Below are 42,309 nucleotides of genomic sequence, written 5' to 3' on the forward strand. Positions count from 1 at the left end.
CGTAGCGATTTCGCCGCCGAACGCACCGATATCGGAAAAGCCCAGATCGTCGGCCAGAATCACCAGAAAGTTGGGACGTTGCGGCATCGCGAAACTCCTGTTCAGCAGGCAATGAACGTCAGCGGCAGATCGCGGATCTGCACCGGTGCGCTCGGTTGGTAGTGGTCATCACTGGTCAATTCGTGCAGCAGTTCTTCGCGCAACTGATGGAAGTCGTAACCGCTGCGCTGGCGCGGGTGCGGCAAGGCGATGTCGACCACTTGCTTGATCCGCCCCGGACGCGGCTCCATCACCACCACGCGGTCGGCGAGAAAGATTGCTTCCTCGACATCGTGGGTCACCAGAATCGTGGTGATCCTTGCCCGTTCGCGGATCGCCAGCAGCTCGTCCTGCATTTGCTGACGGGTCAGCGCATCGAGGGCACCGAAAGGTTCGTCGAGCAGCAGGATGCGTGGGCTGGCGACGAGGCCGCGGGCAATCGCCACGCGCTGGGCCATGCCGCCAGAAAGCTGATGCGGATAGGCCTCGGTGAAATCGCTGAGGCCGACCAGCTCGATGAAATCCTTGATGCGCTGTTGTTTCTGCGCCCCGCTCAGCGGTTCGTTGACCAGGCCCAGGCCGATGTTGTCGGCGACCGTCAGCCATGGGAACAGGCGATGTTCCTGAAAGACGATGCCGCGCTCGCCGCCGATGCCGCTGACGGCTTTGCCGTCGACGCTGATCTGGCCGCGAAACTCGGTGTCGAGGCCGACCAGCAAACGCAACAGGGTGGATTTGCCACAGCCGCTGGAACCGACAATGGCGACAAATTCGCCCTCGGCGATGTCCAGGTTGAATTCACGGATCGCCTCCAGTTCGAAACCGTTGACGGCGAAGGATTTGCCTACGTGGTTGAAGCTGACAATCGGTGCGTTCATGCGTGTCTCCAGCGGGTCGCGCGAATTTCCAGGCGTTGGCCGATCAGGTTGAGCAGGGCGCCAGTAAGGCCGACCAGCAGCATGCCGGCCATGATCAGGTCCATGCGCAGCAGCTGTTGCGCGCCGATCATCTGGCTGCCAATGCCGCCATTGGACGGCATGAAATATTCGGCGCCGATGGTGCCCAGCCAGGCGTAGATCAGGCTCAGTCGCAGCCCGGCGAAAATCCCCGGTGCAGCGCCCGGCAGCACCAGTCGGCGCAGCCGCTGGCCGAGGTTCAGGCGCAGCACTTGCGCGGCTTCGTTGAGTTGCGGCGACAGGTTGGCGACGCTGCGCTGGGTGGCGATGAACAGCGGGAAGAATGCAGCGAGGGCGACGAATACCCACTTGGCCAGTTCGCCCAAGCCGAACCACGCGGTGAGCAGCGGCACCCAGGCGAAAATCGCGATCTGCCGCAGTGCGGCGAATGTCGGGCCGAGCAGACGTTCACTGAGACGCGACAGGCCGAGCAGCAAGCCCAGGGCGAAACCGAGTCCGCCACCGATCAGCAAACCGCCGAGGGTGCGGCTCAGGCTCAGCGCCATGCCGTTGACCAGCGTGCCGTCGAGCAGTCCGTTCCATGCCGTGCTCAGCACAGCCGCAGGGCTGACCAGAATGCTCGCGTCGACCCACTGTTGATCATTGGCCAGTTGCCACAGCGCCAGCAACCCCAGCGGCAGCAGCCACGGTTGCAGGCGTTGCCAGCCTTGATAGCGTGGGCCGCGAGTGATGTGTGCGGTGGCCGGGTGTGGCCAGTGCACCAGTTTGCGGTCGAGCAGACCGATGCCGCGATCCATGGCCACGCCGATCAGACCGATGATCACGATGCACACGAACACGATGTCGAGCATGAACAGCTGCCGCGCCCAGACCATCAGATAGCCGATGCCTTCACTGGAGGCCAGCAGCTCGACGGCCAGCAACGAGGTCCAGCCGGCGGCGAGTGCCAGGCGCACACCGGCCATGAATGCCGGCAGCGCCGCTGGGAGCACCAGACGCCGAATCAGCAGAAGTGGCGGCAAGCGCAACACGGCGGCGGCTTCGCGCAGTTTCGGTTGCGCATCGCGAACGCCGACCAGCGTGTGCAGGGTTACCGGCACGACGATGGCTTTGATCAACACCACCAGTTTCAGCACTTCGCCGATGCCGAAAAACACCATGAACAGCGGAATCCATGCCAGCGTCGGCACCTGCGCCAACCCGGCGAAAGTCGGGAAGATCAGTCGCTCCAGACGTCGGCTGAAACCCAGTGCGGCGCCGAGCACCGCGCCGGCCGAAACGCCTGCCAGCAAGCCCCAGAACAACCGTTGCAGGCTGATCCACAAATGGCTCCACAACTCGCCTTGCGCCAGTTCCACGGCACTGCTCCACACCAGCGACGGCGCCGGCAGGATCTGCTCGCTCATCCACTGGTTGCGCGCGGCCAGCCACCACAGGACGAACAGGCTGACGGGCAACAGCCAGGGCAGCAGACGTTGATGCAGACTGGGCCAGGAGCGGCGGTTTTTCAGTGGCGGCGCGGCCAGCGGCAGGCTGAGCAGGGATTGACGGGCCATGGGTGACCTCCGTTGTCGGGTTGCATCAAGATCGGGTCAAGACCAGAAGATCGCAGCCTTCGGCAGCTCCTGCATGGATCGCATTCCCCTGTAGGAGCTGCCGAAGGCTGCGATCTTTAGCGGTATTAGCCACACTAAAATAGTTATAAGCCAACGAGAAAAATATCAATTTGGAGATAAGCGAAGCCATTTAAGGCTTACAGCCCGTACGCATCCAATGCATTCGAAGAATATTTTCGATGCTGTTGATGCATATCGCGCTGCAAGCCGCATTCGCTCTCGCTTAGCTCATATAGATATAAAAATGTGCATTTATAGTATTTAAGTGAAGGTGCGCATTCAGCCTACTTTCGGCTCCTCAGCGATCAAGGAGCCGCATCCATGAACCTTCCGTTCAAACGTCTCATCAGTCTGTTGGCCGCCCCGGCGCTTGCAGGCTTTCTCACGCTCAGCGCCCAGGCCGAGGAGCTCAAGGAAATCCGCATCGCCGTGCCTGATCTCAGTGCCGGTACGCAGCACAGCGGTGGCGGCGTAGTCGATGTGCTGCGCGATCAACAGATCTTCGAAAAGGCTTTCGCCGAGCAGGGCATCAAGATTCAGTGGAGTTTCTTCAAGGGCGCCGGGCCGGTGATCAATGAGGCATTTGCCAACGGTCAGGTCGATCTGGCCTATCTCGGCGATCTCGCCGCGATCATCGGCAAGTCCAATGGTCTGGACACGCGCCTGCTTAGTGCTACGGCGCGTGGGGTCAAGCAATACCTCGGCGTGGTGCCCGGCTCGGGGATCAAGACCCTGCAGGATCTCAAGGGCAAGCGCGTGGCGATCTTCCGCGGTACGGCGACGCAGCTGTCGTTCGATGCGGCGCTGGCCAGTCAGGGGCTGAGCGAGAAGGACGTGAAGGTCATCAATCTGGATTTCAACGCCGCGGTCTCGGCACTCGCGGCCAGGCAGATCGATGCATCGTGGGGCAGCTCCGCCCTGAGTGCCTTGCAAGCCAAAGGCCTGGCGGAATTGCCGCTGAACACCAAGGACCTTGGCGGCGCTGGCAGCGTTCAGGCGGTCCTGCTCGGCAACGGCAAGTTTGTCGACGCACATCCTGAAGTCATCGCGAAACTGCTCAAGGCGCAGCAGCAGGCGGTCGAGTGGCTGACTCAGGACAGCAACAAGGACGCCTATGTGCAACTGGTATCGGGGCTGGCGAGTTATCCGCCGGTGATCCTTACTCAGGATCTGAAAGATCAGAATCTGAGCGAAATTTTCCCATCGACCCTGGATCCGGTGTTTCTCAGTGGCCTGCAGGACAAGGTCGACCTGGCGGCGCAGCAGAGGCTGATCCGCAAGCCGTTCAAGGTCAGTGATTGGGTGGCGCCTGAGCTCTCAGCCGCCAAGCTTTAGATCTCCAGCGTCTTCGCTGACTCTTCGCGAGCAGGCTCGCTCCCACATTTGGATATGTGCACAGTTCCAGTGTGGGAGCGAGCCTGCTCGCGAAGGGTTTCAGACAGCGACGCTGACATCCTGCCGATCCACCGCCACCAGCGTCTCGATCATCGCCCTGGCCGCCGGCGACAACCGGAACCCGGTACGGCTGACGATGCCGCAACGTGCGTTCATGCTTTCGAGGTTCTGCGGCAGGTTGCGCCAGTGCAGCAGTACCAGCGCCCCCTTGGCGACATCTTCGACAAACGCCTCCTCCGTGCCGACACCGATTGCATTGGATTGCAGCACCACTTTCACCAGCGCCGGGAAATGTTCGGTCTCGATGGTCGGCGAGAAATCGATGCGTCCGCTGAGGTTCGCCAGCAGCTTGCGAATGCCCGGTGGAATCAGCGTGGCGGCCAGCGGGTAGTCGAACATGTCGTTGGTCGACAGACTTTCCTTGGCCAGCAACGGATGTCCCGGGCGGCAGAAAAATACGCCGCGCTTGGGTGTCAGCGGTTGGGTCTGGAAATTCGGATCGGACTCGAAATGGCGAATGTCGGCGATGAAGAATTCGATCTCTTCGCGGCTCAGCGCACGGCTGAGCTTTTCCCAGTTATCCACCTGAAAACAGGTGCGCACTTTCGGGTGCGCATTGATGAATTGCGCCACCGCGTCCGGCACCAGTTTCACCGCCGGCGCCGGGCCGCAGCCGAAGTGCACTTCGCCGGCGTCGAGCTTGGTCATCTGCGTCACTTCAGCGCTGAGCAATGCCGCCCCCTGCACCAGGCTCAGGGCGTGTTGCAGCACTACCTGGCCCTCCGGGGTCGGACGCAGATCCTTGTTGCCGCGATCCACCAGCACGCAGCCGAACTCTTGCTCCAGCCCCTGAATGCTGCGGCTGAACGCCGGTTGAGTGATGCCCATGGCGTCTGCCGCGCGGACAAAACTGCGGTGTTCGTTGAGGGCGATGAAGTAGCGCAACTGGCGAAGATCCATATGCTTTTCCGGCATCCTAAAAATAGCTCGAAGGCATTTGCGACGAGGGTTGCTTGAGGTTTTAAATGCAAGCTCTTATTCCGTCAACGAAGCATGTGAATATCTATTAGATGTAAATGGAATATAGATAGAGCGTTGTTTCGCTGCCGGCAAAATCGCAAACCGTCGATGAGGGTCGTCCCATGAGCAATGCCGCACTCGCCGTAAAGTCCGTTTCTCACGCGTTGGAAATTCACCCCGTAGCCGGGCGTATCGGTGCGGAAATCCGCGGCGTGCACCTGTCCGGGGAGCTGGATGCCGCCACCGTCGAAGCAATCCAGCAGGCGCTGGTTGACTACAAAGTGCTGTTTTTCCGCGAACAGACTCAGCTCGACGATCAGCGTCAGGAAGCCTTCGCTCATCTGCTCGGCGAGCCGGTAGCGCACCCCACCGTGCCGGTACGCGAGGGCACTCGATATCTGCTTGAGCTGGACGGCGCCGAAGGTCAGCGCGCCAATTCCTGGCACACCGACGTGACGTTCGTCGACGCCTACCCGAAAGCCTCGATCCTGCGCTCGGTGGTCGCCCCGGCATACGGCGGCGATACGCTGTGGGCCAACACCGCAACGGCATACAGCGGCTTGCCGATCGAGCTGCGTGAACTGGCCGACAAGCTCACCGCCGTGCACAGCAATGAATACGACTATGCCGGGGCGAAGCCGGACGTCTCTGCGGAAAAACTGGAGCGCTATCGCAAAGTCTTCACCTCGACCGTTTACGAGACCGAGCATCCGGTGGTGCGAGTGCATCCGATCAGCGGCGAAAAGAGCCTGCTGCTGGGGCATTTCGTCAAACGCATCAAAGGCTATTCGCAGGCAGATTCGGCGCACCTGTTCGGCTTGTTGCAAAGCCATGTGATCCGCCAGGAAAACACCGTGCGCTGGCGCTGGCAGGCCGGTGATGTGGCGATCTGGGACAACCGCTCGACGCAGCATTACGCGATTGATGATTACGGCACCCAGGATCGCGTGGTGCGCCGGGTGACGCTCAAGGGCGAGGTGCCGGTGGGGGTGAATGGGCAGCGCAGCCAGACCATCAAAGGGCGTGACTGAAGATCAAAAGCCCCTCACCCCAGCCCTCTCCCGGAGGGAGAGGGAGCCGACCGAGTTGTCTTGCGTTGTACGTCGACCTGAAAGACCGAGCCGATTATTGATTCGGTACATGACTTTCATGTCGATGCAGCTTCTGAATATCCCCCAATCAGTCCCCTCTCCCTTTGGGAGAGGGTTAGGGTGAGGGGCTCTTGATGCTACCAAACCCCAATCTGCACCAGTTTCTCGGTCTCCGGCTCTCCATAACGAAACCGCTGCCCGCGCAAGTCGATCTCCTGATGGCTGATGGTCGTACGCCGCTTCAGGCCGCGCACCCACTCAAACAGATACCCCGCATGCTCCTCGCGCACCGCCGCGTACGCCGGGTCATCCCCCAGATCACGCAGTTCCTGCGGGTCATTCAACAGATCAAACAGCTGCGCTCGAAAGCCGTCGTACGCCATGTATTTCCAGCGCTCGCTGCGCACCATGGTCATGCGGCAACGGTCGATCGGTTGGTCCAGTCGTTCCCGCGCCGGTGCCTGAAAGGCGTAGTCGTACTCGCTGATCGCATAGCGGCGCCAATCGGGATTTTCTCCGTGCAGCAGCGGGATCAATGAGCGTCCTTCCAGCCGATGTTCCGCGCCCGGTAATCCCAGCGCTTGAAGAAATGTCGGCAACCCATCGATGGTTTCCGCCAAGCGAACATCGACAGTGCCACGGGTGACATCCGCCGCCGGCCGAGGGTCACGCACGATCAGTGGCACGCCCACCGCCTGCTCGAGCAGAAACTCCTTCTCGCCCAGCCAATGATCGCCAAGGAAGTCGCCGTGATCGCTGGTGAACACGATCAACGTGTCATCCCAGCGCCCGTTGCTCTGCAGAAAATCGAACAGCCGCCCCAACTGATCGTCCACCTGCTTGATCAAGCCCATGTAGGTGGGGATTACATTCAATCGTACTGAGTCGCGGGAAAAGTTGAGGCTTTCCTCATGTTGGCGAAAGGCAGCATATACGGGGTGTTTGCTGGCTTCAGAGGGCGATGCGCGGACCGGTTCGAGAATCGATTTCGTACTGTACAGCGCGTGGTATGGCGCTGGTACGATGTAGGGCCAGTGCGGTTTGATGTACGAGAGGTGTAAACACCAGGATTTCTCGCCTTGCTCAGCGATGAAGTCGATGGCGCGATTGGTAGTGTAGACAGTCTCGGAGTGTTGCTCGGGAATTCGTGCTGGCAAATTCGCATGACGCATTTTCCAGCCACTGAGGATTTCACCGTTCTCGCCTTCGGCGGCGTTCGCCCAGTCGTGCCAGGGATTGCGGCCGTCGAAGCCGTGTTCGCGCAGATAGTGGGTGTAGGGCGCGGATTCGCGCTTGTCGTCGAATAAAGGATCGTCGGGGTAGATGCCGTCGTGGCGCAGGTACGGTTCGAAGCCGACCTCATTGAGCAACTCGGCTTGCGCGCTTTGCGGATTGATCGCCAGGCGCTGCAAGGCATCGACATTGGCCGTGGCGTGGGTCTTGCCGACCAGTGCAGTGCGAATGCCGTGAGGCCGCAGGTAATCGCCGATCGTCAGTTCATCCAGCGGCAATGGCACCGCATTCCATGCCACTTGATGACTGCTGACATAGCGCCCGGTATAGGCCGACATCCGCGACGGGCCGCAGATCGTGCCCTGGGTGTAGGCACGGCTGAAACGCACGCCTTCGGCAGCGAGACGATCGATGTTCGGCGTGTGCAGATGCGGGTGGCCGTAGCAGGACAGGTAATCGCGGCGCAGTTGATCGCACATGATGTACAGCACGTTGCGCACGGGGTTGGGCGGGGTGGGCATGGAGTTCACCGGTCAGTGGGACAGGTGAGGGTTTTCGCCGTCGCTGGGGGTGTTCGGCAAGTGCATTTGGGGAATGGGGTTTATGCAGGGATTGCATCAGCCTCTTCGCGAGCAGGCTCGCTCGCACATTTGAAATGCGTAACTCCTGTGGGAGCGAGCCTGCTCGCGAAGGGGCTGCTCAGACAGCAAAATTCTCCAGCGAACACACCTCATCATCCACCGCATCGATCGCCTTGATCTGCTCGATCATCGCTTCGGCCAACGGTGACAATCGATACCCGGCGCGGCTGACAATCCCATAGCGGGTATACAGCTCCTCCAGATCATCGGCGAGACCTTCGATCTTCAGACAGACCAGCTCACCCTTGGCCAGATGCAGCGCATCGGAGTACGCCCCGACAATCCCGATCGCCTCCGATCGCAGCACCACGCTCAACAGACTCGAGCCGTTTTCGCATTCCACATTCGGGGTGAAATCCGGACGACCGCTGAGGTCGACGATGACCTTGCGCAGATTCGGCGGGCGGATGCTCACCGCCAGTGGATAACTCAGCAACTGCTCGGCGGTGATCCGTTCAAACGCCGTCAATGGATGCCCGGCGCGGCAGCAGAAATGCCATTTGCGCGCGCGCAAGCGGTGGGTCTGGTAGTCCGGATCCGCCTCGAACTGCCGGGTGTCGGCGACGAAGAACTCGAACTCCTCGCTGAGCAGGCGTTTGCTCAGGCTTTGCCAGTCATCGACCTGAAACTGCACCCGTGCTTTCGGGTAGCGGCCGATGAAGGCGCCGATCGCGCGAGGGATCAATCCGGCCGCCGGCGCCGGCCCGCAACCAAAGCGCAATTCCCCTGCTTCGAGGCCGTTGAACTGGCTGATCTCGTTGGCCATCTGCTGCGCACCGCTGACCAGCCGCCGCGCATGTTCGAGCAGGACCTGGCCTTGTTTGGTCGGCGGCAATTCCTTGCGCCCACGGTCGACCAACTGGCAGCCGACGCTGTGTTCCAGCGCCTGAATGCTACGGCTGAATGCCGACTGCGACAGGTTCACCGCCTGCGCGCCAGCGACGAAGCTGCGTTGTTCAGCCAGGGCAATGAAGTGACGAAGTTGGCGCAAGTCGATATGCATTTTTCACATAAAAAATATCCGGGAAATGCATTGGATATGCATTAGGTCGACTCCTTATAAAGGCAATCTCTTATGCAGTAAATATTTGTAAATCCATAAATAAATAACTGAAAAGAATATGCAGTACTGAAGATGTCTGTGTGTTTTTTGACCAGGAGCCGCGCCATGAGTCCGTTGAACCTCGCGTCACCCCCATCACCACGACGGCTCAAACGCTTGCCTTTGGCGCTGTTGCTGGCCGGCAGCGCCAGTTGGACTCATGGTTATGCCGCCGAATCGGAAGCCCCGGCGCCGGTCCCGGCACTCAAAGCGGCGGCCAGCGGTTCGCAGCTGGAAACGGTGACCGTCACCACCCGCCGCCGCGAAGAAAGCTCGCAAGATGTGCCAACGCCGATGAGCGTGGTCAGCGGGCAGAATCTGGAGACGCAGCGGGTCTACCGTATTCAGGATTTGCAGCAACTGGTGCCCAGCGTCAACGTCGCCTACATGCATGCGCGCCAGTCCAGCGTGTCGATCCGCGGTCTGGGCAACAACCCGGCCAGTGATGGCCTGGAAGGCAGCGTTGGTCTGTACATCGACAACGTCTATCTGGGCCGTCCGGGGATGGCTGTGTTCGATCTGATGGACATCGAGCAGCTCGAAGTTCTGCGCGGGCCGCAGGGCACGCTGTTCGGCAAGAACACCACCGCCGGGGTCATCAACATCAGCACCCGCGCGCCTTCATTCACGCCTGAGCGCAGCATCGAGACCTCGGTCGGCGAGGACGGTTATTTCCAGACCAAGGGCACCATTTCCGGGCCGCTCAATGATCAGTTGGCCGGGCGCTTTTCTGCTTACCGCACGCGCAGTGACGGCGACATCAAGAACGAATACGACGGCCACGACCTTAACGGCGGCTCGCGCGAAGGCTTTCGCGCCCAGCTGTTGTTCAAGCCCAATGAAGATTTCAATCTGCGCTGGATCGGCGATTACAACGAAGAAGATTCCAGCGCCGGTACCCGCGTGCTGTACAACACCGGGCCAACGATCAACGGCGTAAATCTGTATGAATCGCGGGCCAGCGCGGCCGGAGCGACGCTGATCAACGGTCGGCACCGCAAGGTCAATCTCGACAACGACCAACACGTCACCGTGCATCAGGGCGGCACTTCGGTGGAAGCCAACTGGACGTTGCCGAGCGACTTCACCCTGACTTCGGTCAGCTCGTACCGCTTCTGGAATTTCACCCCGCGCAACGACGACGGCCTCAATGTGCCGGCCAGTTACAACGCTGGCGTGTCGGTCGAAGACAAGCAGTACTCGCAAGAATTTCGCCTGGCCTCGCCCAAGGGCGAGTTCTTCGATTACGTGGTCGGTGCCTACTATTTCGGCTCGGATCTGGACAACAAATCCTTCGCCTATTACGGCCCGCAGGCTGACATTTGGAACGGCACCCCGGCCGGCGCCCTGGCCAATGTCACCAGCGTCGGCAAGGGCCATATCAAGACCGACAGTTTCGCCCTGTTTGCCCAAGGCACCTGGCACCTGAGCGAGCGCCTGGATTTCACCGCCGGGGTGCGTGGCACCTACGAAGAGAAAAACGCCTCGGTCAGCCGCAATGCGCCGCTCGGCGGTGTAGCCGTGGCGGGCGCGGCAGCCACTGCGCGCCGCGGGCGTGCCGGCGCCTACGATTCCGGAGACTTGAATCAGTACAGCTCCAGCCCCTCCGGACTGCTCAACCTGAGCTATCGCATCACCGATGATGTGCTCGGTTACGCCACGCTGTCCCACGGCGAGAAATCCGGCGGGGTCAACCTCGCGGTCGGCTCTGCGCCGACCGCTGGCGCCGACTCGCTATTGATCGGCACCGAGCGCGCGAACAACGCCGAACTCGGTTTCAAAAGCACGCTGTGGGATCACCGCCTGCAACTCAACGCCAACGTGTTCTGGACTCAGGTCAACGCCTACCAGACCAACGCCTATGACGCCGCCAACCGCGTGCAATACCTGACCAACGCCGGCTCGGTACGCTCGCGCGGCATCGAGTTCGAAAGCACCGTGGTGCCGCTACGTGGCCTGACGCTGAATTTCAACGGCTCGTACAACGACGTCAGCTACCTCTCCTACAAAGATGCACCGTGCCCGCCGGAAGTCAGCCAGGCCCCGGGTGCACCGGCCTCCTGCGATCTCAGCGGCCATCAAGTGGTCGGCGCGTCGAAATGGATCGGCAACGCCAACGGCGAATACAAATGGAATCTGGATAACGGCTTCGAGCCCTACGTTACTGGCAGCTATGCGTTCCGCTCCAAAGCGGTGGGCACGGTCGAGGATTCCGACTACGGGCAGATCCCCAGTTACGCGGTGGTCAACCTCTCCACCGGCCTGCGCGGCGATTTCAATCAGGGCCAGTGGGACGTCTCGCTGTGGCTGAAAAACGCCTTCGACAAAACCTATTACACGACCCTGTGGACCGGCGGCAACGGCGGCTATGAAGGCCTGCTCGGCACGCCACGGACCCTCGGCGTTACCGGTCGCTACGACTTCTGACGAACGCATCTGATGACAAGCTATCCAGTTTTGTCATCAGATGTGAGCCTATGAAGTTTTATCCAGCTTCAACCCACAACCTCACCGATACCCCTCGTTCAAGTGGCTTTAACGGCATGACAATAGTTATGACCAACAATTCCTGTGGCTAAATAAAGGGCTATTTCAGAACGCGCAAACAGTATTGAACTGCGCATTTCTGCTGTTCGATCTGAATAACAGGCATGATTCCTTTTAGGAAAAAACCGGAACTGTCCATGTTGCTGAAAATCTCTCTCTGGCCTGACGGGATCTCTGTCCAGACCCCTGACGTGGTCTTCTGAACGACAATCGGCGAACCACCATCATTAGTGACTTCAAAATCGGGTGTCGAGGTAACTTTGTTTTCCGTTTTACCGGTTTTCTCAGTGGCGGAGGGGGCGGAGTCTGAAAAAACGACGTAGAGCTTTTCAGGCTCGGTTTTCATTGAGACTGACACATATCCAGGTGAAGGCGGGTTCTGGGGAGGGTTGAATAAACCTCCCGCTGTTGGAAGTGCGTTAACACTATAGCTCTCTCCTGGGGCTATCGACGTCTCAGGCTGTCCGTACACTCGAGCATAAACTGTTCCCGACCTGAAGCCGTTTTTGAACTCAGTGCTTAGATACGGCGTTTTATACCTTTCTTCTGCCTGAACTGTAAGCGGTAATAAGGCGGCAAGCGCAATACACAAAATTCCAGTTTTCATGACGATCTCCGTAGATTTATGGCCGCTTTGATTTGATAACAAAGCCAAGGAGCTCACTACTGTCAGAAATTACAGGATTTTAAGATCTACAAGATTCCTTCGTAATAAAAAAGCGCGTTTTCGCCGATCTTGGTTATTGATGCCCTTAGCGAATATTTTGAATGCCTAAAACGCATGTTGCGTTATAGCGGGCAGCTACAGCCTGCGTAAACCGAGGCTTAGCGAGAATGCTGCGAATTTAATATTCTTTTTGGGCATATCCATGGCGTTAAAAATTACTTTCCGAGATAAGCACTTGGCTTAATTATTAGCTCATTGATCGCCGTAGAGGTTTAACCGGCGGATCAACAGCCGAACGCAAAAAGACCGCAGGGAGTTGAACAATGGGCAATGTCCAGACCGCCGCCAGCGCAGGGGAATTGCTGTGGCGGCAAACGCCGAGCGGCGAACTGGTCGATCTTGGCCGGCCGCACCGTGTGCCGTTGGGGCAGTTGCGTTTACAGCGTGCACCCAAGGGTATTTTGAGCCGGCGCGAAACCCTTCTGCTCGGTGTGCTCGCGTTGGTCGTGCACGGCGCGGTGATTTATTGGGTCAGCCAGAAACCGACGCCGGTGCTGCCGGTGGTACCGCCGGAGATTCCGCCGATGACCATCGAGTTTTCGCGTCCGGCTCCGCCCGCGCCGCCGGTTGTGGTGCCGCCGCCACCGGCGCCAGTGGTCGAACCGCCGCCGCCAGTGGAAGACGAATTAGCGGTCAAACCGCCGCCGCCCAAGCCGATTCCCAAACCCAAACCGGTGGTGAAACCTCCGCCCAAACCTGCGCCCAAGCCGGTAGAGCAGGCGCCAGCACCAGCGAAACCGGCAGCCCCGGTCGCCGCGCCAGCGCCTCCTGCGCCACCGGCACCGGCGCCTGTTACCCCGGCGTCAGCCAACGCTGCGTACCTGAAAAACCCTGCACCGGAATATCCGTCGCTGGCCCAGCGTCGCGGTTGGGAAGGCACGGTGCTGTTACGGGTGCATGTGTTGGCCAGCGGTAAACCGGGCGAGATCCAGATTGCCAAAAGCAGTGGCCGGCAGCAGCTCGACGACGCCGCGCTGAACGCTGTGAAGCGCTGGAGTTTCGTTCCGGCCAAGCAGGGTGATGTCGCTCAGGACGGCTGGGTCAGCGTGCCCATCGATTTCAAGATTCATTAAACCGAAACCAAATTCGCGCGAAATGTTTACACGAGGGAACACATCATGACGTTACTGGCATCTCCACTGGAATCCATCGAAAGCGCGGTGATCTGGCTGCTGGTGGTTTTTTCCGTCGCCACTTGGGGCCTGGCTCTGCTCAAGGCTGTGCAGTTCGGCCGTCTGAAGGCGCAGGATCGGCGCTTTCATAAACGTTTCTGGGCGGCGTCGAGTCTGGATGCCGCCGCCGAGTTGAGCGAAACCCAGCCCGGTGCCGCAGCACGGGTGGCGCAGGCCGGTTACGCGGCAATCCAGGTGGGCGAGGCGCCGCAGGCGAATGATCTGAGCCAGGCGATCAACCATCAGGATCGCCTCGAGCGCGCCCTGCGCCAGCAGATCGTGCGTGAACGGCGCTCGCTGGAAACCGGTCTGGCAGTGGTCGCAAGTATTGGCAGCACCTCGCCGTTCATTGGTCTGTTCGGCACGGTGTGGGGAATCATGGAGGCCTTGAAAGGCATCAGCGCTGCCGGTTCGGCAAGCCTGGAAACGGTGGCAGGCCCGATTGGCGCGGCACTGGTCGCGACCGGTGTGGGGATCGCCGTCGCGGTGCCGGCGGTGCTGGTTTACAACTACTTTCTGCGGCGTCTGAAATTGACCGCGGCGGATCTGGATGACTTCGCCCACGACTTCTACAGCCTGGCGCAGAAGAGTGCATTCCGCGTACTGATCCACCCGACCGCGCACAAGGTGGCGACGCCGGGCAACGCGGCAAAAGTGAAGGAGGCGTCCTGACATGGCCTTCTCTACGCAAGACACGGACGAGGTGCTCAGCGAAATCAACGTGACGCCACTGGTGGACGTAATGCTGGTGCTGCTGGTGGTCTTCATCGTCACCGCGCCACTGCTGACCAACGCGATACCGATCAACCTGCCGAAGACCGAAGCGGTGGCGCCGGTCGAGCAGAAGGATCCGCTGGTGGTGAGCATCGACGGCGCCGGCAAGCTGTTTATCAACAAGGACGAGATCCAGCCTGACTTGCTCGAATTCAACCTCAAGTCGGCCAAGGCCAAGGACCCGGAAGTGCGCGTGCAATTGCAGGCCGATGACGGGGTGAACTACGGCGAGGTGGCGAGGGCGATGGCTTCAATCGAACGGGCAGGGATTACCAAATTGTCGGTGATCACTGCGCAGTGACAGATGTTGTTTTTCCGGGGCCGTTTCCTTGGCAGGGTGCGGCCCTTTTTTTATCCATTTTTTGCCCACGACACTCTCCAATGTGGGAGCGAGCCTGCTCGCGGAGGCGCCATTCGCCACAACATCTTCGTCGACTGATGCACCGTATTCGCGAGCAGGCTCGCTCCCACAGACTTTATGCGACATATGCATTATGGGTCTTAATAAATAGCTTCTTATTCCTTAACGAATATAACTCCTCTCCCTATACTCGACCCAGAACAGACACGACGCAGGAGAGCTCCCCATGCGCAACGAATCAATCCGTTACCTGATTGTGCCGGGCTGGCAAGGATCGCCAGAAGATCATTGGCAAAGCCATTGGCAGAACAGCCTGCCGAACAGTGCGCGGGTCGAACAGGCCGATTGGCTGACACCGCGCCGTGAGGACTGGGTCGCCGCGCTGGCCGAAGCGGTTGCCGCCGACAGCACGCCGGTGATTTTGATTGCTCACAGCCTCGGCTGCATCACGGTTGCCCACTGGGCGGCGACTGCGCCGCTGCAATACCTGCGTCAGGTGCGCGGGGCGTTGCTGGTCGCGCCGGCCGATGTCGAGCGTCCTGCCTGCGCGCCGGCACTGCGCAACTTCGCGCCGATCCCGACGGATCTGTTGCCGTTCCCCAGCCAGGTCGTCAGCTCCGACAACGACGCCGCCGTCAGTGCGCCGCGCGCTTTGGAGCTGGCGCGCAATTGGGGTGCGGAGGCGGGGATTCTCGCCGGAGCCGGGCACATCAACATCAAGTCCGGGCATCAGCGTTGGGAGCAGGGTTTTGCCTATCTCTATCGCCTGCAAAACCGCCTTGAACACCACGCCCGCCGTCGCGCCTGACCTTATTTTTCAACGCCCCCGTCGGCTGGCGGTTTTGGGCGGGAGCCTGCCATGAGTTTCGAAACCTTCGGTCAGCCCTTGCTGACCTTTCCCGATGCGGAAAAAAGCCCCCTGAGCATTCGCGCCAAAGCGCTGGTGTTTGTCGATCCGCGCTCGCGGCAATTGCGTGAAGAACTCGAACAACTGGCACCACGTTCGATCTCGGTGTTGATCCGCGGCGAGACCGGCACCGGTAAAGAGCTGCTGGCCCGGCACATCCATCGCGCCAGCGACCGCAGCGGTCTGTTCGTTTCGGTGAATTGCGGTGCGATCAGCCCGACCTACGCCGATGCCGAACTGTTCGGCTACGCTGCCGGCAGCTACAGCGGCGCAGCCAGCAGCCGCGCCGGCTGGTTCGGTTCGGCCAATGGCGGCACCTTGTACCTGGATGAGATCGGCGACCTGCCACTGCCGATCCAGATCAAGTTGCTCGCGGCCCTGGAAAACCACGAAGTCACCCGCGTCGGTGCGCATCAGCCGAGCCCGGTGGATGTGCGCCTGGTCGCCGCGACCAGTATTGATCTGGCCCAGGCCGTGGACGCCGGAAAATTCCACGAGCGGCTCTATCACTACCTCAGCGAGGGTCATCTGGAGCTGCCGGCATTGCGCGCGCGCACCGGCGACATCCTCTCGCTCGCCGAGTATTTCCTCGGCATCTACAGCCAGCGTCTCGACCTGCCGGTGCCGCTGATCAGCGAGGCGGCGCAGCACGTGCTCGAACAACACAGCTGGCCGGGCAACACCCGCGAACTGGAAAACGTCATTCACTTCGCCCTGCTGGTCAGCACAGGTGACGAGATTCTGCCGGAGCATCTGAACCTGCCGCCGGTGCTGACGCAGATCGAAAGCCAGATCAAACAGATCCTGACCACCGGCTCCACCGCTGACCAAGCCGCGCTGAAGCAACTTCTGGCGAACGTCAAACTCCTGTAGGAGCTGCGGCACGCTGCGATCTTTTGATCTTCAGCTGTCTCAAAGCCTTGAAAATCAAAAGATCGCAGCCTTCGGCAGCTCCTACAGTTGAGGTAGAGCTGTATGAACAAAATGGAATATGAAGCTGAATAAACGTTATTGTCCGGGAATAAAAAATCCGGGTATTGTCCGCCTCACGCCAGCGATATCACTTCACTGGCACACGTATTAATGCCGTCGTCGATGACGACCGTGATTTTCGATAAGGACACTGCATGAAAAAGGTTCTGTTGTTTACCGCATTGGCGGCTGCGCTCACGGCTTCTTTCGCCAACGCCGGCGAGAAACTGGTGGTTGCCGCAACGCCGGTGCCACACGCTGAAATCCTCGAGCTGATCAAGCCGACCCTGGCCAAAGAAGGCGTGGATCTGGAAATCAAGGTTTTCACCGACTACGTGCAACCGAACGTACAGGTTGGCGAGAAGCGTCTGGACGCCAACTACTTCCAGACCCTGCCGTACCTGAACAGCTTCAACCAGGGCAAATACAAGGACGACAAATCCAAGTACCTGGTGACCGTGCAGGGTGTGCACGTTGAACCGTTCGGTGGCTACTCGAGCAAGTACAAGACCCTGGCTGAACTGCCGGACGGCGCCACCATCGCCATCCCGAACGAAGGCAGCAACAGCGGCCGTGCCCTGATCCTGCTGCAGAAGGCTGGCCTGATCGAACTGAAAGACCCGAAAAACGCCTTGGCGACGCCGAAGGACATTGCCAAGAACCCGCACAACTTCAAGTTCAAGGAACTGGAATCGGCCCTGCTGCCACGCGTACTGAAAGAAGTTGATCTGGACATGATCAACACCAACTACGCCCTGGAAGCCAAGCTGAACCCGACCAAGGATGCGCTGGTGATCGAAGGCGCTGACTCGCCGTACGTGAACTTCCTGGTGGCCCGTGAGGACAACAAGAACAGCGACGCGATCCAGAAACTGGCCAAGGCCCTGACCAGCCCGGAAGTCAAAGCCTTCATCGAGAAGAAGTACAGCGGCGCGGTGTTGCCGGCGTTCTGATCTGACGCTTGAGTGAATCCGCTTCAGACGTGAAAACGCCGATGGCCAGTGATGGGCATCGGCGTTTTTGTGTGTGCGTTGAAAAGCCCCTCACCCTAACCCTCTCCCGGAGGGAGAAGGGGCTGAATGGGGGATGCTGTAGAGGTCCGCCGACCTGATCGCGCGTCGCTGAATCCATAATCGACTCGGTCCTTCAGGTCGATGTACGACAAAAGCCCCTCACCCCAGCCCTCTCCCTCGGGGGAGGGCTGGGGTGAGGGGCTTTTGATTTACGCTGTGGTCTTCAACGCCCGTCTCAACGCCACCAGCAATTTCACAATGTCCTGCGGATCCAGCCGCTGCGGCACTTTTACGTCCATGTTGTTCTTCCTTGTGGTGAATGGGCCGGAGAGTCTGGCCAAAAGCTGTTCGTCCTTGGAGGTCTTTCGTGAAAAAAAGATCCGTCCTACAGCGCAAAGAAAAATAGCCTTCTTATTCTTTCCCGGCAAACCCACAAGATAGTTTTTTGAGTGATATCAATATGCTTTAACGGTATTTAAATTCTTGTTTTTATACCTATAAAGTCAGTGCCTGCCGGACAGCCACCCGCCGTCCATGGATTGCATCACCGCCGCTTACCGAGCGGCGTCAGGACGCTTCATGACTTTCGACTACGCCTTTATCCTCAGCACCCTGCCGGCCTTTCTCAAGGCCGTCGGTGTGACGCTGCAGGTCGGATTGATCGCGATCGGCACTTCGCTGCTGGTGGCGCTGCTCAACGCGACGATTCTGGTGTTCCGCACGCCTTACCTGGGAAAACTGGTCGGCCTCTATGTAGAGCTGGCGCGTAACACGCCGCTGTTGATCCAGCTGTTCTTCATCTACTTCGCTTTGCCGGCAGTGGGAATCCAGGTTTCCGGTTTCACTGCGGCAATCATCACCATGACTTTCCTTGGCGGTGCCTACCTCACCGAAGTGCTGCGCGCCGGCGTCGATGCGGTGCCCCAGGCGCAACTGGAATCCGGGCGGTCGATCGGCCTGTCCCACGGCCAGTTGCTGCGCTATGTGATCCTGCCGCAGGCAGGGATCCTCAGCCTACCGTCGCTGTTCGCCAATTTCATTTTCCTGCTCAAGGAAACCACCGTGGTCTCGGCGGTGGCGGTGCCGGAAATCCTCTACACCACCAAGAGCTACATCGCGCTCTACTACAAAACCTACGAAATGCTCGCCGTGCTGACGCTGATCTGCGTGCTGCTGTTCCTGCCGCTGTCGCTGTTGCTCAGCCGTCTGGAAAGGAGGCTCCAGCATGGCCAGTTCGGGTCTTGAACTGCTCTGGGTGTCGTTGCCACAACTGGCCAGGGGCGCCGGGCAAACCCTGTCGATCTCGTTTCTGAGCATCGCCATCAGTACGGTCGGCGGCTTGCTCTACGGTGTGCTGCGCACATTGAACGTAACGTGGCTGAACGCGATTTTGCGCATCTATCTGGAGTTGTTCCGGGCGATCCCGGTGCTGGTCTGGTTGTATCTGCTGTTCTTCGGTTTGCCGATTTTCTTCGGCCTGAGCCTGCCGAGCTTCTGGTGCGCGGTGCTGGTGCTGTCGCTGTGGGGCGCCAGCGAGGTCGGCGAAGTGGCGCGCGGTGCGCTGCATTCGTTACCGCGCGGGCAGCGCGAAGCGGGGCTGTCGATCGGTCTGAATGCTGCGCAACTGTATGGCTACGTACTGCTGCCGCAAGCACTCAAGCGCATGACGCCGCCGACCATCAACGTCTACACGCGGATCATCAAGACCAGTTCGCTGGCGGTGCTCATTGGCGTCGTCGATGTGATCAAGGTCGGCCAACAGATCATCGAGCGCACTTACGAATCGGTACTGATCTACGGCGCGCTGTTCCTGTTTTTCTTTTTCATCTGCTACCCGCTCTCGGCCGCCTCACGCGTGCTGGAACGGCGCTGGACGCAAGCATGAGCGCACTGATCGAGTTTCACGGCTTCAACAAATTCTATGGCGAGCAGCAGGTGCTCAACGGCATCGACCTGCAAGTGCAGAGCGGCGAAGTGATCGTCATTCTTGGCCCCAGCGGTTGCGGCAAAAGCACCTTGCTGCGTTGCCTCAATGGTCTGGAAGAGGCGCACAGCGGCAGCCTGAAATTCGTCGGCCGGGAGCTGCTGGACAAAGCCACTGACTGGCGCGAAATCCGTCAGCAGATCGGCATGGTGTTCCAGAGTTATCACCTGTTCCCGCACATGAACGTGCTCGACAACCTGCTGCTCGGCCCGCTCAAGGTGCAGAAGCGCCAGCGCCGCGAAGCGCAACAGCAGGCCGAAGCCTTGCTTGAGCGCGTCGGTCTGCTGGACAAGCGCGATGCTTTCCCGCGCCAGCTCTCCGGCGGCCAGCAGCAACGCATCGCCATCGTCCGGTCGCTGTGCATGAACCCACGGGTCATGCTCTTCGACGAAGTCACCGCCGCCCTCGACCCGGAAATGGTCAAGGAAGTGCTGCAGGTCATTCAGGGCCTGGCCCGCGAAGGCATGACCCTGTTGATCGTCACCCACGAAATGGCCTTCGCCCGCGCGGTGGCCGACCGCATCGTGTTCATGGATGCCGGGCGCATCCTTGAACAGTCCCCACCCGAGATTTTCTTTACGAACCCGCAAACCGCACGCGCGCAGCAGTTTCTGGAGAAGTTCTCCTTCGTTGCCACACTGCCAGAAACGAATCCGACAAAGGAACTGGAACCGCTATGAAAACTGCCGCTCTGTTAATGCCTCTGCTCAGCCTCGCCTTGCTTGCCGCTTGCGGCAAAACCGAAGAGCCGCCAAAGCCGAAGGTCGCCAGCGAAAGCGCCGCGCCTGCCGGTTATCTGGACAAGATCAAGGCCCGCGACAAATTGATCGTCGGTGTATTTACCGACAAACCACCGTTCGGCTTCGTCGATGAGGCGGGGCGCTACGTCGGCTTCGACACCGACATCGGCCGGCGCTTCGCCAAGGATCTGCTCGGCGATGAAAACAAGGTCGAGTTTGTTGCCGTCGAGCCGGCCAGCCGCATTCCGTTTCTGCAAAGCGACAAGGTCGACCTGATCCTCGCCAACATGACCGTCACCCCGGAGCGCAAGGAAGCGGTGGAATTCACCAACCCGAACCTCAAGGTGGCCGTGCAGGCGCTGGTGCCGCAGGGCAGTTCGGTGAAAAAGCTCGATGATCTGGCGACGCGCACCACGATTGTCACCACCGGCACCACCGCTGATATCTGGCTGACCAAGAACCACCCGGACTGGAAACTGCTCAAGTTCGAGAAGAACTCCGAGTCGCTGCAAGCCTTGGCCAATGGCCGTGGCGATGCCTACGCGCAGGATAATCTGGTGCTGTTCAGCTGGGCCAAACAGAATCCCGGCTATCGCGTGCTCGAGGAAAAACTGGGCGCCGAGGCGCCGATTGCGCCGGCCGTGAAGAAGGGCAATCTGGAGTTACGTGACTGGGTCAACAGCGAGCTGGCCAAACTGGGCGAGGAGAAATACCTGCTCAAGCTCTATGACCAATATGTGCGTAAAGAGCTGAGCGATGACACCCGGCCTGAGAGTGTGATTGTTGAAGGGGGCAAGTGGCAGGGGTGATTGCCTGTTGGATCGGCGGTGAGGCTTGCCCCTCACCCCAGCCCTCTCCCGAGGGAGAGGGAGCCGACCGAGTTGTCTTGCATCAGAATCGACCTGACAAACCGAGTCGATTATGAATTCACAGAAGCAATTTCAGGTCGACGCAATTCTCGCAAACAACTCGATCAGTCCCCTCTCCCTCTGGGAGAGGGTCAGGGTGAGGGGCTTTTCGCTGGCACCGCTCAATCCGGCCAGTGCCACGCTGGCTCATCCAGCACCCGCTGGCCGACAATTCCGGTCTGCCCCAGCGTCTTCTCCAGCACGATGCAATTGCACTGCGGATCTTCCTGCAATGCCGAGATCAGCCGCCGCGCGTGGGACACCACCCACACCTGGCATTGCTCTGAAGCGCAGATGATCAGTCGCGCCAGCGCCGGCAGCAGGTCCGGATGCAGGCTGGTTTCCGGTTCGTTGAGCACCATCAGCGATGGCGGTCGTGGGGTCAACAGTGCCGCGACCAACAGCAGATAGCGCAAGGTCCCGTCCGACAGCTCTGCCGCTGACAACGGCCGCAGCAAGCCTTCCTGATAAAACTCGATGGCGAAACGGCCACCGGCCAACGGCGCGATGTTCAGTCGCGCGCCGGGAAACGCATCGCTGATCGCCGCGCTTAACGCCTGCGGGTCGCCGATTTCGATAATCGTCTGCAAGGCTGCCGCCAGATCGCGACCGTCGTGGTGCAACACTGGCGTGCGCGTGCCCAATTGCGGCTGACGCACCGGCGCGTCGGCATCGCTGCGAAAGTGATCATAGAAGCGCCAGCGGCGGATGAACTCGCGCATCTGGAATACTTCCGGCGAGCTGCGCAGATTGCCGACCTGATCGAACAGGCTGTCGAAGTGCGGCGTGTGTTGCGCCAGCACATCCCAGGTACGACCTTCGCGGGCGCGAATCATCGGGCCGTTGCGGTCGACCAGCAGGCTCGCCGGGCGAAACACCGGGCCGGCCCAGATGCATTCACGTTTGATTTCCGGATCGAGCGAAAAACACGAACGGCTCGGCTCCGGCAGGCCCAGGCCAATGGCGTAACTGAAATCCTTGCCGGCAAATCCCAGGCGCAACCGTTTCACGCCCTGGCGCACCGTCGCCTCGATCGCCACCTCACCGTTGCGCATGCGCCGGCTGATGGTTTCCGGCCCGGCCCAGAACGTCGATTCCAGCCCGCCCTCACGCGCGAGCGCATTGACCACGCCGCCCTGCGCGGTTTCCGCCAGCAGGCGCAGGGCGCGATAGAGGTTGGACTTGCCGCTGCCATTGGGTCCCGTAATGAGGTTCAGGCGCCCGAGCGGAATCACCAGTTTGTTGATCGAGCGGTAATTGGCCACGGCCAGGGTATGAAGCATGGAATTCCTTCTCTTCGGGCGGCCCTTGGAGGAGCTGCCGCAGGCTGCGATCTTTTGATCTTGAAAAAGCAAAGATCGCAGCCTTCGGCAGCTCCTGCACGGAAATGTTGTGATCGCTCAGGCGAACGTTGAACCCTGTTCTAAGCTCACAGTCGTATCGTCACTTGCACGTTCGTACACAGGAAGGAGTCTGCATGGCAAGTCCCGGAATGAAAACAGCGGTCATGCTGAGTCTGTTCACTTTGCTCACCGCTTGCGGCGACAAGAAACCTGCTCAGGAATACCTGCCACGGGTCTTTGTGCAAGCGGTCGAACCGGCCAACTACGCCGCAGCGGTGACCCTCACCGGTGATGTGCAGGCGCGGGTGCAGACGCAGCTGTCGTTCCGCGTCGGCGGCAAGATCATTCAGCGCATGGTCGATGTCGGCGACCGGGTCACGGCCAAACAGGTACTGGCCAAGCTCGATCCGAAAGATCTGCAGACCAACGTCGATTCCGCTCAGGCCCAAGTCGTCGCCGAACAGGCCCGCGTCAAGCAAGCCGCGGCGGCCTTCGTCCGTCAGCAAAAACTCCTGCCCAAGGGCTACACCAGTCAGAGCGAATACGATTCGGCGCAAGCGGCGCTGCGCAGCAGCCAGAGCGCATTGAGCGCGGCGCAGGCGCAGTTGGCCAACGCCAGGGATCAGCTCAGCTATACCTCGCTGATCGCCGATGCACCGGGCGTGATCACCGAGCGCCAGGCTGAAGTCGGCCAAGTGGTACAGGCCACCGCACCGATTTTCAGCCTTGCCCGCGATGGCGACCGCGACGCAGTGTTCAATGTCTACGAATCGCTGCTGGCCGAGCGGCCGTCCGATCGTTCGATCGTGGTCAGCCTGCTCGACAACCCCGAAATCAAAACCACCGGCACCGTGCGCGAAATCACCCCCTCGGTATCGGCGCAGTCGGGCACCGTGCAGGTCAAGGTCAGCCTCGACAAACTGCCGCCGGGCATGCAGCTCGGTTCGGTGGTGAGCGCCACCGCCAAAGGCACCGGCAAATCGGCGGTGGAACTGCCATGGTCGGCGTTGACGAAAAACATCAGCGACCCGGCGGTATGGCTGGTCGATGACAAGGGCGAAGCGCAGTTGCATACGGTCACCGTCGGTCGTTACCTGACCGGCAAAGTGATCATCAGCGAAGGCCTCAAGGGCGGCGAGAAAGTCATCGTCGCCGGCGGCCAGTTGCTGCACCCCGGCATGAAAGTCGAGATTGCCGAAAACACCTACAAGGATCTGCAACCGGGAGCGCAGCCATGAAGCGTCTCGGCCTGTTGTGCATGGCGCTGCTGCTGGGCGCCTGCTCGGAAAAGGAAAAACCACCGGAACCGGTACGCCCGGTGCTGTCGGTCACGGTCAAAGCGCTGAACGAAGAAAGCCTCGGGCGCTTTGCCGGCAGTATTCAGGCGCGCTACGAGAGCAACACCGGTTTCCGCGTCGGCGGCCGGATCGCCCGGCGTAACGTCGATGTCGGCGCCGAGGTGCAGAAGGGCACTTTGCTCGCCACCCTCGACCCGTCCGACCAGCAGAATCAGTTGCGTTCGGCCCAAGGCGATCTGGCGAGGATCCAGGCGCAACTGATCAACGCTCAGGCCAACGCACGTCGTCAGCAAGCGCTGTTCGATCGCGGCGTCGGTGCGCAGGCGCAACTGGACGTCGCCAACACCGACCTGAAAACCACCCAGGCCTCGCTCGATCAGGCACGCGCAGCGGTCAGCCAGAGCAAGGACCAGTTGAGCTACACCGAGCTGCGCTCCGATCACAAAGCCGTGGTCACCGCGTGGAACGCCGAGGCCGGGCAGGTGGTGACCGCCGGGCAACAAGTGGTGACGCTGGCGCAACCGGACATCAAGGAAGCGGTGATCGACCTGCCCGATACGCTGGTCGATCAGTTGCCCAGCGACGTGGTGTTCTCGGTGGCCGCGCAACTGGACCCGAGCATCAACACCACGGCGATCATCCGCGAGATCGAGCCCCAGGCACAAAGCGCTACGCGCACCCGTCGCGCCCGTCTGACGTTGTCGGATACGCCGGACGGTTTCCGCCTCGGCACCGCGATCAGCGTGACCCTCAGCTCGGCGATCAAGCCGCGGATCGAACTGCCGCTCACGGCCTTGCAGGAAGTCGATGGCAAAACCCGGATCTGGGTGATCGACACGCAAAACAAAACCGTCAACCCGCGTGAGGTCAGCGTGGTCAGCCGTGGTGACAACAGCGTGGTGCTGGCCGGCGGTGTGCAAAACGGCGAGCGCGTGGTCAGCGCCGGCGTCAACAGTCTCAAACCCGGACAATCGGTAAAACTTGACGAGGACAGTCAATGAAAGGCTCTTTCAACCTCTCCGAATGGGCCCTCAAGCACCAGTCTTTCGTGTGGTACCTGATGTTCGTCGGGCTGCTGATGGGAGTGTTCTCGTACTTCAATCTGGGGCGCGAAGAAGACCCGTCATTCACCATCAAGACCATGGTGATCCAGACCAAATGGCCGGGCGCGACCCAGGAAGAAACCCTCAAGCAGGTCACCGACCGCATCGAGAAAAAACTTGAGGAGCTCGATTCCCTCGACTACGTGAAAAGCTACACGCGCCCCGGCGAATCGACGGTGTACGTGTACCTGCGTGACACCACCAGTGCCAAGGACATCCCGGAAATCTGGTACCAGGTGCGCAAGAAGATCGACGACATTCGCGGCCAGTTCCCCCAGGGCATTCAGGGCCCGGGATTCAATGATGAATTCGGTGACGTGTACGGCTCGGTCTACGCCTTCACCGCCGACGGCCTGACCATGCGTCAGTTGCGCGATTACGTGGAACAGGCGCGCGCCGAAATCCGCAACGTGCCTGGGCTGGGCAAGATCGAAATGGTCGGCCAGCAGGACGAAACGATTTACCTGAATTTCTCCACGCGCAAACTCGCAGCGCTGGGTATCGACCAGCGCCAGGTGGTGCAGAGCCTGCAATCGCAGAACGCCGTGACCCCGGCCGGGGTGATCGAGGCGGGGCCAGAGCGGATTTCCGTACGCACCTCGGGCCAGTTCGCTTCGGAAAAAGACCTCGCCGAGGTCAATCTCAAGCTCAATGATCGCTTCTATCGTCTGGCCGACATCGCCGAGATCAGCCGTGGCTACGTCGACCCGGCGACGCCGGAATTCCGCTTCGACGGCAAACCGGCGATCGGCCTGGCGATTGCCATGCAGAAGGGCGGCAACGTTCAGGAGTTCGGTAAAGCGCTGCACGAGCGCATCGACCAGCTCACCGCCGACTTGCCGGTCGGCGTTGGCGTGCACACGGTTTCCGATCAGGCGGTGGTGGTGGAAGAGGCCGTTGGCGGTTTCACCAGCGCCCTGTTCGAAGCGGTCATCATCGTGCTGGTGGTGAGCTTCATCAGCCTCGGCGTGCGCGCCGGCCTGGTGGTGGCGTGCTCGATTCCGCTGGTGCTGGCGATGGTTTTTGTGTTCATGGAATACAGCGGCATCACCATGCAGCGGATTTCCCTCGGCGCGCTGATCATTGCCCTTGGCCTGCTGGTGGACGATGCGATGATCACCGTGGAAATGATGGTCACGCGTCTGGAAATGGGCGAGAGCAAAGAGCAGGCGGCGACCTTCGCCTACACTTCGACGGCGTTCCCGATGCTCACCGGTACGCTGGTGACCGTCGCCGGTTTCGTGCCCATCGGCCTCAACGCCAGCTCTGCCGGTGAATACACGTTCACGCTGTTCGCGGTGATCGCGGTAGCGATGATCGTCTCGTGGGTGGTGGCGGTGTTCTTTGCGCCGGTGATTGGCGTGCACATCCTCAGCGACAAGGTGAAGGCCCATGATGCCGAGCCGGGTCGCGTCGGCCGGGCATTCAACGGCGGTCTGTTGTGGGCCATGCGCAATCGCTGGTGGGCGATCGGCGTCACCGTGCTGTTGTTCGTGCTGGCAGTGTTCTGCATGCGCTTCGTACAGAACCAGTTTTTCCCGGCATCCGACCGCCCGGAAATTCTCGTCGACCTGAACCTGCCGCAAAACGCCTCGATCGATGAAACCCGCAAAGCGGTGGACAAGCTCGAAGCAACGCTCAAGGGCGATCCGGACATCGTGCGCTGGAGCACTTACATCGGTCAGGGCGCGATCCGTTTCTACCTGCCCCTCGATCAGCAATTGCAGAATCCGTACTACGCGCAACTGGTGATCGTCAGCAAGGATTTCGAGGCCCGCGAGGCCCTCAGCCAGCGCTTGCGCGAGCGCCTGCACAAAGACTTCGTCGGCATCGGCAGCTACGTGCAGGCCCTGGAGATGGGGCCTCCAGTGGGGCGTCCGATCCAGTACCGGGTCAGCGGCAAGGACGTCGATCAGGTGCGCAAACACGCCATCGATCTGGCCACCGAACTGGACAAGAACCCGCACATCGGCGAGATCATTTACGACTGGAACGAACCGGGCAAAGTCCTGCGCATCGACATCGCCCAGGACAAGGCGCGGCAACTCGGGCTGTCGTCCGAAGACGTCGCCAACCTGATGAACAGCATCGTCAGCGGCTCGCCGTTGACCCAGGTCGATGACGACATCTACCTGATCAACGTGGTCGGTCGCGCGGTCGACTCCGAGCGCGGTACCCCGGAAACCCTGCAGAACCTGCAGATCGTCACGCCGAGCGGCACCTCGATTCCGCTGCTGGCGTTCGCCACCGTGCGCTATGAACTGGAGCAGCCGCTGGTGTGGCGTCGTGATCGCTTGCCGACCATTACCATCAAGGCCTCGGTGCGCGACGAGATTCAGCCGACCGATCTGGTGAAATTGCTCAAGCCGTCGATCGACGCTTTTGCGTCGAAATTGCCGGTCGGCTACAAGGTCGCCACCGGCGGTACGGTCGAGGAAAGCGGCAAGGCCCAGGGGCCGATTGCCAAGGTGCTGCCGCTGATGCTGTTCCTCATGGCGACGTTCCTGATGATCCAGTTGCACAGCGTGCAGAAGATGTTCCTGGTCGCCAGTGTCGCCCCGCTGGGGCTGATCGGCGTAGTGCTGGCGCTGGTGCCGACCGGTACGCCGATGGGCTTTGTGGCGATCCTCGGGATTCTCGCGCTGATCGGCATCATCATCCGCAACTCGGTGATCCTGGTGACCCAGATCGATGAGTTCGAGCAAAAGGGCTACGCGCCGTGGGACGCGGTGGTCGAGGCCACCGAACACCGACGCCGCCCCATCCTGCTGACCGCCGCAGCGGCGAGCATGGGCATGATCCCGATTGCGCGGGAAGTGTTCTGGGGGCCGATGGCCTACGCGATGATTGGCGGCATCGTCGTGGCGACATTGCTGACGCTGCTGTTCCTGCCGGCGTTGTATGTGGCCTGGTACAAGATTCGTGAACCGCAGAAGGACGCGGCTTAAAAGCGAGTGCTGCGCACTCATCGCGAGCAGGCTCACTCCTACAGTTGAAATGCGTCCCCTGTAGGAGTGAGCCTGCTCGCGATGGCGTCAGAACGGTTTATGAAGATTTATGCCACACGCTCGCCAGCCAAGGCTGCTGTTCGCGCGGCAAACCGGCCGGCCGGTAATAATGCTCAAGCTCGACAAACCCCGCCGCCGTCAACAAACCGCGCCAGGCCTCGAGATCGTGGTACGAGCCGTAGCGCGGCCCGTTCCAGCCCTCCCGGTTGTCGCCACGCGGATTGGAGCTGAACAACACACCGCCCGGTTTCAGGGTGTCGTGCAATTGCCGCAGCACCTGCGGCAACACCTGCAACGGCACATGAAACAGTACGGCATTGGCGAAAATGCCGTCGAAGCGTGCGGCGGGCAGGTCAAGTTGCAGAAAGTCTTGCTGCCAGACTTCGCAACCGCTGTCCTCGCGGGCCATGCGCGCGAATTCCTGCGAGCCATCGAGGCCGATCGCGTGGTGGCCCATGCGCGTGAACGTCTGCAAATCCCGTCCCGGACCGCAGCCGAAATCCAGAATGGTCAACGGCGGCTCCGCCTGAATGTGGCGCAACAGCGCTTCGATATTCTGGCTGACATCGTGGTCGCGAGTGCCCTCACGGAAATCCTCGGCCACCGAGTTGTAGTGACCAAGGGTCGTGGCGGTGATCTGTTCGAGGTCGCTGGGCGTTTTCATGATCGATGCTGTATTGGCAATGTGAGGGCGGACTATAAGCTGTTTTGCCGGCAAAAAAACGCCGCCTGCGCTGGCTTCAGTGCGGGCGGCGATGGGTGCCAGGCTTCAGAGCTGCTTCGCTCCCAGACAATCGATCGAACGGTCCATCATCGCTTTGGCCATTTCCAGCAGATGCCAGACCGAGAACACCATGGCGCGATCCGCGCCCCCGAGCTGATCACCGCATTGATGCACGGTCACCGAAGCGCAGCGCAGCAGATCGGCGACATACAACTGCGCATCCTCCAGCGTCACATCCTCGCTGATGCTGTAGACACGTTTCTGTCCCGCCAACGTGACCTGTGTGCCAGCCAGATGCGAGTCGACGGCGCGGCACAATGCGGAGCGATCCTTGAGCAAATCCTCGGTGAACCGCTTGCTTGAGGTAAGGCTGAGTGGCGGATCGGCAAGATTTTTTTCCATGGGTAAACTCCTGACTACAAGTGGGAGCCAACCATTTCGCGACTAAACGAGCAGGGCGGCGGCTGCACGCGGATCAGTCGCCGGCCGCCGGTTATCGGCGCACCCGAAAGTGCCCTGCGCACAGCCAACATCGGACAGCTAAAGCCTCTGCCGAGGTCAGGCCTGACTGCACGCCCAGCGAATCCGGACAACTGAATCCGGTCACCGCAAAACAGTGACGACCGGAGATTAGCTACGGGATATTTCGGGTACAAGCGGGCAAATCATTCTAGGAAGCGTCCTGCAAACCCGCGTGGTTCGGGCTGGCGAAACGATAAAAATCATGTAGGAAGCTTCTGATTTTAACTACAGGCGTTGCCCAAAATAGTGCGATCACATCGGCTCGGTTGATGGCCACCTGCCGCTATCGACCTTAGCGCTTATTCAGCCCTCGCGCCAGCCTGTCTCCACCCAATTGAATCAGCGCCACCAACGCCACCAGCAAGACAATCACCGTCAACATGATCTGACTGTCGAAGCGCTGATAGCCGTAGCGGTAAGCGATATCCCCCAACCCGCCAGCACCGATTGCACCGGCCATCGCCGAGGAGTTGATCATTGTCACCAGGGTGATGGTGAACCCTCCGACAATTCCGGGCAGCGCCTCGGGCAACAGTACATGCCAGACGATGTGCCAGCGTCGGCAGCCCATCGCCTGTGCCGCTTCGATCAGGCCATGATCGACCTCGCGCAGACTCACTTCGGCGATCCGCGCAAAGAACGGCGTCGCAGCAATGGTCAGCGGAACCACAGCGGCCCACACACCGTATGTGGTGCCGACGATCAGGCGGGTGAATGGAATCAGGGCGACCATCAGAATCAGGAATGGAATCGAGCGGAACAGATTGACGAAGGCGCCCAAGGCGCGGTTCAGCAGCGGCGCTTGATAGATCCCGCCCTTGTCGCTGGTGACCAGAATCACCGCCATGGGAATGCCCACCAGCAGCGCGATCAGCGACGACACGCCGACCATCAAAAAGGTGTCGATAAAACCCTGCAGCAAGCGATCAAACCACATAACCCAATACCTCCACCCGTTGCGCCCAGTGTCCGGCGCGTTCACGCAATTGTTCGGCGCTGAAAGTCGAGCCGCTGACGGCCAGCAACAGCTGCCCCAGCGCATGCCCCTGGATCCGTTCGACACCGCCCTGAAGCAGCTTCACCCGGCCACCCAATGCAGCGAATAACGCGGCCAGATCCGGCTCGTCTGCCGCACTGCCGGTGAACTGCAAACGCAACACCACCGCCGCATCAGAAGCCGTGGATTGCGCCTGCAAACGGCTTTGCAATTCTTCCGGCAGGGCGTGCTGCAGCGGCGCCAGCAGGGTCTGGCTGACTGCGTGTTGCGGATTGCCGAACACTTGCCACACCGGCCCTTGCTCGACCACATGGCCATGCTCGAGCACGACGACGCGGTCGCAAATCTCGCGGATCACCGCCATCTCGTGAGTGATCAGCACAATGGTCAGGCCCAGGCGTTTATTAATCTGGCGCAACAGGCCGAGGATCGACTGCGTGGTTTCCGGGTCGAGGGCCGACGTCGCTTCATCGCAGAGCAGAATGTCCGGGTCATGTACCAGCGCGCGGGCGATGCCGACGCGCTGTTTCTGCCCGCCGGAAAGCTGCGCCGGGTATGCCTTGTGCTTGCCTTGCAGGCCGACCAGTTCGAGCAGTTCGCGGACCTTGTTCTCGCGTTGCGCCTTCGGCACACCGGCCACTTTCAGCGGCAACTCGACGTTCTGCCAGACGGTCTTGGCCGACATCAGGTTGAAATGCTGGAAGATCATGCCTATGCGTCGGCGCAGGGCGACGAGGCGGTCTTCATCGAACTCGCCGATATCCACCTGATCGATCAGCACGCGGCCCGATGTCGGTTGCTCAAGACGATTGATCGTACGGATCAACGACGACTTGCCGGCGCCGCTGCGGCCGATGATGCCGAACACTTCCCCGCGCTGGATTGCCAGGTCGATGCCCTGCAAAGCCGCGACCGGGCCTTGCCGGCCGTTGTAGGTTTTGCCCAGGCCGATAAAGCGTACGTGGGCGCGATTCAACTCGGGGTGCAGCTCGGTTTGTTCAGCATTGTGTGGCTCTGGAAGCTCCAGTCGCCGTTGGATCGCGGCAGTCATGTTCAGCTTTCCCAACCGGCCTGATAGAGCTTGCCGTGGGCTTTATCCAGCGCCGCGCGAACGGCTGGCGAATGCTGATAGATGTCGACGAACTTGATCAGGCGGGGGTCGGTTTTGCTCTTCGGCTGGATGACGAACTGGATCACGTATTCCTTGTGATCGAGACCGTCGAACAGCAGCGCCGAGCTGGCATCGAAGGTCTTCGCCAGTCGGATATAGGCCGGGTAACCCTGAACCAGATCGGCGTCGTCATACGCGCGCACCAGTTGCACGGCTTCGACCTGAAGGATCCTGATCTTCTTCGGGTTGGCGACGATGTCGTCCTCGGTGGCCTTGTAGCCGACGCCCGGTTTCAAGGTGATCAACCCGGCCTTGGCGAGCAATTGCAGCCCGCGACCGCTGTTGATCGGATCGTTGGCGATGGCGACGCTGGCGCCTTCGGGCAGGTCATCGAAGCTTTTGTATTTCTTCGAATACAGGCCGACGTTGTTGATGATCCCCGGTGCGAACGGCACCAGATCGAAACCGGACGCGGCTTTGGCGTTTTCCAGGAACGGGATGTGCTGGAAGTAATTCACGTCGATATCACCAGCGGCGAGGCTGACGTTGGGCGCGATCCAGTCGGTGAATTCCACCAGCTCGACTTTCAGGCCTTGCCTGGAGGCCTCTTCGACGGCGGCTTCCAGCGGAATGGCAAACGCGGCGGTGGTGCCGACTTTTAGCGGCGCATCGCCAGCGAATACCGCCGAGCTGAACAGGCCGAAGGCCAGGGCCAGTGCTTTGACTGTGTGGGTCAGGATTTTTTTGGTCATGGTGGTTTTTCCAGTCAGTGCATGAATTTGTTGTGCCGGGGAGGGCCTCTTCGCGAGCAGGCTCGCTCCCACAGGGGTACGCATTTCAAATGTGGGAGTGAGCCTGCTCGCGATGCTTTTAGCGGCGAAACGCGGAACCGGTGTGTTGCTCAGGCAACTGCGCCTCCCCGTGAAACAGCTTTTCGCGCAAGGTGCCGTCGTCGTACGCGGTCTTGTACGAGCCGCGCCGCTGCAACTCGGGAATCACCAGTTCGATGAAATCGACATAGCTTTCCGGGGTGACGATGCGGGTCAGGTTGAAACCGTCCAGCCCGGTTTCGGCGATCCACGATTCCAGCGCATCCGCCACTTGCTCGGGCGAGCCGACCACGGTGATGTAGCGGCCTCCGAGGGCGTGTTGCTCGAGCAATTTGCGTCGGGTCCAGTCGTTGTTCTGCAGATTTTTCGTCGCCGACTGAATCGCGTTGCTCTTTACGTACTGGATCGGTTCGTCGATTTCGTATTGGGCAAAGTCGATGCCGGTGGACGCGGAAAAGTGCGCCACGCCGGCCTCGGCACTGGCGTAACTCAAGTACTCGGCATGCTTGGCCCAAGCCGCCTCTTCAGTGGCACCGACAATGACGTTGAGGCCCATGAACACCTTGATGTCTTGCGGATTGCGCCCGGCCTCGACCGCGCTGGCGCGGACTTTATCGACCTGCACCCTGGTCGACGGTTTGTTCTGACCGCTGATGAACACGCACTCGGCGTGCCGCCCGGCGAAGAGCAATCCGCGATCGGAGCTGCCAGCCTGAAACAGCACTGGCGTGCGCTGCGGTGAAGGTTCGCAGAGGTGATAGCCCTCGACCTGATAGAACTCGCCCCTGTGCTCGACCTTGTGCACTTTTTGCGGGTTGGCGTAGATGCGCTGCTCCCGGTCATTGAGCACCGCGCCGTTTTCCCAGCTGCCTTCCCAGAGTTTGTACAACACCTGCAGATATTCTTCGGCCTGGTCATAGCGACGGTCGTGTTCGACCTGTTCGCGCAGACCCATGGCTTTGGCAGCGCTGTCCAGGTAACCGGTGACGATGTTCCAGCCGACCCGGCCGCGACTCAGATGATCGAGCGTGGACATGCGTCGGGCGAACAGATACGGCGGTTCGTAAGTGAGATTGGCGGTCAGGCCGAAGCCGAGGTTTTTGGTGACAGCGGCCATCGCCGAAACCAATAGCAGCGGATCGTTGACCGGCAACTGGATCGACTCTTTCAGCGTCACGTCGACCGAGTTCTGGTAGACGTCGTAGACGCCGACGATGTCAGCGATGAACAAGCCATCGAATAATCCGCGCTCCAACAACTGCGCCAGTTCGGTCCAGTACTCGATGGTGTTGTAGCGGGTCGAGGTGTCGCGCGGATGCGTCCACAGGCCATGATTGATATGGCCGATGCAGTTCATGTTGAACGCATTGAGCAGGATCTTCTTTTTCGCGGCGGCCATCAGATGGTCCCCCGCAGCGGCGGTTTTTCATCGTTGAGGTAGTAATTGCCCACCGCGTGATATTTCCAGCGCACTGGGTCATGCAGGGTGTGCACGCGAGCGTTGCGCCAGTGCCGATCGAGGCCGTGCTCACTCAGCGTCGCCTGACTGCCGGCGAGTTCGAACAGCGTACTGCCAGCGGCGAGGGAAATTTCCGTGCTGATTGCGCGTGCTTCAGCCACCGCGATCGATGCGGCAGCGACAGTGTCAGCATTGGTTTCAGCTTGCGCGGCATCAAGGAATTCGCCGGCGCGTTCGAGCAAGGCTTCGGTGGCGTGCAGACGAATGCTCAAGTGGCCGAAGCTCTTCAGCGTCAGCGGATCTTCGGTGGCTTTGTCGTTGCCGGAATCGATCCACGGACGGGTCTTGCTGCGCACGAAGTGCAAGGCATCTTCGTAAGCGGCGCGGGCAATACCGGTGTCGATGGCGGCGTGGAGAATCTGGGCCAGCGGGCCGACCGTGGTCGGGCGTTCGAAAGCGCTCTGGAACGGCAGCACGTCTTCAGCCGCCACATACACATCTTCGAACACTACCGAACCGCTGCCGGTGGTGCGCTGGCCGAAGCCGCTCCAGTCGTCGATCACCGTCAGGCCTTTGCTCTCACGCGGGACGAAGGCCAGTTGCTGCACGCCGTTTTCATCGACTACCGACGTCGGTATGCGCTGCGCGTAAATCGCCCCGGTCGAGTAGAACTTGCGACCGTTGATGCGATAACCCTCGCCGTCGCGGGTGAGGCGCGTGACGCGGTCGTGTGCGGTTTTGGTGCCCAGTTCTGCCAAGGCATTGCCGAAGCGTTGCCCGGCGAGTACCTCGGCGTACAGGCGCTGTTTCTGTTCGTCGCTGCCATTCACGCGCAGCACTTCCAGCGCGTAGAAATGGTTCTGCGGAATCTGTCCCAGCGAGCCGTCGGCCTGGGCGATCAGCGCGATGACTGTGGCCAGGGTGACGTTGGATACGCCAGCGCCGCCGTATTCTTTCGGCACGCTGATGCCCCACAAACCGGAGCGGGAAAACACTTCGAGCTCCACCAATGGCAGGCGGCGTTCGCGGTCGCGCAGGGCACTGTCGCGCTTGAAGTCTTCGGCCAGGTCGCTGGCGACGATCAGGGCTTGCTCATCGCTGGTGATGACCGCGACGTGATGGGAAAGCGTCATGTTTTTCCTCCAGATGTCTGGTCGTCTCAGATCCAGGAATGGCGAGCCGGCAAGGTGCCGTTGAGGCGATAAGCACCGACCGCGTGATATTTCCAGCGCACCGGGTCGTGCAGGGTGTGCACGCGTGCGTTGCGCCAGTGGCGGTCGAGATTGAATTCGGCGAGGGTTGCGCGACTGCCCGCCAGTTCGAACAGCTTTTCGCTGGCCAGCAGCGAAACTTCGGTGGTCAGCACTTTCGCTTCGGCCACGGCGATAGACGCGCGTGCGGCCGATTCGGCAGTCAGCGGTGCGGCGTGGACCTGATCGAGTACTTTGCCGGCCTTGCGCAGCAGTGCTTCGGCGGCGTGCAGTTCGATTTTCAGTTTGCCGATATCGGCGATCACATAGAGGTCATCGCTGGCGCGCTCGACCTTGGCGTCGATCCATGGCCGTGCGCGGGTTTTGACGAACTCGATGGCGTCGTCGATGGCGCCACGGGCGATGCCGGCATCGATCGCCGCTTGAATCAGCTGCGACACTGCGCCTTGGGTGTTCGGCTTCTCATTGATCTTCCAGTTGTCGATGACCAGGCTCGACTCGACGCGCACGTTGTTCAGCAAAATCGTGCCGCTGGCGGTGGTGCGCTGGCCGAAGCCCGACCAGTCATCAACGATGCGCAAACCCGGTGTGCCGCGACGGACGAAAGCCAGCACTTGCTTGCCGTCATCGTTGAGCGCTTTCACCGCGACCCAGTGCGCAAACAGGGCACCGGTGGAGTAGAACTTCTGGCCGTTGATCACGTAGTCATCGCCATCGGCGGTGATGCGCGCTTTCAGTTCCAGAGTATTTTTTGTGCCGCGTTCCGGGCCGGCGTTACCGATGCGCCAGCCTTCCAGAACACTCTGGAACAGCTGCTTTTTCTGCGCTTCGGTGGCGCTGCCGAGCACCAGATTGATGATGCCGAACTGGTTCTGCGGGATCTGCCCGAGCGCCGGGTCGGCGGCGGAAATGATCGCGAATACTTCGGCCAGCGTGACGAAGGAAACCTGAGGGCCGCCGTATTCACGGGGGATGGCAATGCTGCCCAGACCGCTGCGGGTGAACTGTTCGATTTCCGACCACGGCAGCTTGCGCTGGCGGTCGCGTTTGGCCGCCTGCACGCGGGCAACCTGCGCCAGGTCATGGGCGGCCTTGATCGCTTGAGCGTCGTTGCGCAGTACTTGCGCGGGCAACAACAGCGGGGCGATGTCCAGATCGGACTGCACGTTTGCATCTGCAAGACTGGACATCAGTGCCGCTCCCTGGCTGCACGCAATGCCCTGGCGATCTGCACTGGGGTGATTGTGTTCCGGACCATACCTACCTCACATCTCATGAAAAACGCCGCGAAGTGCGACGATTGAAAGAATGTCCGGTGGTCCGGTGCATATACCCTAAGCGCGTATAAAAATTAAATAAACTAACTTTTAGGAATATGCATAGAAGGGGGATGTCAGCGTTGGTTGCCGATTTTCAGGTGAGAGGTAACTTACCTCCCATCCTGACCAGGGCTCACTTGGTGCGCGATTCGGCGGCCTTGAATTCGGGCTTCAACGGGACTTTCACATACGGATTCACGCAGCCGATTTTCAATGTGCGCGGCGGCGCCCAGCGCGAGTTGTTACCGACCCGGTCGAGGATGCAATAGGTCACGTCCAGTCGCAGATCTTCGCCCGCTTCGACGATGACTGCCGGTGGCACCCACACCTGAATCGGCAGCCCGACGTCGGCCGCCGTGACCGGCGTCAGATCCATGCGCACATCGCCCCAGCGCAGGGTGATGGCGTCGTCTTCAGCCATGTTCAGATAGGGTTCGATGGTCAGCGGCACGCCGCGTTTGATCTGGTTGGGGTTTACGCCCTGACGGCGAATCGCCTCCGGGATGATCACCGGTGCCAGTTGCTGATTTTCGTCTTCGCACTGCCCGGTGGGCTGGCCACCGGGGCAATCAAGTTTGACCTGCACCCGGGTCGCTGAGGACAGGGCGGGGCCTTGGCCGACCTGCATCACGCGGTAGTGAATGCGGGCGGTACCGTTGCCGATGAAACTCTCCGGCACCCGCAGGCTGACGGGCGCGCCGACATCGGCCGCGCTGAGGACTTTGGAAGCGACATAACACTTGTTCCAGAACAGCTCGATCAGGTCGCCATCGTCCATGCCAGGGTAGGGCGGCACATTGACCCGCAGGTGAGCGGCTGTCGCCAGGTTGACGCCGGTTGTCTGTGCGCATGCCAGCGTTGGCGCTGCAAGTTCGGGGGTGTGCGAAGTGCGGGTCATCGGTTTCTCTCCTTGAAGTCTTGCAGCGAAATCCGTTTCTGGAAAATAAAAGTCGCGAATCAACTGGCAATAAAGTGACAAGTATTTTGCTCAGTATTGATTTGGTTTTTTTGAACTAAGTGGCTTCGGTTGCCGACTAGATAAAAGTCTGCAGAGAGGGGTGTCAATAGACGGGGTTAGTTAATCCGTGAATTACAAGTTAATCAGAAATCTCCTACGCCATTGAGGCACTGTGCCTCGGCGGAGTGGCGAAAGCAGCTACAGAAAAACGCCGATTCCGCTGCGTTTTGTGCGGGTTTATGCTTGAGCAAACGTATAGGGATGCGATGACTCAAGGATGAATGCATGCATTGCGCAATGTATCTTGCGTGCGCTGATAATAAATATCTGAAAGGTACAAGTGCGGGAGAGAAAAGCTAACTTCCATCCGTGGAAGTTAGGAGCTATTGCAGGGAAAGTTCTCAGGCGTGATTCAGAAACTTGCTGAGAAACTGTTGGGTGCGTTCTTCTTTCGGGTTGGCAAACAGTGCTTTCGCTTCACCTTGCTCGACAATTACGCCCTTGTCGAAAAACACCACACGATTGGCCACGTCACGGGCGAATCCCATTTCGTGGGTGACAATCACCATGGTGCGATTTTCTTCCGCAAGTCCTCGAATGGTTGCCAGCACCTCGCCAACCAGTTCCGGATCGAGCGCTGAGGTCGGTTCGTCGAAGAGGATGACTTCCGGCTCCATTGCCAGCGCCCGGGCGATCGCCACGCGCTGCTGTTGGCCACCGGAGAGACGACGCGGATAAGCATCCTCTTTGCCGGCTAGCCCAACCTTGGTCAGCAGCTTCTTGCCCAGCGCAACGGCCTGGTCGCGCGGCATCTTCTTGACCACGATCGGGCCTTCGATGACGTTTTCCAAGGCAGTGCGATGGGGGAACAGGTTGAAGTTCTGGAACACGAAACCGACGTGCTGGCGCAGGTTACGCACCAGACTCTGTTGCTGGTTCAACGGGCGGCCGGTATCGATTTCGATATCGCCGACCTTGATCCGGCCGCTGGTGGGTTCTTCGAGGAAATTCAGGCAGCGCAGGAACGTCGTTTTCCCCGAGCCGCTGGGGCCGATGATCGCGACGACTTCGCCTTCCTTTACCTCAAGGTCGATGCCGTTGAGCACGACCTGACCCTTGAATTGCTTGGTCAGTTTTTCCACGACAATCATCGGGTCAGGACTCCTGGTCATGCCGATTGACCCGCTCTTCCAACTTGTTCTGGAAGTGCGAAAGCACTGTGGCCAGAATCCAGTAGATCAGCGCAGCGGCAAGATACATGGTGAAGACTTCGAAGGTCCGGGCGGTAATCAGCTGCGCCTGACGGAACAGTTCCGGCACCTGGATGGTGGCGGCCAGCGCCGTGTCCTTGACCAGCGAAATGAAGCTGTTGCCCAGCGGCGGCAATGCCGTGCGCATCGCTTGCGGCAGGATGGCCCGCCGCAAGGTCTGCGCGCGGGTCATGCCGATACTCGCAGCAGCTTCCCACTGACCGCGTTCGATCGAACCGATCGCGGCACGCAGGATTTCACAGGCGTAGGCGGCCATGTTCAGCGAAAAGCCGATCAGTGCCGCCGGCAGCGGATCAAGCTCCATGCCCAGTTGCGGCAGGCCGTAATAGATCACAAACAGCTGCACCAGCAACGGCGTACCGCGGAAGAACGACACGTAGATGCGGGCCAGCCAACTGACCGATTTGAAGCGCGACAGGCGCATCAGTGCCAGGCCGAAGCCCAGCAGCAGACCGAAGAACATCCCGCCGAGGCTGAGAACTACCGTGTAGTACGCGCCCTTCAACAGGAAGGGCGCGGAATCCAGCGCGAGTTGGAAAGCCTCTTCCATTATTTAGTGACGTCTGCGTTGAAGTATTTCTTCGACAGTTTCTCAAGGGTGCCGTCGGCACGCAGTTCGTCCAGCGCCTTGTTCACCGCTGCCAGCAGTTCAGGCTCGCCTTTGCGCAGGGCGATACCGGATTCCTGACGGGAGAAGGCCTCACCGGCAGCCACGGTTTTCGGGGCTTTCTTGGCGTATTCGAGTGCAGCCAGACGGTCGATCAGGATGGCATCGGTACGACCGTTGTTGAGGTCGGCGAACTTGGTCGGATCATCGTCGTAGGTGCGCACGTCAGCACCCGGCACGTTGGCGCGAACCCACTGCTCGTAGTTGGTGCCCAGGCCGACACCGACTTTCTTGCCGGACAGGTCAGCGGCGGTCTTGATATTCAGCGCCGACTCTTTGCTTTTCAGCACGAGGGCCTGAATGCCGGAGACAGTGTAGGGTTCGGAGAAGTCATACTTCTTCTTGCGCTCGTCGGAGATGGTTACCTGATTGACTACCAGATCCAGACGCTTGGATTCCAGTGCAGCGAGGATGCCGTCCCATTTGGTCGGCTGGATCTTGGCCTTGACCCCGAGTTTCTGCGCCAGCGCTTCGGAGAGCTCGACTTCGAAACCGGACAGCTTGCCGTTCTCGTCAACGAAGCTGAACGGCGGATAAGTGCCTTCCAGGCCGACGTTGAGAACGCCTTTGTCCTTGATCTGTTGCAACTGCTCACCGGCCACTGCCTGACCGATCAGGCCGGCGCCCAGCGCCAGACCCAGCGAACCGACCAGCAGAGTGCGACGTAGTGCGGAAAAATTCATGACAAGCCCCTGTGTTTTCTTATGGAAGACGCTTAAGGAATGTAGGCAAATGGGTGATTTGGACGACAGCGCTATCCTGCCTTAAAGCAGCTTAAGCGTCTCGCCCGAAATTCGCCTGCGGCGAGACTATAAGATGTCTGTTTTAGACTTGAAAATACTTAATATGGAAACTGTTATTCATTTAAGGAATATTCATGTTTTTTAAAAGATCTGCTCTTAAAGAAAATCCTTGTAGGCAAACAACGCCGGCGCGCCACCGGTGTGCAGGAAGATGATCGGGCCGTCATCGAAGCGCTGCCGGCCGATCCCGTCTAACAGGCCGGCCATGGCCTTGCCGGTGTACACGGGGTCAAGCAACAGACCCTCCTGAGCGGCCAACAGTTTCACCGCCGCCAAAGTCCCGGCATTGGGTTCGCCGTAACGCGGGCCGAAATACTCGTCCCACAGCTCGACCTTGAAGCTGGCCGGCACCTCGATGCCCAGCAGATCCGCCGTGCGTTCAGCCAGACCCTGGACCTTCGGCCGCTGATCTTCTTCACTGCGCGAAACCGTCACACCAATCACTGGCAATTGCGGCAGCGCCTCACTCAGCGCCAATCCGAGACCACTGTGAGTTCCGGCACTGCCGGAGGCCAGCACCACTGCGGCGAAATCGATGCCGCTGTCCTTGATCTGCTCAGCCAGTTCCAGTCCGGCACGCACGTAACCCAGGGCACCGAGCGCATTGGACCCGCCAATCGGTACCAGATACGGCTTCTTGCCGTTGCTGCGCAGGCGCGCGGCGAGGGCGGCCAGTTGTTCGTCAGCATTGTCGAGGTTGTCGACCAGTTCGACCCTGGTGTCGAACAGATCCAGCAGCAGACGATTGCCGTTGCCGGTGTAATTGCTGTCGTCAGTGCCCAGCGGGTTCTCCAGCAGCGCCACGCAGCCCAGGCCGAGTTTCGCCGCCAGTGCAGCGGTCTGGCGCACGTGGTTCGATTGCAGCGCGCCTGCGGTAATCAGCGTGTCGGCGCCTTGTGCCAGAGCATCGGCGCCGAGGTATTCAAGTTTGCGCAGTTTGTTGCCGCCCATCGCCAGCGGCGTCAGGTCATCACGCTTGATGTACACCTCGCGGCCAAGCCAGCTCGACAGGCGTTCGAGTTTTTCCAAGGGTGTGGGATGGCTCAGCAGTTCAAGACGGGGAAAGCGTTGCAGCTGTGGTTTGATCATGGGTCCGTACTGGCGCAGAAGAATGAATGGACTATAGGCACGCGCTTTTGCCCGGGCAACCGTGAATCGCTTATAGCCAAAAGGACTTAAGCCAGCACTATCGGTTCTTAATTCGTCGGCAAAGGCATGCCGTAAAGTAGGCGCCGTTGACGCGGCCAGACAGTCCGGCCGCCCCGTGAGGAGACTTCACCGTGAGCGAGCGTTCCAGCCATTGGCAATTGCAGACCATCGTCAGCCAGCTGCGCAGCGCGCGGGATCAGTGGCGTGCACAGAATGGCCGGGCATCCGGAGAGCAGGGTGGGCGCGAGTTGCCGTCGCGGGCGGCGATGGCGGAAATCCTCGAGGCGCTGTGCGGCGCGTTGTTTCCGATGCGTCTGGGTCCGGTGGACCTGCGTGAGGAAAGTGAAGATTTCTACGTCGGGCACACCCTTGATGTAGCACTGAATGCCTTGCTGGCGCAGACACGCCTGGAGTTGCGTTACGTCGCTCGCCACAGCGCGCAGGACGACAGTGAAGTCGAGGCCCGGGCCATTCGGATCGTGCAGGATTTTGCCTTGGCCTTGCCGGGTCTGCGCACGCTGCTCGACACCGACGTGCTGGCGGCGTACCACGGCGATCCGGCGGCACGCAGCGTTGATGAAGTGCTGCTGTGCTATCCGGGCATTCTCGCGGTGATTCACCATCGTCTGGCGCACCACCTGTATCGTGCCGGGCTGCCGCTGCTGGCGCGGATCAGCGCGGAAATTGCCCACTCGGCGACGGGCATCGACATTCACCCGGGCGCGCAGATCGGTCGCAGTTTCTTCATTGATCACGGCACCGGTGTGGTGATTGGCGAAACCGCGATCATCGGCGAGCGAGTGCGCATTTATCAGGCGGTGACCCTGGGTGCCAAGCGCTTCCCCGCGGATGAGGACGGCCAGTTGCAGAAGGGCCATCCGCGCCACCCGATCGTGGAAGACGATGTGGTGATTTACGCCGGGGCGACGATTCTCGGGCGAATCACTATCGGCAAGGGCTCGACCATCGGCGGCAACGTGTGGCTGACACGCAGCGTACCGGCGGGGGCGAATCTGACCCAGGCGAATCTGCAGCATGATGACGGGACGCAGAAGTAGGCCGTGGAATCCTTTTCCCCTCACCCCAGCCCTCTCCCGGAGGGAGAGGGGGCCGACCGAGGTGTTTTGCGTCATACATCGACCTGAAATACCGGGTCGATTATGGATTCGGCACGGTTTCCTCAGGTTGGCGCACATTCTGAACATCCCCCAATCAGCCCCCTCTCCCTGAGGGAGAGGGGGTGACCGAGGTAACTTGCGTCATACACCGACCTGAAATGCCGAGTCGATTATGGATTCGGCACGGTTTTTTCAGGTTGGCGCACATTCTGAACATCTCCCAATCAGTCCCCTCTCCCTGAGGGAGAGGGGGTGACCG

At 60.2% G+C, this 42,309-nt stretch carries 38 protein-coding genes (1 of these 38 only partly in view); 17 read left to right on the top strand and 21 right to left on the bottom strand.

The annotated features are described in order from the left end of the window. The 3 genes in view from QRN33_RS14570 to QRN33_RS14580 are tightly spaced (at most 14 nt apart) and all read right to left on the bottom strand, a layout consistent with a single transcriptional unit that may run on beyond the window. Nucleotides 1-87, bottom strand: the 5' end (the start) of a protein-coding gene (locus tag QRN33_RS14570) for an arylsulfatase (RefSeq protein WP_285409139.1). The gene continues 1,524 nt to the left of window position 1, outside the view; only the first 87 of its 1,611 coding nucleotides appear in the window; it begins with the start codon at nucleotides 85-87; the stop codon falls past the left edge of the window. Nucleotides 88-101: 14 nt separating this feature from the next. After that, nucleotides 102-917, bottom strand: a complete 816-nt coding sequence (locus QRN33_RS14575) for an ABC transporter ATP-binding protein (RefSeq protein WP_064361625.1) — start codon at nucleotides 915-917, stop codon at nucleotides 102-104. Further along, nucleotides 914-2,512 (bottom strand): ABC transporter permease, encoded by a 1,599-nt coding sequence (locus tag QRN33_RS14580; protein ID WP_285409140.1) that lies wholly within the window; start codon nucleotides 2,510-2,512, stop codon nucleotides 914-916. Before QRN33_RS14580 ends, QRN33_RS14575 begins: the two co-directional genes overlap by 4 nt. A gap of 381 nt (nucleotides 2,513-2,893) precedes the next feature. Between QRN33_RS14580 and QRN33_RS14585 the strand changes: the two genes are divergently transcribed. Continuing rightward, nucleotides 2,894-3,907: an ABC transporter substrate-binding protein gene (locus QRN33_RS14585; protein WP_042610186.1), complete on the top strand. Its 1,014-nt coding sequence runs from the start codon at nucleotides 2,894-2,896 to the stop codon at nucleotides 3,905-3,907. Nucleotides 3,908-4,006: 99 nt separating this feature from the next. Here the strand turns inward: QRN33_RS14585 and QRN33_RS14590 are convergent, their stop codons facing one another. Further along, nucleotides 4,007-4,927 (bottom strand): LysR family transcriptional regulator, encoded by a 921-nt coding sequence (locus tag QRN33_RS14590; protein ID WP_064361622.1) that lies wholly within the window; start codon nucleotides 4,925-4,927, stop codon nucleotides 4,007-4,009. A gap of 182 nt (nucleotides 4,928-5,109) precedes the next feature. On the opposite strand from QRN33_RS14590, the gene QRN33_RS14595 reads away from it, so the two are divergent. After that, complete coding sequence (locus QRN33_RS14595) at nucleotides 5,110-6,018, top strand: TauD/TfdA dioxygenase family protein (RefSeq protein ID WP_123419746.1); 909 nt, start codon at nucleotides 5,110-5,112, stop codon at nucleotides 6,016-6,018. A 197-nt stretch (nucleotides 6,019-6,215) separates the two neighbouring features. Here QRN33_RS14595 and QRN33_RS14600 read toward each other — a convergent pair whose 3' ends face one another. Next, the gene (locus QRN33_RS14600) at nucleotides 6,216-7,832 is read right to left on the bottom strand and encodes an alkaline phosphatase family protein (protein WP_285409144.1); all 1,617 of its coding nucleotides are present in this window, start codon (nucleotides 7,830-7,832) and stop codon (nucleotides 6,216-6,218) included. Between the two features lie 178 nt (nucleotides 7,833-8,010). After that, nucleotides 8,011-8,955, bottom strand: coding sequence for a LysR family transcriptional regulator (locus QRN33_RS14605; RefSeq protein ID WP_042608540.1), 945 nt, complete (start codon nucleotides 8,953-8,955; stop codon nucleotides 8,011-8,013). Nucleotides 8,956-9,120: 165 nt separating this feature from the next. On the opposite strand from QRN33_RS14605, the gene QRN33_RS14610 reads away from it, so the two are divergent. Then, nucleotides 9,121-11,481: a TonB-dependent receptor gene (locus tag QRN33_RS14610; protein WP_285409147.1), complete on the top strand. Its 2,361-nt coding sequence runs from the start codon at nucleotides 9,121-9,123 to the stop codon at nucleotides 11,479-11,481. Between the two features lie 160 nt (nucleotides 11,482-11,641). On the opposite strand, the gene QRN33_RS14615 is transcribed toward QRN33_RS14610, so the two are convergent. Further along, complete coding sequence (locus QRN33_RS14615; protein ID WP_285409149.1) at nucleotides 11,642-12,208, bottom strand: hypothetical protein; 567 nt, start codon at nucleotides 12,206-12,208, stop codon at nucleotides 11,642-11,644. A gap of 383 nt (nucleotides 12,209-12,591) precedes the next feature. Between QRN33_RS14615 and QRN33_RS14620 the strand changes: the two genes are divergently transcribed. From QRN33_RS14620 to QRN33_RS14665, 10 genes are all read left to right on the top strand, one after another. Continuing rightward, nucleotides 12,592-13,401 carry an energy transducer TonB gene (locus QRN33_RS14620; protein ID WP_065615347.1) on the top strand — a complete coding sequence of 270 codons (810 nt, stop codon included), beginning with the start codon at nucleotides 12,592-12,594 and terminating at the stop codon, nucleotides 13,399-13,401. Nucleotides 13,402-13,446: 45 nt separating this feature from the next. Next, nucleotides 13,447-14,172, top strand: a complete 726-nt coding sequence (locus QRN33_RS14625; protein ID WP_042608544.1) for a MotA/TolQ/ExbB proton channel family protein — start codon at nucleotides 13,447-13,449, stop codon at nucleotides 14,170-14,172. Nucleotide 14,173: 1 nt separating this feature from the next. Continuing rightward, on the top strand, nucleotides 14,174-14,575 hold the full coding sequence (locus QRN33_RS14630; protein ID WP_285409152.1) for an ExbD/TolR family protein: 402 nt from the start codon (nucleotides 14,174-14,176) through the stop codon (nucleotides 14,573-14,575). A gap of 286 nt (nucleotides 14,576-14,861) precedes the next feature. Continuing rightward, the gene (locus QRN33_RS14635) at nucleotides 14,862-15,443 is read left to right on the top strand and encodes an alpha/beta hydrolase (RefSeq protein ID WP_285409153.1); all 582 of its coding nucleotides are present in this window, start codon (nucleotides 14,862-14,864) and stop codon (nucleotides 15,441-15,443) included. A gap of 51 nt (nucleotides 15,444-15,494) precedes the next feature. Continuing rightward, nucleotides 15,495-16,415 (top strand): sigma 54-interacting transcriptional regulator, encoded by a 921-nt coding sequence (locus QRN33_RS14640; protein ID WP_285409154.1) that lies wholly within the window; start codon nucleotides 15,495-15,497, stop codon nucleotides 16,413-16,415. Nucleotides 16,416-16,669: 254 nt separating this feature from the next. Beyond that, on the top strand, nucleotides 16,670-17,467 hold the full coding sequence (locus tag QRN33_RS14645) for a MetQ/NlpA family ABC transporter substrate-binding protein (RefSeq protein WP_042608547.1): 798 nt from the start codon (nucleotides 16,670-16,672) through the stop codon (nucleotides 17,465-17,467). A gap of 639 nt (nucleotides 17,468-18,106) precedes the next feature. Beyond that, the gene (locus QRN33_RS14650; RefSeq protein WP_285409156.1) at nucleotides 18,107-18,772 is read left to right on the top strand and encodes an amino acid ABC transporter permease; all 666 of its coding nucleotides are present in this window, start codon (nucleotides 18,107-18,109) and stop codon (nucleotides 18,770-18,772) included. After that, on the top strand, nucleotides 18,753-19,412 hold the full coding sequence (locus QRN33_RS14655; protein ID WP_065615348.1) for an amino acid ABC transporter permease: 660 nt from the start codon (nucleotides 18,753-18,755) through the stop codon (nucleotides 19,410-19,412). Before QRN33_RS14650 ends, QRN33_RS14655 begins: the two co-directional genes overlap by 20 nt. Beyond that, complete coding sequence (locus QRN33_RS14660) at nucleotides 19,409-20,191, top strand: amino acid ABC transporter ATP-binding protein (RefSeq protein WP_042608550.1); 783 nt, start codon at nucleotides 19,409-19,411, stop codon at nucleotides 20,189-20,191. The genes QRN33_RS14655 and QRN33_RS14660 overlap by 4 nt, the downstream gene beginning before the upstream one ends. Next, a complete protein-coding gene (locus QRN33_RS14665; protein ID WP_285409158.1) occupies nucleotides 20,188-21,060 on the top strand; it encodes a transporter substrate-binding domain-containing protein in 873 nt (290 codons plus the stop codon). Before QRN33_RS14660 ends, QRN33_RS14665 begins: the two co-directional genes overlap by 4 nt. Before the next feature lie 221 nt (nucleotides 21,061-21,281). On the opposite strand, the gene QRN33_RS14670 is transcribed toward QRN33_RS14665, so the two are convergent. Continuing rightward, nucleotides 21,282-22,442 carry an AAA family ATPase gene (locus tag QRN33_RS14670; RefSeq protein WP_285409159.1) on the bottom strand — a complete coding sequence of 387 codons (1,161 nt, stop codon included), beginning with the start codon at nucleotides 22,440-22,442 and terminating at the stop codon, nucleotides 21,282-21,284. A 194-nt stretch (nucleotides 22,443-22,636) separates the two neighbouring features. Between QRN33_RS14670 and QRN33_RS14675 the strand changes: the two genes are divergently transcribed. Genes QRN33_RS14675 through QRN33_RS14685 form a run of 3 tightly spaced genes read left to right on the top strand, consistent with a single transcriptional unit; the run spans nucleotide 22,637 to nucleotide 27,851 of the window. Then, nucleotides 22,637-23,740, top strand: coding sequence for an efflux RND transporter periplasmic adaptor subunit (locus QRN33_RS14675; protein ID WP_064361610.1), 1,104 nt, complete (start codon nucleotides 22,637-22,639; stop codon nucleotides 23,738-23,740). Beyond that, a complete protein-coding gene (locus tag QRN33_RS14680) occupies nucleotides 23,737-24,801 on the top strand; it encodes an efflux RND transporter periplasmic adaptor subunit (RefSeq protein ID WP_064361609.1) in 1,065 nt (354 codons plus the stop codon). Before QRN33_RS14675 ends, QRN33_RS14680 begins: the two co-directional genes overlap by 4 nt. Next, a complete protein-coding gene (locus tag QRN33_RS14685; protein WP_042608555.1) occupies nucleotides 24,798-27,851 on the top strand; it encodes an efflux RND transporter permease subunit in 3,054 nt (1,017 codons plus the stop codon). The genes QRN33_RS14680 and QRN33_RS14685 overlap by 4 nt, the downstream gene beginning before the upstream one ends. Before the next feature lie 97 nt (nucleotides 27,852-27,948). Here QRN33_RS14685 and QRN33_RS14690 read toward each other — a convergent pair whose 3' ends face one another. The 13 genes from QRN33_RS14690 to QRN33_RS14750 form a co-directional block, all read right to left on the bottom strand. Beyond that, entirely contained in the window at nucleotides 27,949-28,578 is a 630-nt protein-coding gene (locus QRN33_RS14690) for a class I SAM-dependent methyltransferase (RefSeq protein ID WP_173867422.1), read from the bottom strand. 102 nt (nucleotides 28,579-28,680) lie between these two features. Beyond that, the gene (locus tag QRN33_RS14695) at nucleotides 28,681-29,037 is read right to left on the bottom strand and encodes a DUF6124 family protein (protein ID WP_042608557.1); all 357 of its coding nucleotides are present in this window, start codon (nucleotides 29,035-29,037) and stop codon (nucleotides 28,681-28,683) included. A 412-nt stretch (nucleotides 29,038-29,449) separates the two neighbouring features. Beyond that, on the bottom strand, nucleotides 29,450-30,094 hold the full coding sequence (locus QRN33_RS14700; RefSeq protein ID WP_064361607.1) for a methionine ABC transporter permease: 645 nt from the start codon (nucleotides 30,092-30,094) through the stop codon (nucleotides 29,450-29,452). After that, a complete protein-coding gene (locus tag QRN33_RS14705; protein WP_064361606.1) occupies nucleotides 30,084-31,205 on the bottom strand; it encodes a methionine ABC transporter ATP-binding protein in 1,122 nt (373 codons plus the stop codon). The genes QRN33_RS14700 and QRN33_RS14705 overlap by 11 nt, the downstream gene beginning before the upstream one ends. Before the next feature lie 2 nt (nucleotides 31,206-31,207). Further along, entirely contained in the window at nucleotides 31,208-32,017 is an 810-nt protein-coding gene (locus tag QRN33_RS14710; protein ID WP_285409160.1) for a MetQ/NlpA family ABC transporter substrate-binding protein, read from the bottom strand. A 118-nt stretch (nucleotides 32,018-32,135) separates the two neighbouring features. Continuing rightward, nucleotides 32,136-33,494: an LLM class flavin-dependent oxidoreductase gene (locus QRN33_RS14715; protein WP_285409161.1), complete on the bottom strand. Its 1,359-nt coding sequence runs from the start codon at nucleotides 33,492-33,494 to the stop codon at nucleotides 32,136-32,138. Next, nucleotides 33,494-34,687, bottom strand: a complete 1,194-nt coding sequence (locus QRN33_RS14720) for an SfnB family sulfur acquisition oxidoreductase (RefSeq protein ID WP_285409162.1) — start codon at nucleotides 34,685-34,687, stop codon at nucleotides 33,494-33,496. Before QRN33_RS14720 ends, QRN33_RS14715 begins: the two co-directional genes overlap by 1 nt. Nucleotides 34,688-34,713: 26 nt before the next feature. Continuing rightward, a complete protein-coding gene (locus tag QRN33_RS14725) occupies nucleotides 34,714-35,955 on the bottom strand; it encodes an SfnB family sulfur acquisition oxidoreductase (protein WP_042608563.1) in 1,242 nt (413 codons plus the stop codon). A gap of 262 nt (nucleotides 35,956-36,217) precedes the next feature. Beyond that, entirely contained in the window at nucleotides 36,218-36,982 is a 765-nt protein-coding gene (locus tag QRN33_RS14730) for a hypothetical protein (protein ID WP_285409163.1), read from the bottom strand. Between the two features lie 461 nt (nucleotides 36,983-37,443). Beyond that, a complete protein-coding gene (gene tcyN / locus QRN33_RS14735) occupies nucleotides 37,444-38,193 on the bottom strand; it encodes an L-cystine ABC transporter ATP-binding protein TcyN (RefSeq protein WP_042608565.1) in 750 nt (249 codons plus the stop codon). Nucleotides 38,194-38,197: 4 nt separating this feature from the next. Further along, nucleotides 38,198-38,863 carry a cystine ABC transporter permease gene (gene tcyL / locus QRN33_RS14740; RefSeq protein ID WP_042608566.1) on the bottom strand — a complete coding sequence of 222 codons (666 nt, stop codon included), beginning with the start codon at nucleotides 38,861-38,863 and terminating at the stop codon, nucleotides 38,198-38,200. Then, complete coding sequence (gene tcyJ, locus QRN33_RS14745) at nucleotides 38,863-39,663, bottom strand: cystine ABC transporter substrate-binding protein (protein WP_042608567.1); 801 nt, start codon at nucleotides 39,661-39,663, stop codon at nucleotides 38,863-38,865. Before tcyJ ends, tcyL begins: the two co-directional genes overlap by 1 nt. Before the next feature lie 216 nt (nucleotides 39,664-39,879). Then, entirely contained in the window at nucleotides 39,880-40,872 is a 993-nt protein-coding gene (locus QRN33_RS14750) for a D-cysteine desulfhydrase (protein WP_285409164.1), read from the bottom strand. 191 nt (nucleotides 40,873-41,063) lie between these two features. Here QRN33_RS14750 and epsC point away from each other — a divergent pair, with 191 nt between their 5' ends. Further along, nucleotides 41,064-41,990, top strand: coding sequence for a serine O-acetyltransferase EpsC (gene epsC / locus QRN33_RS14755; RefSeq protein WP_042608569.1), 927 nt, complete (start codon nucleotides 41,064-41,066; stop codon nucleotides 41,988-41,990). Nucleotides 41,991-42,309 lie beyond the last annotated feature (319 nt).

Origin of the sequence: Pseudomonas sp. FR229a (assembly GCF_030209115.1) — a bacterium.
In the GTDB taxonomy this organism is placed as follows: domain Bacteria; phylum Pseudomonadota; class Gammaproteobacteria; order Pseudomonadales; family Pseudomonadaceae; genus Aquipseudomonas; species Aquipseudomonas moraviensis_A.

Coding starts and splice junctions, on each gene's coding strand:
- QRN33_RS14575 (WP_064361625.1), bottom strand. CDS start 917: ATGAACGCACCGATTGTCAGCTTCAACCACGTAGGCAAATCCTTCGCC.
- QRN33_RS14580 (WP_285409140.1), bottom strand. CDS start 2,512: ATGGCCCGTCAATCCCTGCTCAGCCTGCCGCTGGCCGCGCCGCCACTG.
- QRN33_RS14585 (WP_042610186.1), top strand. CDS start 2,894: ATGAACCTTCCGTTCAAACGTCTCATCAGTCTGTTGGCCGCCCCGGCG.
- QRN33_RS14590 (WP_064361622.1), bottom strand. CDS start 4,927: ATGGATCTTCGCCAGTTGCGCTACTTCATCGCCCTCAACGAACACCGC.
- QRN33_RS14595 (WP_123419746.1), top strand. CDS start 5,110: ATGAGCAATGCCGCACTCGCCGTAAAGTCCGTTTCTCACGCGTTGGAA.
- QRN33_RS14600 (WP_285409144.1), bottom strand. CDS start 7,832: ATGCCCACCCCGCCCAACCCCGTGCGCAACGTGCTGTACATCATGTGC.
- QRN33_RS14605 (WP_042608540.1), bottom strand. CDS start 8,955: ATGCATATCGACTTGCGCCAACTTCGTCACTTCATTGCCCTGGCTGAA.
- QRN33_RS14610 (WP_285409147.1), top strand. CDS start 9,121: ATGAGTCCGTTGAACCTCGCGTCACCCCCATCACCACGACGGCTCAAA.
- QRN33_RS14615 (WP_285409149.1), bottom strand. CDS start 12,208: ATGAAAACTGGAATTTTGTGTATTGCGCTTGCCGCCTTATTACCGCTT.
- QRN33_RS14620 (WP_065615347.1), top strand. CDS start 12,592: ATGGGCAATGTCCAGACCGCCGCCAGCGCAGGGGAATTGCTGTGGCGG.
- QRN33_RS14625 (WP_042608544.1), top strand. CDS start 13,447: ATGACGTTACTGGCATCTCCACTGGAATCCATCGAAAGCGCGGTGATC.
- QRN33_RS14630 (WP_285409152.1), top strand. CDS start 14,174: ATGGCCTTCTCTACGCAAGACACGGACGAGGTGCTCAGCGAAATCAAC.
- QRN33_RS14635 (WP_285409153.1), top strand. CDS start 14,862: ATGCGCAACGAATCAATCCGTTACCTGATTGTGCCGGGCTGGCAAGGA.
- QRN33_RS14640 (WP_285409154.1), top strand. CDS start 15,495: ATGAGTTTCGAAACCTTCGGTCAGCCCTTGCTGACCTTTCCCGATGCG.
- QRN33_RS14645 (WP_042608547.1), top strand. CDS start 16,670: ATGAAAAAGGTTCTGTTGTTTACCGCATTGGCGGCTGCGCTCACGGCT.
- QRN33_RS14650 (WP_285409156.1), top strand. CDS start 18,107: ATGACTTTCGACTACGCCTTTATCCTCAGCACCCTGCCGGCCTTTCTC.
- QRN33_RS14655 (WP_065615348.1), top strand. CDS start 18,753: ATGGCCAGTTCGGGTCTTGAACTGCTCTGGGTGTCGTTGCCACAACTG.
- QRN33_RS14660 (WP_042608550.1), top strand. CDS start 19,409: ATGAGCGCACTGATCGAGTTTCACGGCTTCAACAAATTCTATGGCGAG.
- QRN33_RS14665 (WP_285409158.1), top strand. CDS start 20,188: ATGAAAACTGCCGCTCTGTTAATGCCTCTGCTCAGCCTCGCCTTGCTT.
- QRN33_RS14670 (WP_285409159.1), bottom strand. CDS start 22,442: ATGCTTCATACCCTGGCCGTGGCCAATTACCGCTCGATCAACAAACTG.
- QRN33_RS14675 (WP_064361610.1), top strand. CDS start 22,637: ATGGCAAGTCCCGGAATGAAAACAGCGGTCATGCTGAGTCTGTTCACT.
- QRN33_RS14680 (WP_064361609.1), top strand. CDS start 23,737: ATGAAGCGTCTCGGCCTGTTGTGCATGGCGCTGCTGCTGGGCGCCTGC.
- QRN33_RS14685 (WP_042608555.1), top strand. CDS start 24,798: ATGAAAGGCTCTTTCAACCTCTCCGAATGGGCCCTCAAGCACCAGTCT.
- QRN33_RS14695 (WP_042608557.1), bottom strand. CDS start 29,037: ATGGAAAAAAATCTTGCCGATCCGCCACTCAGCCTTACCTCAAGCAAG.
- QRN33_RS14700 (WP_064361607.1), bottom strand. CDS start 30,094: ATGTGGTTTGATCGCTTGCTGCAGGGTTTTATCGACACCTTTTTGATG.
- QRN33_RS14705 (WP_064361606.1), bottom strand. CDS start 31,205: ATGACTGCCGCGATCCAACGGCGACTGGAGCTTCCAGAGCCACACAAT.
- QRN33_RS14710 (WP_285409160.1), bottom strand. CDS start 32,017: ATGACCAAAAAAATCCTGACCCACACAGTCAAAGCACTGGCCCTGGCC.
- QRN33_RS14715 (WP_285409161.1), bottom strand. CDS start 33,494: ATGGCCGCCGCGAAAAAGAAGATCCTGCTCAATGCGTTCAACATGAAC.
- QRN33_RS14720 (WP_285409162.1), bottom strand. CDS start 34,687: ATGACGCTTTCCCATCACGTCGCGGTCATCACCAGCGATGAGCAAGCC.
- QRN33_RS14725 (WP_042608563.1), bottom strand. CDS start 35,955: ATGTCCAGTCTTGCAGATGCAAACGTGCAGTCCGATCTGGACATCGCC.
- QRN33_RS14730 (WP_285409163.1), bottom strand. CDS start 36,982: ATGACCCGCACTTCGCACACCCCCGAACTTGCAGCGCCAACGCTGGCA.
- tcyN (WP_042608565.1), bottom strand. CDS start 38,193: ATGATTGTCGTGGAAAAACTGACCAAGCAATTCAAGGGTCAGGTCGTG.
- tcyL (WP_042608566.1), bottom strand. CDS start 38,863: ATGGAAGAGGCTTTCCAACTCGCGCTGGATTCCGCGCCCTTCCTGTTG.
- tcyJ (WP_042608567.1), bottom strand. CDS start 39,663: ATGAATTTTTCCGCACTACGTCGCACTCTGCTGGTCGGTTCGCTGGGT.
- QRN33_RS14750 (WP_285409164.1), bottom strand. CDS start 40,872: ATGATCAAACCACAGCTGCAACGCTTTCCCCGTCTTGAACTGCTGAGC.